The sequence below is a fragment of the Bradyrhizobium ferriligni genome (assembly GCF_056837965.1).
Map to the genome: position 1 here is coordinate 1 of NZ_JBXEJO010000010.1, position 55,838 is coordinate 55,838.

Below are 55,838 nucleotides of genomic sequence, written 5' to 3' on the forward strand. Positions count from 1 at the left end.
AGATGTGTATAAGAGTCAGAGGGAGAAGATTTCGGCCACATCAGCGCGACCGTTTCCGAGAGGTCGCCGACGTAGTCGTAGGAGTAGCCGAACAGCACCGGGTCGGCGCGTTCGGTGATCAGGTCGCGGATCAGCCCAGGCTTGGCGTGCTTGAACGACAGCGCGCCGGTCAGCGCCGCCAGCGCGTAGCCGCGGTCGGGGTCCGCGGTCTCGCGGAAATAGGCGACCAGCAGCTTGATCTTGTTGTTGCGGCCGGGCTCGTAGGCGAGGCGGTCGAGCAGCTCGGCAAAGCGGTTCATGGCTTCTTGGTCTCGCCGACGGGCTGGGCCTCGCCGGCGGGCTCCGCCTCGCCGGTCAGTGCGGCCGTCTCGCCTTCGTCCTCGTCGCCATAGCCGACCAGATCGAGCGGCCGCGCGGCAAGGCCCTTGGTCTTGCACCAATGCACCAGCGCGTCTTCCTGGCCGTGGGTGACCCAGATCTCGCCTGCACCGGTGGCGGCGATCGTCGCCGTCAGCCCGTCCCAGTCCGCATGATCCGAGATCACCAGCGGCAGCTCGACACCGCCCTGCCGGGCCCGCGCGCGCACGCGCATCCAGCCCGAGGCGAATGCGGTGACAGGATCGGGAAAGCGGCGCGTCCAGACATCGGATGTCGCGCTTGGCGGCGCCAGCGTAATGGTGCCCGCGAGCTCGGCTTTCTTCATGCCGCGTGCGGGCCGGAGCTCGCCGAGCGGAATGCCGCGCTCTTGATAGTAATAGGTGATCTTCTCCATCGCGCCATGCAAATAGATGGGCGCATCGTAGCCGGCCTCGCGCAGCAGCGCGATCACGCGCTGCGCCTTGCCGAGCGAGTAGGTGCCGACCAGATGCGCGCGCTCCGGAAACAATTTGACCGACGCCAGCAACTTGTTCACTTCGCCGGAGGCATCGCCATGGCGGAACACCGGCAATCCAAACGTCGCCTCTGATATGAAGACGTCGCAGGGCACCAGCTCGAACGGCGCGCAGGTCGGGTCGCGCGCATCCTTATAGTCGCCGGAGGCGACAATGCGGGTATCCTTGCAGGCGACCGATATCTGGGCGGAGCCCAGCACATGACCGGCGGGATGAAACGTCACCGTGACGTCGCCGAGCCTGATCTCCTCGCCATAGGCGATCGCCTGCACAGAGCCGGCGAAGTTCTCGCCATAGCGCAGCCGCATCATGTCGAGTGTTTCCTGGGTCGCGAGCACAGCGCCATGGCCCGCCCGCGCATGGTCGGAATGGCCATGGGTGATCAGCGCCCGCTCGACCGGCCTGACAGGATCGATGTGGAAGCCGCCGGGCTTGCAGCAAAGCCCGGCCGGGACGGGCATCAGGATGTCTTGCGGGCGCATCGTCCCTATATAGGCGCTCGATCCGCGATGTTTAGCCGGATCCGCAGGCTTGACCCGTGCATCCATCTCCGGAAAAAGTCCGTGCTTTGATGGATGGCCGGACCCGGCCGAGATTGGTTCCTTAAAGCGAATGGCCCCCCGCCTGTTTCTGTCCTCCGGCGACCTCGTCGCCGACCGCCGCTACGAGTTCGCGCGCGACCTGCAATTGAAGGGCGATCTGCCGGCTGCCGCCGAGCTGCTCGAACAGGCGATCGAGCTTGTGCCGAAATTCCCATCAGCCTGGTACACCTTGGGCAAGATCCGCCTGGAGCTCGGCCAGCGCGAGGCCGCGATCGCAGCGTTCCGCGGCGCGCGCGACGCCGATCCCGACGACCGTCATGGCGCCGGCCTGTACCTGATGCAGCTCGGCGTCGAGGCCGTCAGCGCGATGCCGCCGGGCTATGTCCAGACGCTGTTCGATCAATATGCGCCGCGCTTCGAGGCCGCGCTGGTCGGCGATCTCGGCTATCGCGGCCCGGCGCTGCTGTTCAAGGCGGTGCTGTCGGTGCGTGCGGGCGCAAAGCAGCCGGCCTTCTTCAAGCGTGCGATCGATCTCGGCTGCGGCACCGGGCTGGCGGCGGGTGCATTCGAGCGGCATGTCGATCGCTTCATCGGCATCGACCTGTCGCCGCGCATGATCGACAAGGCGCGCGCCACCGGCCTCTATGCCGAGCTCGAGGTCGACGACATGTTGAAGGCCGTTTCGGCCAGGCGCGAGGCCAGCGCCGAATTGATCCTGGCCGCGGATGCAATGGTCTATGTCGCCGATCTCGCGCCCGTGCTCGCCGAGGCCAGCCGTGTGCTGGTGCCGGGCGGCGTGCTTGCCTTCACGACCGAGACCCATGACGACGAAGGCGTCATCATCGGCGAGGGACTGCGCTACGCCCATAGTGCTGCTTACGTGCGCGGCTCCGTCGCCGCCGCGGGGCTGACGCTGGCGCTGCTCGACGATCTCTCGGCGCGCAATGAAGACAATATCCCGGCACCGGGACTCGTCGCCGTCGCCATCAAGCCGTGACCGCTTCACCTTCTCCCACAGGGGGAAAAGGGAAGAGACTGCCTCACGCTCCCAAACTTGAGTCTACACGCTACGCATCTGCCGTGACGCGGCATTGCGCCGCAAAGCTGTGACTTCGCGCTTGCCCGGCGCAAGGCGGAATGCGAGAGCTTTTCGCCTCAGGGAGAGAAATAATGAAAAAACATACACGGCGCGAGTTCGGCGCCACTGCATTGTCCGTGATCGCCGCGTCCGTGCTGCCTGCGCCCTTCGTCCGGGCCGCCGACAAGAAGTACGATCCGGGTGCGAGCGATACCGAGATCAAGCTCGGCCAGACCGTGCCGCATTCCGGCCCGGGCTCGCTTTATGGTGTGCTGGGGCGCGTCGGCGAAGCCTATTTCCAGATGCTGAACGACAAGGGCGGCATCAACGGCCGCAAGGTGAAATTCCTCACCATGGACGATGCCTACAGCGCGCCGAAATGCGTCGAGGCGACGCGCCGCCTGGTCGAGCAGGAGGAGGTGCTGGCGCTCTATGGCTCGCTCGGCACCGCGCCGCAGACCTCCGTGCACAAATATCTCAATTCCAAGGGCGTGCCGCAGTTGTTGCTCAATACCGGCGCCTCGAAGTGGAACGACCCGAAGAATTTCAAATGGACCATGGCGGGCCTGCCGCTCTATCCGACCGAAGCGCGCATCCTCGCCAAGCACGTCGTCAGCGTGAAGCCGAACGCCAAGGTCGGCATCCTCTACCAGAACGATGATTTCGGCCGCGACTTCCTGGGGCCGTTCAAGAAGGTGCTGGCCGATGCCGGCGGCAAGGCACAGGTGATCATGGAGCAGACCTATGATCTCACCGATCCGACGGTCGATTCGCAGCTCATCAATCTCTCGAAGTCGGGCGCCGACGTCTTCTACAACATCACCACCGGCAAGGCGACGTCGCAGTCGATCCGCAAGGTGACCGAGCTCGGCTGGAAGCCGCTGCAATTGCTGTCGGCGGGCTCGACCGGTCGCTCGATCCTGAGCGCCGCGGGCCTCGATAACGCCAAGGACATCGTCGCGATCCGCTACAACAAGGAAGTCGGCGTGCCGCGCTACGAGAAGGATCCGGACGTGGTCGCGTTCGAGGAGCTGCGCAAGAAGTACCTGCCGAACATCGACCCCGACAACACCATCGCGTTCGCCGGCTACGGCCAGGCGGCGACGATGGGCGAAATCCTGCGCCGCTGCGGCGACGACCTGACGCGCGCCAACGTGCTGAAGCACGCCACCACGCTCGCCGGTTTCCACTCGCCCTATTTCCTCGACGGCATCAATTACAGCTACACGCCCGACGACTACACGCCGATGAAGACGCTCTATGTCTCGATCTTCAACGGCAAGGATTGGGACCTCGCCGGCGAGCCGATGACGGAGTAGGGGAAGCTCTCTCTTCTCCCTCTCCCCGTTCTTACGGGGAGAGGGTTGGGGTGAGGGGCTCTCTCCGCGAGTGAGCCGCGTGGATGGACCTGTACCCCCTCACCCGGATCGCATCTGGCGATGCGACATAGCCGAAGCTTCGCTTCGGCGTTTCTTTGAACGGCCGCCAAGGGCGGCCTATGCCTCTCCCCGCAGCGGGGCGAGGTGACTCCCAAGCGCTTCGCGGCCCGCCGAGTCGCTGCCACCTGCCGCCATTTCCGTCCGCCCTCGACGAAACCGCCTGAACCACCTACCTCTTGGGCGTGTCGACGCTCGATCTCTTCTCCGTTCCGCCGTCGGAAACGGCCGATCTCCTGCCGCGCCGGTTTCGCGACTGGTTTGCCTCACGCGGCTGGTCGCCGCGCGAGCATCAGCTCGCGCTGCTGGCGAAAGCGCGGGAGGAACGCTCGGCACTGCTAATCGCGCCCACGGGAGCGGGCAAGACGCTGGCGGGGTTCTTGCCGACGCTGGTGGAGTTGAGTGGAGAGGGGCAGGGCAGAGACGGAAAGCTTGTGCCGCATACTCGATCGCCACCTCCCCCCTTGCGGGGGAGGTCGACGTCCGAAGGACGGCGGGAGAGGGGTACGCCGCTTGCTCCGAACGATACGGCTTACCCCTCTCCCCAACCCTCCCCCGCAAGGGGGGAGGGAGCCCTACCAGCGAGCGCTGCGGAGCCAAGAAAGAACCTCATCTCCACCGGTCGCGGCGTTCGCCGCAGCGGCGGGCTGCACACGCTCTACATCTCGCCGCTGAAAGCGCTCGCGGTCGATATCGCGCGCAATCTGGAGACGCCGGTCGCGGAGATGGGACTGCCGATCAGGATCGAGACCCGCACCGGCGACACGCCGGTGTCGCGGAGGCAGCGGCAGCGGCGCTATCCGCCGGATATCCTGCTCACCACGCCGGAGCAGCTGGCGCTGCTGCTGGCGTCCGACGACGCGCCCTATCTGTTTTCCTCGCTGAAGCGCATCGTGCTCGACGAACTGCATGCGCTCGTCACCTCCAAGCGCGGCGATCTGCTGTCGCTCGGACTTGCGCGGCTCTGGACCATCGCGCCGCAGATACGTGCCATTGGCCTCTCGGCGACGGTCGCCGAGCCGGAGCAGCTCGCGCGTTTCCTGGTGCCGCAGCCGGGTGGCGAGCCTGCGTCCGCCGACGTCGTCACCGCCGGCGGTGCCGCGCCGCCGGTGGTCGAGATGCTCGACACCAGGGAGCGGCTGCCGTGGTCCGGCCACAGCGCGCGCCATGCGCTGCCCGAGGTCTACGAGCTGATCAAGCGCAACAAGACCACGCTGGTGTTCGTCAACACCCGCAGCCAGGCCGAGATGCTGTTCCAGGATCTCTGGCGCATGAATGACGACGGGCTGGCGATCGCGCTGCATCACGGCTCGCTCGACGTCGCGCAGCGCCGCAAGGTCGAGGACGCGATGGCCGCGGGCCGGCTGCGCGGCGTGGTCTGCACCTCCTCGCTCGATCTCGGCGTCGACTGGGGCGATGTCGATCTCGTCATCAATATCGGCGCGCCGAAAGGTTCGTCGCGGCTGATGCAGCGGATCGGCCGCGCCAATCACCGCTTCGACGAGGCTTCGCGCGCCGTGCTGGTGCCGGCCAACCGCTTCGAGGTGCTGGAATGCCGTGTCGCGATCGACGCGATCGCGGAGAATGCGCAGGACACGCCGCCCTTGCGCTCGGGCGCGCTCGACGTACTGGCCCAGCACGTGCTCGGCTGCGCGTGCGGCAAGCCGTTCCTGTCCGATGAACTCTATGATGAGGTCAGGACCGCAGCGCCCTATGCAGCGCTGGCGCGGACCGACTTCGACGATGTCGTCGATTTCGTCGCCACCGGCGGCTACGCGCTGAAGACCTATGAGCGTTTCGCGCGCATCAAGCAGGACAAGCAGGGCCGCTGGCGCGTCACCAATCCGAAGGTGCGGCAGAGCTATCGCCTCAACGTCGGCACCATCGTCGAGGAGACCATGCTGAAGGTGCGGCTGGTGCGCTCGCGCGCCGGCGGGCAAGGGAAAAGCGGCGGATCGACCGGCGCGATCGCGCGCGGCGGCCGGATGCTCGGCGAGATCGAGGAGGTCTTCATCGAAGGCCTCGTGTCCGGCGACACTTTTGTCTTTGGCGGCGAGGTGGTGCGCTACGAGGCCTTGGTTGAAGACCAGGTCTATGTCTCCCGCGCCAATGATAAAGATGCAAAAGTGCCGTCCTACATGGGCGGCAAGTTCCCGCTCTCGACCTATCTCGCCGAACGGGTCCGCAAGCTGCTTGACAACAGCCGGGCCTGGAACGCGCTGCCGGACCAAGTGCACGACTGGCTGTCGCTGCAGCGAAAATTTTCGCGGGTGCCTGCGGTGCGCGAGCTGCTGGTGGAAACCTTTCCGCGCGGCGGCAGCCATTATCTGGTCTGCTATCCCTTCGAGGGCCGGCTCGCGCATCAGACGCTCGGTATGCTGCTGACGCGCCGGCTGGAGCGCGCCCGCGCCCGTCCGCTCGGCTTTGTCGCCAACGAGTATGCGCTTGCGGTCTGGGGCGTCGGCGATCTCTCCTTCATGATCCGGCACGGCAAGCTCGATCTCAATGCGCTGTTCGATCCCGACATGCTCGGCGATGACCTCGAAGCGTGGCTTGCGGAATCCGCGCTGATGAAGCGGACCTTCCGCAACTGCGCCATCATCTCCGGGCTGATCGCGCGCCGCTTCACCGACGAGGAGAAGTCGCGCCGCCAGGTGCTGTTCTCGACCGACCTGATCTACGACGTTTTGCGAAAACATCAGGCCGACCACGTGCTGCTGCGCGCCGCGCGCGGCGATGCCGCCACGGGGCTGCTCGATCTTCGCCGCCTCAGCGACATGCTTTCGCGCATCCACGGCCGAATCACCCACAAGGATCTCGACCACGTTTCTCCGCTTGCCGTCCCCGCGCTGCTGGAAATCGGCCGCGAGTCAGTTTATGGCGAAGCATCCGACGAGCTCCTGGCCGAGGCGGCCGAGGAACTCGTGCGGGAGGCGACGACGTAATACCGGCATTGTGGGGAACAGGACGTGACGGCAAGCGCGCTAGCTTTGCGAGACGGTGACGACATGCGCGTTTCGAGGGTCACGGTGGCGGATGTCGGATTCGTGGCCGATTTCTCCGGCGCGCTGTTCTGGGAAGCGCAGAGCCTCTTGGTGGTGTCCGACCTGCATCTGGAAAAAGGCTCGAGCTTCGCTGCCCGCGGCGTGCTGCTGCCGCCTTACGACACGGTCGCGACCCTGAGCCGGCTCGCCGCGGTCATCGCGCGGCACGATCCGCGGCAGGTGATCGCGCTCGGCGACAGCTTTCACGACCGCGATGCGCATGCGCGGCTATCGGATCCGGATCGCGAGGCGCTCGCGGCCTTGCAACTGCGGCGCAACTGGATCTGGATCTCGGGCAACCACGATCCGGCGCTGCCATCCGATCTTGGCGGCGTGGTCGCGACCGAGGTCGCGATCGGTCCGATCGCGTTCCGTCATGAGCCGACGGGTGCGAGCGGCGAGATCGCCGGCCATCTGCATCCCAAGGCGCGGGTGCCGACCCGCGGCCGCTCGATCGAGCGCCGCTGCTTCGCCTGTGACGGCGAGCGCGCGGTGATGCCGGCGTTCGGCGCCTACACCGGCGGCTTGAGCATCCGCGACGCCGCGTTCACGCGGATTTTCGGATCGCCCGGCTTCATGGCCCATGTGCTCGGCGACAACCGCGTCCACGCGTTCGTCGCGTCACGGTGTTATTAGCGATCGGCGACCAGCCGCTCCAATCTGCCATCATTCTCGGTGTCGTCCCGGGCAAGCGAAGCGCGACCCGGGACCCATAACCACCGATGATCGTTGTTGCGCGACGCTGGGCCCACAGCCTGCTTCGGCAACACAGCCCTGTGGTTATGGGTCCCTGCTTTCGCAGGGACGACAGCAGAGATTGTTGCGCGACCTCGCCTACGCCGCCTTCGCCTGCCGCGCCACACTCGCTGTCGTCCCGGGCAAGCCAACGGGTCGGCGCGAAGCGCCGCCCGATGACAGGCTCCGCGCGACCCGGGACCCATAACCACCGATGGTCGTTGTTGCGCGACGCTGGGGGCCACAGCTTGCTTCGGCAACACAGCCCTGTGGTTATGGGTCCCGGCTTTCGCCGGGACGACAGCAGAGATTGTTGCGCGACCTCGCCTAAGCCGCCTTCGCCTGCACGCTTTCGCAATACTCCGCGAGCCTGTCGGCCAGCCGCAGTGTCGCCGGGCTGGCTTCGGGGGCGGCGACGAGGGCGACCTCGGTGCGGTCGATCGGCGCAAAGCCGTCCCTTGCGGTCAGCACGCGATGCTCGGGCTGGATCGACATTTCCGACAGAATGCTGAGCCCGAGGCCCGCGGCGACGGCGGCCTGGATGCCGGCGAGGCTGGAGGAGGTGTAGGCCATGTGCCAGTTGCGGCCGGCGCTCTCCAGCGCATGGATGGCGCGGGCGCGGTAGAGACAGCCCGAGGCGAAACCGATCAGCGGAACCGAGCCGGCCGTCGTATCGCGCGGGTGGCTCTTGCTGGTGACCCAGTGCACGCGTTCAGGCCACACCGCGATGCCGCCCTTCTCATTGGCGGCGCGCTTGATCAGCGCGAGATCGAGGTCACCGCGTTCGAGATCGCGGTACAGGAACAGGCTCTGGCCGGAGCGCACGTCGAGCCGCAAGTTGGGATGGCTGCGCGCGAAAGTGGCGAGCAGCTTCGTCAGCCGATAGGCGGCAAAATCCTCGGTGATGCCGATCCGGATCGCGCCTTCGCTGCCGGGCCGCGAGAGCACGTCGCGGGCCTCTTCGGCGAGCGACAATAGCCGCCGCGCATAGGTCAACAGCCGCTCGCCGGCTTCCGTCGGGGTGACGTCCTTGCCGCTGCGGACCAGCAGCGGCTGGCCGACATCCTCCTCCAGGCGCTTGATCTGCTGGCTCACCGTCGACTGCGTGCGGTGGACACGCTCTCCGGCGCGGGTGAAGCCGCCGGCATCGACCACCGAGACGAAACTGCGCAACAGCTCCAGGTCGAGCATCGCAGCCTCCATTTAAAAATCCACTGCATGCCAGTCTATCATTTAATTTCCAAATATCAAGACGCGGGCCTAGATCATGGCCGAAGGAGAATTCGCCCATGTCCGCCGCAACCTCGTTGGCCGCCCCGCGCGCCCGCTTCAACACCCTGCCGCTGCTGATCGCCCTGTTCTGCCTGCTCTGGAGCTACGCCTTCGTCGCCGGCAAGATCGGCGTCACCGATTGCCCGCCGCTGATCCTGCTCGCCGCGCGGTTTTCGCTCGCCGGGGTTCTGATCCTCGCCATCTCCGGGGTGCGCCGCGACCAATGGGATCTCACCTGGCGCGATGCGGCGGTGTTTGCGGTGCTCGGCGTCGCCAACAACGCGCTCTATCTCGGCCTCGGCTACACCGGCCTGAAGACGGTCTCGGCCGGGCTCGGCGCGCTGATCGTCTCGGCCAATCCGGTGTTCACCGCCATGTTGGCGGCGCTGTTCCTCGGCGAGAGCATGACCTTGCGCAAGGTGATCGGTCTCGTGCTCGGCATCGTCGGCGTCGCCTTCATCGTCTGGCATCGCATATCGGTCGGATCGGACAGCCCGCACGGCATCCTGTTCACGCTGGCCTCGCTCGCCTCGATCGTGGCCGGCACGGTGCTGTTCAAGCTGCTGGCGCCGAAGGGTAGCCTGTGGATCGGCAACGGCATCCAGAACATCGCCGGCGGCCTTGCGGTGATGCCGTTCGCTTTCACGCTCTCCAGCGTCAGCGACATCGTGCCCAGCATGCGTCTCGCCGGCGCCTTCACCTTTCTCGTGCTCGGCGGCTCGATCCTGGCCTATCTGCTCTGGTTTCATCTCCTGAAAGTGTGTGGCGCGACCGCCGCAAGCGCCTATCACTTCCTGATGCCGCCGCTCGGCATGCTGTTCGCCTATCTCGTGCTCGGCGAGCATGTCGAATTTCGCGACTTGCTCGGGATCGTTCCGGTCGCGCTCGGCATTTACCTGGTGACCCGCCCGGCGGCCCCCACGAGCAGGAGTATGACGTGAGTATCACCATCACGCTGATCGGAGGCCCCACCGCCCTGATCGAGATCGACGGGTTCCGCCTGCTCACCGATCCCACCTTCGATGCACCCGGCGAGTATCAACTGCCGCATGTGAAACTGGAGAAACTGACGGGTCCCGCGCTCGGCGCGCGCGATGTCGGCGCGATCGATGCGGTGCTGCTGAGCCACGACCAGCATTCCGACAATCTCGACCATTCCGGCCGGGATTTCCTTAAAGGCGCGAAGCGCGTGCTGACGACGGAGGCCGGCGCCAGGCGGCTCGGCGGCAACGCCGAGGGCTTTGCGCCCTGGGCCACGACCGAGTTGCGGAAGGGCGGCCGGACACTCACCATCACCGCGGCGCCGGCGCGGCACGGACCGGCCGGGATCGAGCCGTTGTCCGGCGACGTCATCGGTTTCGTCGTCGAGCCGGCGAAGCCCGGCCGTCCGGTCTATGTCAGCGGCGACACCACCTGGTTCGACGGCGTCGCCGAGGTCGCGCGGCGCTTCGACTGCGGCGTGGTGCTGCCGTTCGCCGGCGCGGCGCAAACCCGCGGCCCATTCCATCTCACCATGGACACCAATGACGCGATCGAAACCGCACGCGCCTTTGCGGACGCGGTGATCGTGCCGGTTCATACCGACGGCTGGGCGCATTTCCGGCAGAGCGCGAGCGACCTGCGCGCGAGCTTCGATACGCTCGGCTTCGGCCGCCGTCTGCGCATCCTCGAACCCGGCGTCGCCACGGTCATCGAGCCGTAGGTTTCGCCTCAGGAACTTGCCGGTATTCGGCTCGTTGTCAGACGGCTGGAACCGGACATGACGCGGCAAGGGACAATCTCACCACACGACAAACATGACGATGCGCCGGCGGCGAAGCCCCGGCGCCAGCCGTTCAGTTTCAACCGCGTCCTGAAGACGCTCGGCCCCGGCCTGATCACCGGCGCATCCGACGACGACCCTTCGGGGATCGGCACCTACAGCCAGGCCGGCGCGCAACTCGGCTACGGCATTGGCTGGACCATGCTGCTGACGTTTCCGCTGATGAGCGCGATCCAGGAGATTTCGGCGCGGGTCGGCCGCGTCACCGGGCACGGCATCGCGGGCAATGTATGCAGGCATTATCCAGGCTGGCTGCTCGCCGTCGTGGTGACGCTGCTGTCGATTGCCAACACCATCAACATCGCGGCCGACCTGTCGGCCATGGCCGATGCGGCAAAGCTTCTGATCGGCGGTCCGGCCATTCTCTATGTAGTGCTGTTCGGCGTCACCTCGGTGGCCGCGCAGATCTTCATGAACTACCGGCGCTACGTCGCGATCCTGAAATGGCTGACGCTCAGCCTGTTCGCCTATGTCGCGGCGCTCGCCTTTGCCAAGGTGTCGTGGATTGAGGCCCTGGCCGGCGTGCTGCTGCCGCGCATCAGCTGGAGCGCCGACTATTTCACGACCATCGTTGCGATCCTCGGCACCACGATCTCGCCCTATCTGTTCTTCTGGCAAGCCTCGCAGGAGGCGGAGGAGCAGCGGGTCGATGTCACCAAGCATCCGCTGATCGAGCGGCATTACGGCGCCCGGCACGAATTCTCGCGCATCCGTGCCGACACCATCACCGGCATGGCATTCTCGAACCTGATCGCATTGTCGATCATCGTCACCGCCGCCGCATCGCTGCATGCCACCGGCAAGACCGACATCCAGACCTCGGCGCAGGCCGCCGAGGCGCTGCGCCCGATCGCCGGGCCCTTTGCCGAGGTGATCTTCGCGCTTGGCATCGTCGGCACCGGCCTATTGGCGATCCCGGTGCTTGCGGGTGCAACGGCCTATGCGGTCGGCGAGGGCCAGCGATGGCCGGTTGGGCTGACGCGCAGGCCGAAGGAGGCGATTGCGTTCTATTCGGTGCTGGCGCTGTCGGGCGGCATCGGCATCGCGCTCAACTTCACGCCGATCGATCCGATCGCGGCGCTGTACTGGAGCGCGGTCGTCAACGGCGTGCTCGCGGTGCCCGTGATGGTGCTGCTGATGTTCATGGCCCGCCGCCGGAACGTCATGGACCGCTTCGTGGTCGGCGGCTGGCTGTACTGGCTCGGCTGGCTCTCGACCGGCGCAATGGCGCTCAGCGTGATCGCGATGGGGATCGGATTCCTGCTGTAGCTCGTTCGAACTCCTCAACCCTCGCCGAACAGCGAGCTATCGATCTTGGTGGTCGATTTGACCTTTCGCAGGATGATCGTCGTACGGTAGCTTGCGATGTCGGTGTCCGGATGCATGAGGCGGTCGAGGATGAAGGATTGATAGCGCGCGAGGTCCGAGGACACGATCCGTAGCGAGTAATCCCAATCGCCGGCAATCATGCAACATTCGACGACCTCCGGAAGGTCGATCACCTTCCTCTCGAAGCGCGCGAAGGATTCCCTGTTCTGTTGCTTGAGACGGACCTCGACGATCACGTCGAACCCGAGTCCAACCCGCGTTGGGTCGACCAGCGCCACATAGGAATTGATGACGCCGGCCTCTTCGAGGGTGCGGACGCGTCGCATGCAGGGGGCAGACGAGAGGCCGATCCGTTCGGCCAGCTCGAGATTCGTGATGCGCCCCTCAACCTGCAGCACGTCGAGGATTTTTCGGTCGATCTCGTCGATCACGATCGCGATTCCCATTTCTTTCGCACTTTCCATCGTTTGCGCAATTTATTGCAGAAAAATGGGTGAAAAGCATCTCAAATCGCAATGTCATTGCCTTGGCGCGCGCATAGGATGTGGTGCGAGGGTTCTTGATCGCTGCGACCGAGCAGCAAGGAGCGAGCATGGCCGGAAATGACGACAAATCTTTTTGGGATCGCGCGCGGCGGCACCTCATTCGCTATGGCGGGACGTTCGCTCCCGTCATCATCGAGCGCGCCTCCGGATCCTTCGTCTATGACGCCGATGGTCGAGCCATCCTGGATTTCACGTCCGGGCAGATGAGCGCCGTGCTTGGTCACGGTCACCCGGAAATCGTCCAGACCATCAGCGAGCATGCCGAACGGCTCGACCATCTCTTCAGTGGCATGCTGACGCGCCCGGTCGTCGCGCTGGCCGAACAACTCGCGGGCCTGCTGCCGCCGGGGCTTGATCGCGTCATGCTGCTCAGCACCGGCGGCGAGTCGAACGAGGCGGCAATCAAGATGGCCAAGCTCGCCACCGGCGGCTTCGAGACCGTCGCGTTCGCACAGTCCTGGCACGGAATGACGTCTGGCGCGGCCGGAACGACCTATTCGGCCGGCCGCAAGGGCTATGGTCCCGCGCCGGTCGGCTCGCTCGCGATCCCGACGCCGAACCCCTATCGCCCGCGCTTCGGCAACACGGCCGATTGGCGGGCCGAGCTGGCCTACGCCTTCGATCTGATCGATCGCCAATCGACCGGCTCGCTCGCCTGCATGATCGCCGAGCCGATCCTCAGCTCCGGCGGGCTGATCGACCTGCCTGAAGGCTACCTTGCCGAGCTCAAAGAGCTGTGCCGGGCACGCGGCATGCTGCTGATCGTCGACGAAGCACAGACCGGCCTCGGCCGAACCGGCGCCATGTTCGCTTTCGAGCACGACGGCGCCGTGCCTGACATCCTGACCTTGTCGAAGACGCTCGGTGCCGGCCTGCCTCTGGCTGCGGTCGTCACCTCCGCCGAGATCGAAGAGCGGTGTCATGAACGTGGTTTCCTGTTCTACACGACGCATGTGTCGGACCCAATGCCGGCCGCGGTCGGGCTGAAGGTCATCGAGATCATCCTGCGCGACAGATTGGTCGAGCGCGCCAGGATAGCGGGCGCGCGGCTGAGGGACGGGCTGCTCGCACTGCAGAACCGGTTCGAATGCATCGGCGACGTGCGCGGCAGGGGGCTGATGCAGGGCATCGAGATCGTGCGCGACCGTTACAGCAAGGAGCCTGATGAAGCGCTCGGAACGCGTGTCTCCCAGCGCTGCATGCAGCTTGGACTGAGCACCAACATCGTTCAGTTGCCCGGCATGGGCAGCGTGTTCCGCATCGCCCCGCCGCTGACGATCAGCGACGACGAGATCGATCTTGGCCTCTCGATCCTCGGCGACGCGTTCGAAAGCGCGTTGCAAAGCAGGGCTGGCTAAATCAATCCTTGCGGAACACGATCGAGGCCATCCAGCCGGTCATCAGCGCCATGAACGCGGTGATCAGGCCGTAGACAAAGCCGTTCTGCCGCGCGGTGGTGGCGACGAATTGCTCGAAGCCGACCTTGACGATCTCGAACGCGGTCTCGGCCTTGGTCACCAGCGCGCCGTCGGAAAACAGTTTGATCTCGACATTATAGGTGCCGATCGGCACCTCCGCCGGCAGCGGAATGCCGGTGCGGAACAGCGTCGGGGTCAGGAAGGTCACCGCCGAGGTCGCCTCACGGTACAGCCCGTGCTCGGAGCGCAGCCGCACGAAGGCGCTGCGGAAGGGGTCGTTCGGCACCACGTCGGCATAGTCGGGCCCGACCCGCTGCATCAGCAGCACGTTGTTGAGGCCGAGCTGCTGCCGCCGCTGCACCTCGGGCGAGGCGATCTGGTCGAACGGGCGATTCGAGAACAGCGCGAGATAGCCCGGCACCTGCAGGAACTGGCGCGAGTCGGTGTTGATCCAGATACCGAACTTGCGCTCCTTGCGCCGCGTGACCATGTCGGCGCGCGGGCCGGAGACCGTGACGACGAGGTCGTAGTTCGCGCGGTTTGACGGCGTCTTGTCGTCCTTCTCGACCGAGCCGAACAGCACGAGCTCGCCGCCGGAATAGTTCGGCGTCACCGTGACGCGGTGATTGGAGACCGACACGATCAGGCGCTCGGCATGAGCGGGCGCGACCGCCAGGCAGGCGACGCCGAAGCCGATGATCGCGAGCGCCGTGCGCAGCCTCATGGCGGGGCTCCGCCGGTTTCGCGGATGCTGAACAGGTCCTGCGGCCGGATCACCAGCTCCACCGCAAAGCGGATGCCGACCGCGAGCACGAGCAGGCCGAGCAGCAGGCGCAGATGCTCGCCGCGGATCTTCTGGCCGGCGCGAGCGCCGAACTGCGCGCCGGTGACGCCGCCGACCATCAGGATCAGTGCCAGCACGGCGTCGACCAGATGGTTGGTCACGGCGTGCAGCATGGTCGCGAACACCATGGTGACGAGGGTGAGCACCATCGAGGTGCCGATCACGGTCGAGGTCGGCACCCGCAGCACATAGATCATCAGCGGCACCAGGATGAAGCCGCCGCCGATTCCCATCACCGCGCCGATGAAGCCGATCGCGAGCCCGACCACGACGATCGGGATGACGGAGAGGTAGATCTTGGAGCGCTTGAAGCGCAGCTTCAGCGGCAGGCCATGGATCCAGCCATGGCTGCCGGGCTTGCGCAGGGTGACGGGGCGGCCGCCGCGGGCGCGCAGCATCGCGCGCAGGCCTTCCCAGAACATCAGCCCGCCGACCGTCGTCAGCAGGATAACGTAAGACAGCGCGATCATCAGGTCGAGCTGGCCGAGCGAGCGCAGGAAGGTGAAGGTCCATACCCCGAGCGTGGTGCCGAGCGTGCCTCCGACCAGCAGCACCGCCGCCAGCAGCGGGTCGATCGCGCGTCTGCGCCAATAGGAAATGGCACCGGAGAATGAGGAGGCCGCGATGTGGCTGGCGACGGAGGCGACCGCGACCGCGGGCGCGATGCCGACGAAGATCAGCAGCGGCGTCATCAGGAAGCCGCCGCCGATCCCGAACATGCCGGAGACGAATCCAACCGCCGCGCCCATCGCCAGGATGAGGAAGACATTGACCGGAATGTCGGCGATCGGGAGGTAGAGCTGCACGCGCGTCGCTTCTTGTCGGTTCGCCGCGCGATCGGCGCAAGGCCGCATCACGGCGTGATGTCGTTCTGGTCGGGCATTCTCCGGCTGAACGAATCCGGTCGGCGCGCAAGAAGCAGGCGAACGCGGGTCGATTGCCGCGTTCTTGCATAACTGAAATCGGCGGGGGGAGGGACTAAAGAATCCGCTCCCGGGGGCATTTTTCGCCGCACTCGGCCGCCGTCTGCGGACGTGGTTGATGATTCAGATTAATGACGCCCGTGCCGCCTCACGGCCGATCGACAGGCTTGGTGATCAGGTTCAGCGCGAGCGCTTCCTTCGGGTTCAGCCAGCGGATATCGGAGGTTTGCGACATCGCCTCGACGATCCCGGAAGAGACGCCCATCTTGGTCATGTAGCCCAGCACCATGCCCTGGATGCGTTGTGCCTCGGCGAGGGGATCGCTGACGGGCGTGCTCGTCGTGAAGCGATGCACGCCGAGCCGCGAGCCCGCGATGCCATAGCGGGTCTGGCCGCCGGCATAGACCAGAACGCAGGCGCTGGCGCAGGACGCGGGGCGGAGCTTGCCCGAGGCGCCGGCGGTGGCGACCGCGGTGACCAGCCCGCGCGTGCGGATGACCTCGCCCATGATGGCGGCCTGGTTCAGCGCGCCGCCCGGCGACGACAGCAGCACGACGTCGCCTGGTGCGAGACGCGCCTCGCTGAGCCGGTCACGGAACCAGCTCGCGCTGGCCGAGCCGATCTTGCCGCCGATCGCAAGTGCCCGCCGGCCGCGGCCCGATCCGTCGATATCGACCTCGGGAATCACGGCCGACGTCATGCTGGCCGCGATGTAGGTCTCGCGCCAGAAGTCCCAGGCGCCCGGCGTCGACAGGTCCCGGTAAGCCTGGATGGCAACGCTCGACAACAGCAGCACGAAGATGATGATGGACCAGAGCGAGAACCGGAACGCGCGGGGCCGCGATGCCGCGTTCCCTTGCGGCATCGGCGGAGGCGAGGCCGAGGGGCGCCGGGCAAATGGAGACGGCGCCTGTCGCGGCGGCGCAACGCGGGGACCGGTCGGCGACGAACGGTGGCCCGTTCCATCATCCTGGCGATCGTCGACGGACAAGCCTGACCCTCCGGAACGCGTGCGCCGATGGCGCGGAACTGCGCGCCTGTCTACACGGCGGAGGGCCGGAGGTATAGGACAGCGGCGCCGTCAAGGCGCCGCAGCCGTCTCGAACCTAGCGAGCCGGAGCGGCGAGCGCCGCGGTCCGCTTCGAGGGTTGCTTGACCGGCTTCGCCGCTGCGGGCTGCGCGGTAGCGCCGTCCCAGCCGCCGGCGGGGGCCGGCACGTTGACCGCATCGCTCGGTTGTGGCTCGGCGGTGAAGGTCTGGATTGCCAGCTTCGCTGCGGCCAGCGACTGCGGGTCGAGCCGCTTGGCAATATCGTCGCGCTTGTGGCCGGCGTCGGCGTCGCCCTGCGCGGCCGCGAGGCTGAACCACTTGAAGGACTCGGCGAGGTTCTGTTCGACACCGATGCCGCGGGCATAGAGGATGCCGAGATTGACCTGGCTGTCGGCAACGCCGCGATCGGCCGCCTTGCGGAACCACTGCGCGGCGCTCTTGTAGTCGGCGCCCTTGCCGCCGCCATCGGCGTCGAGCACGGCGAGATTGTGCATCGCCTTGGCGTTGCCGCGCTCGGCGGCCTGCACGTAGTAGCGTCGCGCCACATCGAAGTCGCGCTTCACGCTGAGGCCCTTCTCGTAGAAGGTGCCGAGCCGGAACATCGCGGGCACCACGCCGGCCTGCGCCGCGCGGCCATACCATTTGGCGGCTTCGTCGACATTGGCGGTCACGCCCTTGCCCTCGGCAAAGCGGACGCCGACTTCATAGGCCGCGGCCGCATCGCCCTTGATCGCGGCGGTGCGCAGCGCCGGACCACCGATTGCGTCGGGCAGCTTCTCGCCCGCCGGGATCTGGACCATGGCGAGCTTGCCGCCGAGCGGCGGTGCGGTCGGAATCGTGCCGGTGACGTCATTGGCGGCGGCTGTTGGCGTCGCAGCCGGCTCAGGCGCGGCGGCAGGTGCGGGCGCGGTTGCCGGTGGGATCGTCACCTGCGCGCTGTCGAGCGTGTTCGGCGCCGCCGTGTTGTTGGACTGGCGCCCGAGTGGGGTCGGCGAGGTCATCGATGGCCCGGGGACTGACGACCCGGGCATGCTGGACGGCGCAGCCGGTGCGGGGGCTGCGGAATTCTCGGCAGGCGGCTGCATGGGCGGCGTGGCCGGCTCGCTGTGCTCGATCGCCGGCATCTGCGGCGCGGAGCTGGTGTCGAGCAGGTTCATCGCCATCTTGGCGGTCGAGAGGAGGATTACGACCACGCTCGCGCCGACCAGCAGCGAACGGATCTTGGAGGTGATGGTCGAAGGCTGCGCCTCCGGCGCGCCAGTCGCCGTCGCGCCGGCCGCGGCCGGGCCGGACTTGGCGGCAGCCGCCTTCGCGGCTTTGTCGGCCTTCTCCTTGGCCTTGGCTGCAGCCTTGCTCGCGGCGCGCGCCGCCTTCTCGTTGACGGGTTGCGCGGCAGCGGCCTGCGCGGCGCGGCGCGCGGCGGCGATGAAGCTCGATGTCGAGACCGGCTCCTTCTTGCCGGAGGGAAGATCGCTGATCGCGCGCTCGGAATCCGCGATCCGCTCCGACGGCGAAGCGACGCGGCCGGAGGGGCGCGTGCCCGGTTCGAGCGGATGATCCGGCGGCAGTTCCGGCGCGATCGCGGCGCGTGCGGACGCCGCATGCGGCTCGAGAATCTCGCTGATCGCGCGCGGCGGCAGCGGCGGCGGCGGCGCGCTCTCGACCGACTGCGCGGCATGGAATTCGCGCGGCGCGGACATGAAGTGCTCCTGCGCCAGCGCAGGATTGGGCAATTCGGGCCTGTACGATTCAGGCTTGTACGCTTCAGCTTTGGGCTGCGCGATCGGCTGCGACATCGCCGTGCGCGGCATCTCCATCCGCGGAGCTTCCATCCGCGATTCGGCCGGCGCGGGAGCTGGCGGCGCGGTGCGCACCGTACGCAGATCGTTCTCGATCATCGCGAGACGATCGACGACATGGCCGAGCGTGTTGTGAACGGTCTCCAGCGAATCCTGGGTGCGGCGGTCGGTCTCCGACTGGCTGAAGCGGATGTCGGACAGCTCGCGCTTCACCATGTCGACGATGCCGCTGTCCATCATCGGCTGCGGCGAGGAGCTGACGTTGCGGGCGGCGTCGGCGAGCGAGGCGATGTGCGCGTGTTGCGCCTCGAGGTGCCGCATGATGTCATGCAGCCCTTCCTCGACCCGGCCGAGATTGCCGGAGCGCTGGTCGGCGGACTCCAGGCGCTCGAGCAGATAGGAGACGCGCTGCTCGAGATGGGTGAATGCCGACGAACTGTCGTTGCCGACCTGCAAGCGGTCGATCCGTTCCGACAGCGAGCGCAGGGCGCCCTCGATGGCGTCGGTGTTGTCGTAGCCGGCCGGCCGCTCACGGGTTTCCAGCGTCGAGGCCAATGCGGCAATGCGCTGCTCGATCCCGGCGAAGGCATCGCCATAGGTCTCGGCGCGCGACATCTGCGACAGCTGGTCGACCTTCGCGGCCAGCGCATGCACGTCCCCGGAGAGCTGGAGCAGCGCGTCGTTGGAAGCGACGTTGGAGACGATGGCGCGCAGGGCGGCGATCGCGCTCTCGAGCTGATGCACCGTCGACGGATCGTCGTTGGCGCGCAGGATCATGTCGAGCTTGGCGCCGAGATTGCGGATCGCCTCGTCGTAGCCGGTGAGCTGCTCGGCGGGCGTCAGCGTGCGCAGCGCCTCGCGGATTTCCGACAGCGCGCGTTCGATGCCGGCGATCGCCTGGCCCTGGCCGTTACGGCCCTCCTGGCGGATCTCGTCGATCCGGTGATGCAGCGAGCGGATCTCGTTCTCGATCGACTCGATCGCCCGGCGCGGCATCGCCTCGGTGATCGCCTGGCGGATTTCCGCAAGCTCGCCGCGAAAGGCCGCGATCGACTGCTCAATATGGTCGGGCCGCTGCAGCGCCTCGATCTGGCTCGTGATCTTGAGTAGATGACGCTCGAGCGAGGAGAAGTCGGGCCCGGCCGGCGGCGGCGGCGCATAGGCGGCCATCGGCGGCGCGCTGCGCGGCGGCATTTGCCGTTGTGCTGATACATCGAGCTCGTTCTGGCGCGCGGCGATCTCCGCGATCGCGGAATCGAACGAGGCCGGGCTCAGCGGCGGCGAGGGGCGATAGACCTGGGCTGCGGCGCGCTCGACCGCCTCCGCCTGGCGCAGCCTCTCCTCCAGTTGCCGGTCATGCATCTGCGACTCACGGTGCATCTGCGATTCACGCATCGGCTGCGGCTCGCGCGCCGGCTGCGGCCGCGAAATTTGCGACAGCCGGGCATCGAGGCGCGAAATCGCGTCGTTCAGCTGTCGTGCGACGGCGGGCTGGCCGCGCGGCACTTCGGCGCGCACCGCTTCGGCGCGCGTCACCGGCTTTGCAATTTGTTCGATCTGGCGGGTGATGGCGTCGAGCCGCTGGTGGATATCGGCGACCTCGCGGCTTTCCCGGCTCGGCATCGGCTGCCGCTGCTCCATGCGCCAATCCGGCGGGCTCGGTTCGCCGACGGTGGAGTTGAGCCAGTCGTTCAGCGACATGCCGGCGCGGCGCGCAGCCGCCTCGGCCCTTTCGCGGACGGAGGGATCGATGCCGTCAACACTCCACGATACGCGCGAATTCATGATTCCGTCCGGTCCCGACTCCGGCGCTACACCCTGCGCCCGCAGCCTCCCCGCGCATTCCCGTTAAGAGACAATCGAATTCTGCGCTGGGCGTCTGCCTCAGCTGCTGACTTTTTCCCGTCACGGTAAATAACGGGTTAAGGAATGCGGCCGACGGGCTCTAAAGTTAGGGAATCCGGGAACCTGTTGCGCCGGATCAGGACAGCGACAGCGACTTGTGTTGCCGCCGAACTTCTCCTTCCCCCTGAAAGGGGGAAGGTCGGGATGGGGGTCAGCCGCACACACTGCTGCGTGTGGAGAGAGATGATCCCCACCCGCTTTGCTCTTCGAGCAAAGCAACCTCCCCTTTTCAAGGGGAAGTTGGAGATTTGTTTCTAGCCGTTGCTCTCGCGCTTGCCGTCGTCGAGCGGCAGCACATTGCTGCGGCCGGACATCGCCGACAGCGCGTCGAGCGCCTCTTCGCACCATTCCACCACCATGCGCTCATGGCGCATCCCGAGGCGCAGGCTGAGCATCTTGCCGACGTCGGCCGGCGGCGCGGTGCCGTCGGGAAAGCGCTTGTTGAGCAGGCGCTCGTAGCGCTCATAGCGGTCGCGGTGATGCTCCAGCCGCGCCATCAGGTCGTTGCGCAGCGGCTCGATGTCGACGCAGTCGAGCGCATAGAGCCGGACCAGAAGGTCGTCCTTGATCGAGGGCGGAACGCTCGGCCGCGCCGCCCAGTGCTTCAGCGCCGCGCGGCCCTCGGCCGTCAGCGTGTAGACCAGCTTGTTGGGCTTGCCCGACTGTACCACCTCGCGGCCCTGGACGTGGCCCTTGTCGCGCAGCCGCGAGAGCTCGCGGTAGATCTGCTGATGGTCGGCCTTCCAGAAGAAGCCGATCGAGGCGTCGAACGTCTTGGCGAGCTCATAGCCCGTCATCGGACGTTCCGTGAGGCAGGCGAGGATTGCGTCACCGAGTGCCAACGCCCACCTCCATCTCAGTTCCCCAAAAGGCCATTCTGAAGTTTGCTTGACTTTATGCGTTACTGTGCATATGCGTCAATATGCATATGGTGATCGGCGTGCCGCGCTGTCGCGCGCGCCGGTGGTTCAGGCTTTTCTTAAACCCCGCCGCAGGAGACGTCCGAATGAGCAAGCCGGGCCTCGACAAGTGGTACGCCTACATGAAGTCCCACGACACCGCCGCTCTGTGGGATCTGCTGCATCCCGACGCGGTGTTCGAAAGCCCGGTCGTGCACACGCCGCAGCGCGGCCGTGACATCACCTTCAAATATCTCACCAGCGCCGCCAAGGTGCTCGGCGGTCCGACCTTCAGGTATCTCGGCGAGTGGCAGAGCGACACCGGCGCGGTGCTCGAATTCGAGAACGAGATCGACGGCATCAAGCTCAACGGCGTCGATATCATCACGTTCGATGGTGACGGCCGGATCACGCATTTCAAGGTGATGGTGCGTCCGCTGAAGGCGATCAACCTGCTGCATCGGATGATGGGCGAGGAGTTGATGAAGCAAAGCGGCGCAACGTCGCAATCACAGTCGCGATAGCATCTGCCGCGGACCTCCGGAACCGGATAAGGTCCGCTCCAACAAACCCAAGGACACGCTGCGCAGCGTCCGTCGCACTTGCGGCCACGTGCCAGCCGGGAGACCAGCATGCCAACCTACAAAGCCCCCGTCGAAGACGTCAGCTTCCTGCTCAACGACGTTTTCCAGATCGACCGCTACGGCAATCTTCCCGGTTTCACCGATGCGTCGGCCGATGTGCGCGAGGCGATCCTCGGCGAGGCCGCCAAGCTCAGCGAAGAGGTGCTGCAGCCGCTCAACCGCACAGGCGATCTCGATGGCTGCAAGCGCAGTGACGACGGCAGCGTCACCACGCCAAAGGGCTTCAAGGATGCCTTCAAGCAGGTCGCCGAAGGCGGCTGGCTCGGCCTCTCGGCGCCGACGGAATTCGGCGGCCAGGGCCTGCCGGTGACGCTCTCGCAGGCCGTCAACGAATTCCAGATCTCCGCCAACATGGCGTTCTCGATGTATGGCGGGCTGACCATGGGCGCGACCGCGGCTCTGCTGGTGCACGGCACGCCCGAGCAGAAGCAGACCTATGTGCCGAAGATGGTCGCCGGCCAGTGGACCGGCACCATGAACCTGACCGAGCCGCAGTGCGGCACCGATCTCGGCCTGCTCCGCACCAAGGCGGTGCGCCAGGCCGACGGCAGCTTCAAGATCACGGGCACCAAGATCTTCATCTCCGCCGGCGAGCACGATCTCACTGAGAACATCATCCATCTCGTGCTGGCGCGCATCGAAGGCGCGCCGGCCGGCATCAAGGGCGTCTCGCTGTTCGTGGTGCCGAAGGTGCTGGTCAATGCCGACGGCTCGCTCGGGGCGCGCAACGGCGTCAGCTGCGGCTCGATCGAGCACAAGATGGGCATCCACGGCAATTCCACCTGTGTGATGAACTACGACAACGCCACCGGCTGGCTGATCGGCGAAGAGAACAAGGGCATGCAGGGCATGTTCGTGATGATGAACGAGGCTCGCCTCGGCGTCGCCGTGCAGGGCCTCGCGCAGTCCGAGGTCGCCTATCAGAACGCGGTCGCCTATGCCCGCGAGCGCCTGCAGGGCCGCTCGCTGACCGGCGTGAAGGAACCCGAGAAGCCGGCCGATCCAATCATCGTGCATCCCGACGTGCGCCGCACGCTGCTCACCATCCGCGCCTTCAACGAGGCGGCGCGCGCCATGGTGGTATGGACCGCGCTGAAGAGCGACGTCGCGCACCGCTCCAACGACGCCGGGGATCGCCAGGCCGCGGACGATCACATGGGCCTGATGACGCCGGTGCTGAAGGGCGTGTTGACCGACACCGGGTTCGCCAACACGGTCTCGGCGCAGCAGATGTTCGGCGGCCACGGCTACATCGCCGAGCACGGCATGGAGCAGTTCGTGCGCGATGCCCGCATCGCGATGATCTATGAGGGCGCCAACGGCATCCAGGCACTCGACCTGGTCGGCCGCAAGCTGCCGCGCGACGGCGGCCGCGCCGCGATGGCGTTTTTCGGAGAGGTCGGCGCTTTCGCCAAGGAGCATGGCGCCGACGAGGCGATGAAGCCGTTCATCACCCCGCTCTCCACCGCGCTCGGCCATCTGCAGCAGGCCACCGGCTGGCTGATGCAGAACGCGCTGACCAAGCCAGACAATGCCGGCGCCGCGGCGACCGACTACATGAAATTGTTCGGCCTCGTCGCGCTCGGCTATATGTGGGCGAAGATGGCCAAGGTGGCGCAGGACAAGGCCGCTGCCGGCACCACGCCTTACCTCAACACCAAGCTCGTGACCGGGCGCTTCTTCATGGAGAAGCTGCTGCCGGAGACTGCCGTGCATCTGGCCCGGATCCAGAGCGGCAGCGCCACCACGATGGAATTGGCCGCGGAAGCGTTCTGAAGCGTTTTCCAGCGAAGTGGAGACCGGTTCGCGTGAAGAAAACGCGTCAAACAAGAAAGCCTTGAAAAATTGCCGCCGCACCGCTGCGGCGGCGTGTCCTTCCGTATATATTATGATCCTCATATCAAGGAGGGCGTCATGCCTGAGGCATACATCTACGATCACGTTCGTACCCCGCGCGGCCGCGGCAAGGCCGACGGCGCGCTGCACGAGGTCACCGCGCTGGCGCTCGCGACGGTGCCGCTGAAGTCGCTCAAGGAGCGCAACAATCTTCCCGAGGATTCCGTCGACGACGTCGTGCTCGGCGTGGTCGACCCGGTCGGCGAGGCCGGCTCCGACATCGCCCGCTTCGCGGCGCTGAACGCCGGCCTCGGCGAGAAGGTGCCGGGCGTGCAGATCAGCCGCTTCTGCGCCTCCGGCCTCGACGCCGTGAACTTCGCCGCGGCCCAGATCATGAGCGGTCAGCATGAGCTCGTGATCGGTGGCGGCGCGGAATCGATGAGCCGCGTCGGCATCGGCGCCTCCGGCGGCGCCTGGCCGATGGATCCCTCGATGGCGGTGCCGGCCTATTTCATGCCGCAGGGCATCTCGGCCGACCTGATCGCGACCAAATACGGTTTCTCGCGCGACGACGTCGACGCTTATGCGGTGCAGAGCCAGCAGCGCGCGGCCAAGGCCTGGGACGAGGGCCGCTTCGGCAAGTCGGTGGTGCCGGTCAAGGACGTCAACGGCCTGACCATCCTCGCCAAGGACGAGCACATGCGCCCGACCACGACGATGCAGTCGCTGGCGCAGCTGCAGCCGTCATTCGCGGCGATGGCGGCGATGGCCGGCTTCGACGCGGTGGCGATCCAGTCGCACCCCGAGGTCGAGAAGGTCAATTACGTGCATCACGCCGGCAATTCCTCCGGCATCGTCGACGGCGCCGGCGCTGTGCTGCTCGGCAGCAAGGAGGCGGGCGCCAAGTATGGCCTGAAGCCGCGGGCGAAAATCCGCGCCTTCGCCAATATCGGCTCGGAGCCCGCGATGATGCTGACCGGCCCGGTCGACGTCACCGAAAAGCTGTTCGAGCGCTCCGGCATGAAGAAGTCGGACATCGACCTGTTCGAGCTCAACGAGGCCTTCGCCTCGGTGGTGCTGCGCTACATCCAGGCGTTCGACATCGACAACGCCAAGATCAACGTCAATGGCGGCGCGATCGCGCTCGGCCATCCGTTAGGGGCGACCGGCGCGATGATCCTCGGCACCGTGCTCGACGAGCTCGAGCGCACCAACAAGGAAACCGCGCTGGTGACGCTGTGCATCGGCGGCGGCATGGGTACCGCCACCATCATCGAACGGGTGTAACCGAGCAGGCAGCGTCATCCTGAGGTGCGAGGGCGAAGCCCGAGCCTCGAAGGATGGATAAATTCATCGGGTCATCCTTCGAGGGCCTCGCAAGAGCGAGGCCACCTCAGGATGACGGAGAGATTGGGAACCGCAACATGGCTTACAAGAATTTCAAGTTCGAAGTCGACGCCGACGGCATTGCGCTCGTCACCTGGGACATCCCTGATCGTTCGATGAACGTGTTCGACGAGCTTTCGACCCAGGAAATCGACGAGATCATCAAGCAGACGACCGGCGATGCCGCGATCAAGGGCGTCGTGATCACCTCGGCCAAGGAGGCGTTCTGCGCCGGCGCCGACCTCTCGATGCTCGAGGGCATGAACCGCTCTTACGCGCAGCTCTTCAAGGAGAAGGGCGAGGAAGCCGCGAACCAGATGCTGTTCGAGCAGAGCCGCCGGATGTCGCAGTCGTTCCGCGCGATCGAGACCTCGGGCAAGCCGTGGGTCGCGGCGATCAACGGCCTTGCGCTCGGCGGCGGCTTCGAGATCACGCTGGCCTGCCATTACCGCGTCGCGGCCGAGAACCCGAAGACCCGGCTCGGCCTGCCCGAGATCAAGGTCGGCCTGTTCCCCGGCGCCGGCGGCACCCAGCGCGTGCCGCGTCTTGTGCAGCCGGCGGACGCGATGCAATTGCTGCTCAAGGGTGAGGCGGTCAATCTGACCCGCGCCAAGGCACTCAACCTGATTCACGCCGTGGTGCCCGCGACAGACCTGATCAAGGCCGCCAAGGACTGGATCAAGGGCGGCGGCAAGGCGGTCGCGCCGTGGGACGAGAAGGGCTTCAAGCTGCCCGGCGGTCCCGTCTTCTCCAAGATGGGCATGCAGATGTTCCCGGCCGGCAACGCGATCTATCGGCGCGAGACCTACGACAATTATCCGGCCGCGCGCGCCATCATGAGCTGCGTCTATGAAGGCCTGCAGTTGCCGATCGACGCTGCGCTGCGGGTCGAGTCGCGCTACTTCACCAAGGTGCTGCGCTCGAAGGAAGCCGCGGCGATGATCCGCTCGCTGTTCCTGTCGATGCAGGAACTGAACAAGGGGGCCCGCCGCCCAGCGGGCGTGCCGCCGACCAAGGTGAAGAAGCTCGCCGTGATCGGCGCCGGCTTCATGGGCGCCAGCGTCGGCTATGTGTCGGCGCAGGCCGGCATCGACGTCGTGCTGGTCGATCGCGACCAGGAGAGCGCCGACAAGGGCAAGGGCCACGCCAAGACCGTGGTCGACGGTCTGATCGCCAAGGGGCGGATGAAGCAGGACGCGGCCGACGCCATCCTGGCGCGGATTTCGACAACGGCCGACTACAACGTGATCTCGGACTGCGACCTCGTCATCGAGGCCGTGTTCGAAGACCGCAAGGTCAAGGCCGACACCTATGCCAAGGCGCAGCCGCTGCTCAAGCCGGGCGCCATCTTCGCCTCCAACACCTCGACCTTGCCGATCAATTCGCTGGCCGAGGAGTTCAAGGACCAGGGCAAGTTCATCGGCATCCACTTCTTCTCGCCGGTCGAGAAGATGATGCTGGTCGAGATCATCCTCGGCAAGAACACCGGCGACGTCGCGCTGGCGACCGCACTCGACTATGTGCGCGCGATCGGCAAGACGCCCATCGTGGTGAACGACTCCCGCGGCTTCTTCGCCAACCGTTGCGTGATGCGCTACATCTCCGAGGGCAACGAGATGCTGCTCGAAGGCGTGCCGCCGGCGATGATCGAGAACACCGCCAAGATGGCCGGCATGCCGGTCGGGCCGCTGTCGCTGCAGGACGAGGTCGCGCTCGATCTCGGCCTGAAGATCACCAAGGCGACCGAGGCCGATCTCGGCCCCAACGCGATCGACCAGGCGCAGAAGAAACTGATGGTCGAGATGGTCGAGAAACAGGGCCGCTTCGGCCGCAAGAACGGCAAGGGCTTCTACGACTATCCCGAGAAGGGCAAGGGCCAGAAGAGCCTGTGGCCGGGGCTCGCCAATCTGCAGCCGAAGCAGCTCGATCCCGACACGCTCAGCGTCGAGGAATTGAAGCAGCGCTTCCTGGTGGTGCAGGCGGTGGAGGCCGCGCGCACCGTCGAGGATCACGTCATCACCGACGTGCGCGAGGCCGATGTCGGCTCGATCCTCGGCTTCGGCTTCGCGCCGTTCACCGGCGGTGCGCTGTCCTACATCGACTTCATGGGCACCAAGAACTTCGTCGCGCTCTGCCACAGCTTCGAGAAGAAGTACGGCTCGCGCTTCACGCCGCCGAAGCTGCTCGAGGAGATGGCCGCCAAGGGCGAAACCTTCTACGGCCGCTTCCCGCCGAAGAAGCAGGCGGCGTAAACTTCCGGGGCAAACTCGCGCAGGATCAAGCCGGTCATCGATCCGACTTGATCCTGTTGTGCGACGGTCATGCCGGTCAAAGTCCCGCCACGCTTGTTCCCCACTGGCACCACGCTGCTGGCATCACTCTTGCTGGTCGATCGCCGGGGCGACGATCAGCGTGAGGGTGTCGTGCGATGAGTTCTGCGCTCAGGGAAAATGCCGCGGAGGTCGTGGCGAAGGATCCGTTGCCTTCGTTGCCGCCGTCGCGGCGGTGGAAGCCGCTGCGTCTGCGGGGCAAAGGCCCGTCATGGACTGGCCTCGCGCTACTCGTTCTGGCCGCGGATATTGTGCTCGCTGCGGCGGTCTGGCAGGCCGTCAATTTCTTCAGCTATTGAGTCGTTATGCCCCGGCGAGAGGAAAGCGCCGGCGAGATAGGCGAACTGGTTGAAGGCGAGGCAGGCGACGACGATCGGAGCGCCGGTGGCAAAGGAAAAGCCGTCGGATTGGAGCACGATCGCCGCGAGCACCGCGATCAGCGGCGACTCCAGCATCAATGTCCAAACCCGAAAGTACAAACTGGTTGCCAGCCCAACCAGGGTGCTGGTCAATAAAAGGGTAAAGGCGATCGTCACATTTTTAGACCAGTTGGAGCGGAGGGCGCCGCAGGTCATAGTCGGTCAGTTGGATCGCTCGAACAAGGACGGCCACGCCCTCAGCCGGAACTACACCGACTTAGTATTAATCGCTATAATGCAGGTTAAATTGAGACTTTCCGCCTCCGGTGTCGAGAAAGGGGATCGGCGAATCCACAACAAAAAAGAGCCGGATCGATCGACCCGGCTCTATCGCGGTCGTGGTGAGCGAGCTCAGGCCGCCTTGAGCAGGCCTTCCTTCTTCAGCGCCTCCTGCACCTTCGGGCGCGCCGCGACGCGGGCCTTGTAGGCGGTCACGTTCGGCAGGCCGGAGAGATCGAAGCCGAGCCGGTCCTGCGCCCACATGATCATGGTGAAGAGGTAGCCGTCGGCGACCGTGAACTGGTTGCCCATCAGATAGTCGCGTCCGGCGAGCTGGCTCTCGACATATTTGAACTTGCCCATGGCGCGGTCCTTGAAGAAGGCCTTGGCGTCGTCGGCGAGCACGGGCGAGAACATCGGGCCGAGATTCTTGTGCAGCTCGGTCGTGGTGTAGTTCAGCCATTCGAGCAGCTTGTAGCGCTCGTTGGAGTCCCTCGCCGGCGCCAGCTTCTTGTCGGCGGCCTTGTCGGCGATCATCTGGATGATGATCGGCCCCTCGGTGACCATCTCGCCGGTATCCAGCGCCAGCGCCGGCACCTGGCCCTTAGGGTTCACCTGGAGGAAATCCTCGCCGTTTTCGAGCTTCTTGGCGCGCAGATCGACCTTGATCAGGTCGTAGGGGAGCCCGGCCTCGAGCAGGGCGATATGGGGGGAGAGCGAGCAGGCACCGGGGGAGTAATAAAGCTTCATGGGGGTATTCCTTCCCTTGTTCTTGGCGTCCGGAGAGGGATTGCCTACATGCGCCTGCATGAAATAGTCAAGATTGATGCAGATGCATTCAGTGCGGTACACTCGGTTCCGGGACCCTATGAGCTAGACCATGAAACGCAAGCTATCGAGCGAGGCGACGGCCGCCTGGATCCGCCTGATGCGGGTGCCGAGCCGGGTGCTGGACTGCGTCGAGCAGGATTTGAAGAAGGCCGGTTTTCCGCCGCTCGCCTGGTATGACGCCTTGCTCGAGCTGTCGCGCGCGCCGTCGGGCGAACTGCGCCCGGTCGAGCTCGAGCGCCAGATGCTGATCCCGCAATATTCGACCTCGCGGCTGATCGACAAGCTGGTCGACGAGGGGCTCGCCGCCCGGCGCGAATGCAAGATCGACAAGCGCGGCCAGTTCGTCGAGATCACCGAGGCCGGGCGCGAACTGCAGAAGAAGATGTGGAACGCCTATTCCGCCGCGATCGACAAGCATGTCGGCTCCAAATTGTCGGACGCCGACGCGACCAGGCTGTGTGGTCTGCTCGACCGGCTCGGCTGCGCCTGCGGCGACGCCAAAGGCGACGTCAAGAACGAGACTAAGGCTGACAGCAAGGCTGCGCCTGCGCGAGACGGCGTGCCTGCCCGATGATATTGCTGATTCCATCATCCGCAGCCGTTGTGGCTCGCGGATGTCCCTGCCACCGCGCGCCTTCGATCGAAGCGCCCTTGAGTTGGATTATCTATGGCGCGTGACCAGATCGACATGACGCCGCTGCAGTCGCGCGACGAACTCGTGGCGTGGCTTGAAGCCGGCGTGAAGCCTGAGTCCGAATTCCGGATCGGCACCGAGCACGAGAAGACTCCGTTCACGCTCGAGGGCCATCAGCCCGTGCCCTATGAAGGCGCCAAGGGCATCGGCGCGCTGCTCGAGGGCATGAAGCTCTTGCTCGGCTGGGAACCGATCATGGAGCGCGGCAACATCATCGGCCTCTATGACGTCACCGGCGGCGGCGCGATTTCGCTCGAGCCGGGCGGGCAGTTCGAACTGTCGGGCGCGCCGGTCGAAACCGTGCATCAGACGCAGTCGGAATTGATGGCGCATCTGGCGCAGGTGCGGGAGATCGCAACCCCGCTCGGCATCGGCTTCCTCGGCCTCGGCATGACGCCGTCCTGGTCGCGCGCGCAGATCCCCGTGATGCCCAAGGGGCGTTACAAGATCATGCGAAACTACATGCCGAAGGTCGGCAAATACGGCCTCGACATGATGTTCCGGACCTGCACGGTGCAGACCAATCTCGACTTCTCCTCCGAAGCCGACATGGTGAAGAAGCTGCGCGTGTCGCTGGCGTTGCAGCCGATCGCGACCGCATTGTTCGCCAACTCGCCGTTCACCGAAGGCAAGCCCAACGGCTTCCTGTCGTTCCGTTCCGAGATCTGGCGCGACACCGACAATGCGCGCAGCGGCATGGTGCCGTTCGCGTTCGAGGACGGCATGGGATTCGAGCGCTATGTCGATTATGCGCTCGACGTTCCGATGTATTTCGTCAAGCGCGGCGAGGAATATATCGACGTCTCCGGCTCCTCGTTCCGGGATTTCTTCGCCGGCAAGAATGCCGCCCTTCCGGGCGAGCGGCCGACCCTGTCGGACTGGGCCAATCACCTCTCGACGATCTTCCCCGAGGTGCGGCTGAAACGGTACCTCGAGATGCGCGGCGCCGACGGCGTGCCGTGGGGCCGGCTGCCGGCGCTGCCGGCGTTCTGGGTCGGGCTGCTCTACGACAATGACAGCCTCGATGCCGCTTGGGACATCGTCCGCCACTGGACCGCGCCGGAGCGGCAGGCGCTGCGTGACGACGTGCCGCGCTTCGGCTTCAAGTCGCGGATCAAGGACCGCTATTTGTTCGAGATCGCCAAGGAGTGCCTGATCCTGTCGCATGCCGGATTGCGACGGCGCGGCCGGATCGATCATCTCGGACGCGACGAGAGCCGCTTCCTCGAGCCGCTCGAGCGCATCATCGAGGCCGGCCGCTCGCCGGCGGAGGAGATGCTGGAGAAGTTCAACGGTCCGTGGAAGGGCTCGGTGGAACCGGCCTATCAGGAGTACGCGTTTTAATCCCCGCTTGGCCCCAATCCGGGCCCGAAACGCGCGCGAACGGCGGTGGTGTCGCACCCGTCGTTCATCCGCCGTACAGGTTCATGGCGTTCAAATGACGACCCGCTAAACGCGCGGGGCTGCGCGAATTTGAAAGCAATCTCATGGGGATAGGCCGCCACTTTAGGGCGTGTGTGGTGATGTTTGCGGTCCTTGCGGCCGCTGTCGTCGCGCGCCCGGCATTGGCGCAGACCAATTTCGACCGTCCCGGCGGCGACTATCTCAACGCGCCGGTGACGACGGGCGATCCGGCCGATTGCGCGCTGACCTGCGAGCGCGACCGCCGCTGCCGCGCCTGGAGCTTCAACTATCCGACCGATGCCAACAACGGCGCGGTGTGCTGGCTGAAGAACACAGTGCCGCCGCGGGTGCAGGACGTCTGCTGCGTCTCCGGGGTGCGCGGTGCGGGCGTGGTCGAACCGCGCAACGGCGCCATCGAAACCTCGATCGACCGCCTCGGCGGCGACTACAAGAATTTCGAACTGAAGAGCAGCGACGGCGACGAGGCCTGCCAGGCCGCCTGCACCGCCGACAACAAGTGCCGCGCCTGGACCTACGCCCGGCCCGGCTATGCCGGCCGCGACGCGCATTGCTTCCTGAAGAAAGAGATCAAGCCGCCGCGCCGCAAGGCCGGGTTCACGTCGGGCGTGGTGCGGTAGCGAGGCACGCTTATCCAAATGGGTACAGCCATCTTCATTCTCGCACTGATGCCTTTGATCGTTGCTGGGTGGGCAATGCAAATGATGGTAGCGATGGCCCGAAAGCATGATTCCCCAAGCTTGGGATCGTTGCTCGGCGGCTCATTTTTGCAAGCGGACTACAACCGGAAATACTTTCGCATATTTGCGGTGTGTGTTCTGGGGGACGTGGTCTTTGCGATATTGGTCAATGTGCTGTTGGGAGTGGGGTGGCTGAGGTTTTAAGCTGCCTCAATTCGTGTTTTTCGTTCTAATCCGTAGCCCGGATGGAGCGAAGCGCAATCCGGGGCCGCTTTCCCAGCGGATGGACCAGTCCCGGATTTCGCTGCGCTTCATCCGGGCTACGAAGCTTCGAAGAGGCTACTCCGCCGCCAGCACCGTGATCTCGGGCCAAAGCGCCTTCCAGCGCGCCGCCTTCGTCGCATAGTTCGCCGCCGAAAAATTCGCGGTCCGGTTCGGCCGCACGATCATGCCGGCGACATCGTCGAAGCCGTTCGGCGCATAAACGTCGTAGCCGCGCGTGGTGCGGCGGATGCCGATCTGCGTGTTTTCGGTGAGGAAGCGATCGATGCCGTCGGTCGAACGCGACAGCGCCGGGTAGGGCAGGCCGTGCTTGTCGGGATACCAGAGATGGACGCGGGCCTGGTTGCGTACCTCGATCGCGACACCGAGATGCGCAAGCCGTGCCTTGAGCTCGCGGATCACCGCGTCCTCGGCCTCCCATGAGGTATCCGGATCGAAATAGAAGATGTCGTGGTCGCTGATGCCATGATCGAGCGGCCGGCGGGTCAGCACATTCCACACGGTCTGCACCAGGCAGCCGGCCACCAGCCATGCATCGGGCAAGCCGAGGCGGTACAGCTCGTCGGTGACGGCTTGATTGGCCGGGTTGCGCAGCGCGGCTGTGAGGAATTCGTCCTGCGTCACGACGAGGCGGTCGCGTCGTAGTCCTTGACTGCCTTCTTCGACGCCAGTGTGCGCCAGTGCCGGCGCAGCAAGGGCTCGACGGAGACGCGTTTGGCCTTCGACAGGCGGATCAGGACCATCGGGTAGTCGCGGTAGTGATCGGTGAAGTAGAACACTTTGGGCTGATGCTTGACCAAGATGTCGCGCTCATCGGGCGGTACGCCCGGCATCACCAGGCTGTCGCCGTCCTCCTTGAGCCGCACCAGCATCTTGTTGCGCACCTTCAGCGCCGGCGTGCCGTAGGAAGAGCCGTCCTCGACCTCCGGCCATGCCAGCGCGATGCGCCTGATGTCGTCGAAGGTCACGGCTGACCTCTCGCGGGGAATGTAGCCCGGATGAGCGAAGCGATATCCAGGACGGCCTCGACACATGCCCCGGATGTCGCTGCGCTCATCCGGGCTACGCGCTACGCGTCTACTGCACCGAAGTGAAGAAGCGCGCGAGGCGGAAGCCTGAGAGCCAGGTCCAGACCGGCTGGCTGCGGATGCCGAGGTCCCAGGAGCCGACCACGGCGTCGGCGCGGCCGATCAGATTGTCGATCGGCAACAGGCCAACGCCGCCGTCGCGTACCGGCACGCGGCTGTCGGCGGAATTGTCCCGGTTGTCGCCGAGCACGAACAGTTTGCCCGGCGGCACTGTGACTTCTTGGGTGTTGTCGAGCCGGCCGTTGTCGCGGATCTTGAAGATCGCGTGGTTGACGCCGTTCGGCAGCGTCTCGATATAGCGATACGCCTCCTCGCCGCCGCCGCGATCGTCTTCGGCGAAGCCGGTGCCGTCGGGCTTCAGCGTCGCCGCATGATCGTTGATGAAGAGTTGACCCTGCCGCATCTGGATGCGGTCGCCGGGCAGCCCGACCACGCGCTTGACCCAGGCTTGCGAGCGGTCGCCCGGCCAGCGGAACACGACGACGTCGCCGCGCTTCGGCGTCTCGCCGAACACGCGTCCGGTTTCCGGCAGCGTGATCTGGATCGGCAGCGAGGCCGCGCCGTAGCCATAGGGATATTTCGAGGCGACCAGCGCATCGCCGATCAGCAGCGTCGGCTCCATCGATCCCGACGGCACGTAGAACGGCTCGGCGATAGCGCCCTTGGCAAGGAACACGACGGCCACGATCGCAGCCAGTTGCACGGCCTGCCCGCGCCAGCTGGTCGGCTTGGCCGTCACGACTTCGTTTCCGCTGCTCACTAGCCCGTTCCTCCGACCGTAATCCGTTCCATCCTGAGCGTCGGCTGGCCGACGCCGACCGGCACACCCTGGCCGTTCTTGCCGCAGGTGCCGATTCCCGTATCCAGCGCAAGATCGTTGCCGATCATGGTGATCCTGTGGAGATCGGTCGGTCCGTTTCCGATCAGCATGGCGCCCTTCACCGGCGCACCGAGCTTGCCGTTCTCGATCTTGTAGGCCTCGGTGCACTGGAACACGTATTTGCCCGAGGTGATGTCGACCTGGCCGCCGCCGAAATTGGCGGCGTACATGCCGTTCTTCACCGAGGCGATGATCTCGGCCGGGTCGCGGTCGCCCGACAGCATGTAGGTGTTGGTCATGCGCGGCATCGGCACATGGGCATAGCTCTGTCGCCGTCCGTTGCCGGTCGGCTTCATGCCCATCAGCCGGGCGTTCTGGCGGTCCTGCATGTAGCCGACAAGAATGCCGTCCTCGATCAGCACGGTGCGGTTGGTCGGCGTGCCCTCGTCGTCGATCGAGAGCGAGCCGCGGCGCGAGGCCATGGTGCCGTCATCCACCACGGTGACGCCCTTGGCCGCGACCTGCTGGCCCATCAGGCCGGCAAAGGCGGAGGTCTGCTTGCGGTTGAAATCGCCCTCGAGCCCATGGCCGACGGCCTCATGCAGCATCACGCCGGGCCAACCGGCGCCGAGCACCACGTCCATCTCGCCGGCGGGCGCCGGCACCGATTCGAGATTGACCAGCGCCTCGCGCAGCGCGCCGTCGGCGGCGTCGCGCCAGGCCTTGGTCTCGATGAAACGCGCATAGCCCTCGCGGCCGCCATAGCCCTTGCTGCCGCTCTCCTGCCGGTCGCCCTGGCCGGCGACCACCGAGATGTTGACGCGCACCAGCGGGCGGATGTCGCGATAGCTCTCGCCGTCCGGCCGCAGGATCTCGACCACCTGCCAGGTCGCGGTGAGGCTGGCGGAAACCTGCCGCACCCGCGGGTCCTTGTCCCTGACATAGGCGTCGATTTCGCCCAGCAGCTTGACCTTGGCCTCGAATGCCGGCCCGTCCAGCGGGTTCTCGTCGCCATAGAGCTTGATGTTGGTGTGGGCGGGCGCTGCGGCGAAAGTGCCGGCATAGCCGCCGCGGACGGCCGCGACCGCATCCGCGGCGCGGATCAGCGCCGGGATCGAGACGTCGGAGGAATGCGCATAGCCGACCGCGTCGTCCTTGACCGCGCGCAGGCCAAAGCCCTGCGAGGTGTCATAGGTCGCCTGCTTCAGCCTTCCGTTGTCGAACACCAGCGCCTCGGTCTGCCCAAACTCCAGGAACAGCTCGCCGTCGTCGGCGCCTTCAAGTCCGCGCGCCACCTCGCGGCGGACGGCATCGCGGTCCAGATTGGCGCGGTCGAGCAGGGATGTCGTGGCGGGATTGGTCATGGTCACTCCGACGCAATGCGATTGCTTGGCGATTCCTCGTCATCCTTGCCTGAAGCGCAACTGATTGCCAGTGGGGAACCCGCAGCAGGGATTTCGGGGGATTGAAGCAGAGACGAGCGGAAAACTCATCTTACAACCCGGAAACCTGTACCGGTCCCGGTTCAGGCCCGGACGGCGATCATCAAAGATAGTGGTTGGGGTGGCAAACCGGGAGTGCCTGCGACTATGCGGTCGATCACAGTGCCCCGTCGGTCTCCTCACCTTGTCGTCATCACCTTGAGCGCCGATCCGCCTTCCGCGGCTGGCTTTCGCCGGCATCGCCCGATTGCGGCTTCGGCTGCGCGGTGCCCTGTGCCGAGGTCGGAAAGCCATGCTCCTGCGCCCAGCGGTACAGTTCGTCGAACACCGGCTTGAGCGCCTTGGCCGACGGCGTCATCTCGTACTCAACCCGTGGCGGCACCTCGGGATAGACCGTGCGCTTGACGAGGCCATTGGCCTCGAGATCGCGCAGCTGCGTGGTCAGCATGTGCTGGGTCACGCCGGGGATCGACTGGCGCAGCTCGCCGAACCGCCGCTTGCGCTCGACCAGTTGCCAGAGGATGTCGCCCTTCCATTTCCCGGCCAGCACCGACAGCGCGCGATGAAATTGCGCCGACAGGTCGCCGTTGCACGGCTCGGACGCGGCCGGAGGCTCGGCAGGCCCATTAGTCAGTTTTTTCATACTACCTCACAAAAAGCATCCTACTTGTTCTTTTCATCTTACTCCCGAATTTAGACCACCGAAAGCCGCGGGCCAGCCGCCGATCGGTCGGGCAGCCGCGGTCCAGCCTTACGAACAACTCGGGAGTCATCAATGTCAGTTGCAGTTGCCGCGGCGCCGTCGCGCTGGAAATCCGTCAGCCTCTGGGTCGTCAGGGGACTGCTCGCATTGGCCTTTGCCGCCGCGGGCGCCGCCAAGCTCTACGGCGTGCCGATGCTGGTCGAGGAATTCGACCATATCGGGCTCGGTCAGTGGTTCCGCCATTTCACCGGATCGCTGGAGCTGCTCGGCGCGGTCCTGATCCTGCTGCCCCCGGTCGCAGCGTTCGGCGGCGTGCTGCTCAGCTGCATCATGGTCGGTGCCACCATCAGCCATCTGTTCGTGATCGGCGGCTCGCCGGTGCCTGCCCTGGTGCTGCTGACATTGAGCGCGATCGTCGCCTACGCCAAGCGCAGCCAGTTCGCCCTGCTCGCGAGCGCGCCGTGAGGTGAGCGCGATGCGCGTCTCTCGCCGCAAGCTGACAGTCGTGACCGGGCTGGTGCTGGCCTTCGCGGTGCCGTTCGCCGCGACAATGCTGCTCACCGGTTCGGTCGCGGCGGTCTCGAAACCCGAGCCCAAGAAACTTGAGTCCAGGAAGCCGGAGCCGCGCATGCACCGCCTGGTGCTGCCGATCAACAGCGACGACCCGACCACGATGCGGGCGCTGATCTCGACCGCGCTCAACCTCCCGAAATATTATCGGGAGCGCAACGAGCCGTTCGAGATCGAGGTCGTCGCCTACAACGCCGGCGTCCACATGCTGCGGGCCGATACCTCGCCGGTGAAGGATCTGCTCCGGGTGGTGAGGGGGCTCACGCCGGACATTCGCTTCGTGGTCTGCGAAGCCACCAAGCTCGGCATGGAGCGCGCCGAGGGACATCCGCTCGTCCTGCTCGACAATGTCGACCTGGTGCCGAACGGGCCCGGTCGCATCATCGAATTGCAGGAAGCCGGCTGGTCTTACATCCGGTCCTGAGCGATGCAGCGATCAGGCCAAGTGGAGAACCCATCATGACGTCAGCTCACGCACCGACGCGCCGCGCCGTTGTCACCGGCATGATTGGCGCCGGCGCCTCGCTCGCAATGCCCGCCGGAGCTGTGCGCGCAGCGTCGGAAGCGCCGCAATTCGGCACCATCCGGCACCAGTTCACGCAGGTCGAAGGCGCCCGCCCGGTGCCGCAGGTTGCGATCCCGGTGCTCGCCGGCGGCGCGCTCGATCTCACCGCGTTCAAAGGCAGGATGGTACTGGTCAACTTCTGGGCCACCTGGTGCGCGGCGTGCCGGACCGAGCTGCCGATGCTTGACCGCCTTGCCGCCAGCGGCCGCAGCGATCTCGTCGTCGTCGCTGTCAGCACCGATCGCAACCGCGCGCCGGTCGCGCCCTATGTCAAGCAGCTCAAGCTCCGCCACCTCGCGATCGGCTTCGATCCGGGTGGCCTCGTGTCGCGCGTCGACGCCGCCGAGGTCGACACGCCGTTTGCGCTCTACGGCATGCCGATCTCATTTTTGATCGGCATCACCGGCCAGGTCGAAGGCTACATGACGGGAGAGGCGGACTGGCTGTCCACGGAGGCGAGCGGGCTGTTCGACTATTATGCGGCGGGTGGGCGGTGAGCCGATCTGCCTGGCGTAGCCCGGATGAAGCGAAGCGAAATCCGGGAAGACACTCTCCTGTGCTGACGCCGGTCCCGGATTGCGCTGCGCTTCATCCGGGCTACGGCCTCTGCATTTGCGACGCCGGCCTAACCCCTAGGGCAATTTGTCATACCCCTCTGCGAGGCCGTTCAGGCTGAGCGGAAAGCCGATGCCCTCTTCCGGGGTCTCGAAGATGATGAAGGTCGCGGTCTTGGCGTTCTTGAGCTGGCCGAGCAGCTTGTCGTCCATCACGACCTCGGCGACGCAGCCATTGGGCAGGCAGCGGACAAAACCGGCGCGGCCGACGTCCTGATTGTCGAGCTTGAGGCCGAGGCCGGAGGGCAGCAGCACGCCGAGCGGCGCGACCACGCGCATCAGGCGGCTCTTCTGGTCGGCGGTCTTCAGCACGATCACGGTCAGGCCGGCGTTGGAGCGGTCTTCCGCTACCACGCTCTGGATCAGCGCGCATTGCTCGGCCTGGGCGCCGGGCGGCGTGTCGCAGCGGATCTGCCAGTCGCCGTGAACCGAGCGCACCGCGCCTTGCGCGTTTGCCGGCTGGGTCAGGCCAACAGAAAGGCCAAGGCAGAGGGCCAGAATCGCGAGGCCGCCGAGCCGGCTGGCCATCGTCAAACGAATGTTCGAAGCGCCCATCCGGGTCGATCCTTATAGATGTTCGGTCGGTCCGGCCGTCCGGCCGCCGGTAGCACGCGCGTCATGATGCGCTTCCCGGAAGCGAATCATGATCTCATCTTCTTGTTTGAGCATGATCTTTCGGAAAACCGGTCTCCACTTTTCCGGATCATGCTCAGGCGTCGACTGATACCGCAATGACGGCGCCTTGAAGGCGATCTTGAAGCCATTCTCGCGCCGGATTGGGGCAGCCCGCAGCGAATCAGGTTCCTGTGCGCTGCCCTGTCTGTGGGTACATCCGGTAATCCCCCTGTCAACTGCGTGCGGCATCGTTTCGGCGACTTTCGCTTGATTTTGCGGGAAAAATCGCAAGCGGCAGCTTCATTGCAGGCGCATGGCTTTCGGCCCCACTACTGCATTGCGAGCGCCGGAGAATTATGGTTTGAGAGGCTGGATTTCGACGCGTTCTAGCGATCTGGCTCCCGTACCCACCTTGACTCAGAGACGGGTATGTCCGGAAGGCCGTTTGTCAGGGCGGATCGTGCTGCATTTTCGGCCATATGCCGGAGGTGCTTTGGGGAATAATGCAAGGGAGCGCGAGCGGCATGAAGATGTCGATTGGCCGGTTGGGCAGGCAATTGCTGGGGTTGGCGGTAGCGGGTGTGGCGTCGATCGCCGCGGGATCGGCCTTCGCCGAGATGGGCCAGCCGGCGCCGTGGGAGCACACGCTGCAGGAAGCCGCGACCCCGGTGATGGAAAACATCATCTGGTTTCACAATTTCCTGCTGGTGCTGATCACCGTCATCACCCTGTTCGTGCTGGCGCTGCTCATCATCGTGGTGGTGAAGTTCAACGCCCGGGCCAACCCGGTCCCCTCCAGGACCACCCACAACACGCTGATCGAAGTGGCCTGGACGCTGATCCCGGTCCTGATCCTGGTCGGCATCGCGGTCCCGTCGTTCCGCCTGCTTTTCCTGGAGCTCGACGTGCCGAAGCCGGACCTCACCGTGAAGGTCACCGGCAAGCAGTGGTACTGGTCCTACGCCTACCCGGATAACGGCAAGTTCGAGTTCGACTCGCTGCTCGACAAGGACAAGCAGCCCCGTCTGCTCGGCGTCGACAACGAGATGGTGGTCCCGGTCAACAAGGTGGTGCGGATCCAGACCACCGGCGCCGACGTGATCCACTCCTTCGCGGTGCCGGCCTTCGGCGTGAAGATCGACTCGGTCCCCGGCCGCCTCAACGAGAGCTGGTTCAAGGCCACCAAGACCGGCGTGTTCTACGGCCAGTGCTCGGAACTGTGCGGCAAGGACCATGCCTTCATGCCGATCGCGGTGCGGGTCGTCAGCGACCAGGAATTCGCGACCTGGGTTGAAGGCGCGAAGAAGAAGTTTGCGACCAACCCGGCGAATTCCTACGCTTCGGCTGGTCAGGCGGCGCAGTAAGCCTCACGGCTTACGGCGCGGATGGAATAAGGGCGACGGGACCGCAAGGTCCAAGAGGGACTGCAAGGCAGGATTTTGAACATGGCGACAGGCGCAGCGACACACGACGATCACGCCCATGATGATCACGCCCACCATCCGACCGGATGGCGGCGTTATCTCTATTCCACGAACCACAAGGACATCGGTACGATGTACCTGATCTTTGCGGTGATCGCGGGCATCATCGGTGCTGCGATGTCGATCGCGATCCGTGCCGAGTTGATGTATCCGGGCGTCCAGATATTCCACGAGACGCACACCTATAACGTGTTCGTGACCTCGCACGGTCTGATCATGATCTTCTTCATGGTCATGCCGGCGATGATCGGCGGCTTCGGCAACTGGATGGTGCCGCTGATGATCGGCGCGCCGGACATGGCGTTCCCGCGCATGAACAACATCTCGTTCTGGCTGCTGCCGGCCTCGTTCGCGCTGCTGCTGATGTCCACCTTCGTCGAGGGTGAGCCGGGCGCCAACGGCGTCGGCGCGGGCTGGACCATGTACGCGCCGCTGTCGACCTCCGGCCATCCGGGTCCTGCGGTCGATTTCGCGATTCTCTCGCTCCATCTTGCCGGTGCCTCGTCGATTCTCGGCGCCATCAACTTCATCACCACGATCTTCAACATGCGCGCGCCGGGCATGACCCTGCACAAGATGCCGCTGTTCGTGTGGTCGATCCTGGTCACCGTGTTCCTGCTGCTGTTGTCGCTGCCGGTGCTCGCCGGTGCGATCACCATGCTGCTGACCGACCGCAATTTCGGCACCACCTTCTTTGCGGCTGACGGCGGCGGCGACCCGGTGCTGTTCCAGCATCTGTTCTGGTTCTTCGGTCACCCCGAAGTGTACATCCTGATCCTGCCCGCCTTCGGCATGGTCAGCCAGATCGTCTCCACCTTCTCGCGCAAGCCGGTGTTCGGCTATCTCGGCATGGCCTACGCCATGGTCGCGATCGGCGGCATCGGTTTCGTGGTGTGGGCGCACCACATGTACACCGTCGGCATGTCCTCGGCGACGCAGGCCTATTTCGTCGCCGCCACGATGGTGATCGCGGTGCCGACCGGCGTGAAGATCTTCTCCTGGATCGCCACGATGTGGGGCGGCTCGATCGAGTTCAAGGCGCCGATGATCTGGGCGATCGGCTTCATCTTCCTGTTCACCGTCGGCGGCGTCACCGGCGTCGTGCTGGCCAATGCCGGCGTCGATCGCGTGTTGCAGGACACCTATTACGTGGTGGCGCACTTCCACTACGTGCTGTCGCTCGGCGCCGTGTTCGGCATCTTCGCCGGCTGGTACTACTGGTTCCCGAAGATGTTCGGCTACATGTACTCGGAGACCATCGCCAAGGCGCACTTCTGGTTTACCTTCATCGGCGTCAACCTGGTGTTCTTCCCGCAGCACTTCCTTGGCCTGTCGGGCATGCCGCGCCGCTATGTCGACTATCCGGATGCATTCGCGGGCTGGAACCTGATCTCGTCCTGGGGCTCCTACATCTCGGGCATCGGCGTTCTGATCTTCATCTACGGCGTGATCGATGCCTTCGTCCGCAAGGAGCAGGCCGCGAACAATCCGTGGGGTGCGGGTGCGACCACGCTGGAGTGGACGCTGACCTCGCCGCCGCCGTTCCACCAGTTCGAAGTGCTGCCCCGCGTGCAGTAAGTCCAGCACAACGCGGCGCACTTTAACGGTGCGCCGCGCCTTTTGAGAGAAGCGAGACCTGATCTTGTCGGTTGTCGATCACAACGCCATCGAACTGCCCCGGATCTCCGAGGCCGAAGTGGGCGACTACATCGCGCTGTTGAAGCCGCGCGTGATGTCGCTGGTGATCTTCACCGCGCTGGTCGGGCTGATGATCGCGCCGGTGCATGTGCATCCGGTGCTGGCGTTCACCTCGATCCTGTGCATCGCGGTCGGCGCCGGCGCCTCCGGCGCGCTCAACATGGCCTATGAGGGCGATGTCGACGCGCTGATGACGCGCACCGCCAACCGGCCGATCCCGCGCGGCCGTATCACGCCGACCGAGGCGGCCGCGTTCGGCATCACGCTCGCTTTCTTCTCGGTGATGACGCTCGGCATCCTGGTCAACTGGGTGGCGGGCGCGCTGCTTGCCTTCACCATCTTCTTCTACGCCGTGATCTACACGATGTGGCTGAAGCGCTGGACCGCGCAGAACATCGTGATCGGCGGCGCCGCCGGTGCCTTGCCGCCGGTGGTGGCGTGGGCCGCCGCGACCGGATCGCTCTCGGTCGAGCCGATCCTCCTGTTCCTGATCATCTTCTTCTGGACCCCGCCGCATTTCTGGGCGCTGGCGCTGTTCCGCAGCGACGATTATGCGCGCGCCGGCATCCCGATGCTGCCGGTCGTCGCCGGACCCGACACGACCCGGCTGCAGATCCTGCTCTACACCATCGTGCTGGTCGCGATCGCGCTGGCGCCGTGGCCGCTCGGCTATTTCGACGCGATCTACGGCATCACCTCGCTGGTGCTTGGCGCCGGCATGCTGTGGCTCGCCATCGAGGTCTATCGCCGCCGCGAGGGCACGGCCGCCAACCGCGCCACGCGCCGGCTGTTCGCCTTCTCGATCCTCTATCTGTTCGCGCTGTTTGCCGTCCTCCTCGCCGAGGTCGTGGTCCGCGCGATTGCGCCTGTCTTCATCGGATAGGGAGCCGGGGGCGAGATGGGGGCGCATGGGATATCAATGGACGAGAAACGCGAACCAGAAGGAATCGTCCTCACCGAGGCACAGCTCAGGAGCCGCCGCCAGCGCTCGATCGCCATCGCGCTCGCGCTCGGCATCCTGGTCGTGCTGTTCTTCGCCGTCACCCTCGTCAAGGGACCAGCCGTGCTGGTGCGGCCGCTGTGAGTGAGATGGCGAACCAGGAACCGCAGCAGGGTGAGGGCGCCAAGGTCACGCGCCGCACGCTGACGCGCGACGCCGTGGTCGCCTCGATCTGCGGCTTCGTCGTGGTGCTGATGGTCGGAGCGTCCTACGCAGCCGTGCCGTTCTACAACTGGTTCTGCCGCACCACCGGATTCAACGGCACCACCCAGGTCGCGACCTCGGTGCCTTCGGATGCGCCGCTCGCGCGCACCATTTCGGTCAGCTTCGATTCCAACGTCGCGCCGGGCCTGCCCTGGAAGTTCGAGCCGGAGCAGAACACGATCGACGTCAAGATCGGCCAGGTGGTCACGGTCTACTACACCGTCACCAACCAGTCGGCGCGCACCACGACCGGCCAGGCGTCCTACAATGTCGCGCCGCTGACGGTCGGCGCCTATTTCCAGAAGATCAACTGCTTCTGCTTCACCGAACAGACCATGGCGCCGGGCGAAAAGCGCGAGATGGCCGTGGTGTTCTATGTCGATCCGGCGCTGGCCAAGGACAGCGAGAACGACACGCTGAAGACGATCACTTTGTCCTACACCTTCTTCCCCGTGCGCGACGCAACGCCGAAGCCCGTGGCGGCCGGCGAGGCGGAGCAGCGCAAGGGCGGCTAGAGCATGATCCGGAAAAGTGGAGACCGGTTTTCCGAGAAGATCATGCTGAAGAGATTGGAATTTGAGATTTAAGACGTGCCTTGCGGCACGCGAATGGAGAGACGGCAATGGCTGAGGCGCAAGTCAAGCATCACGACTATCATCTCGTCGACCCGAGCCCGTGGCCGGTGGTCGGCTCGATCTCGGCCTTCATCATGGCGTTCGGCGCGATCGGCTGGATGCACCACATGTTCTCCGCCGCCCCGATCGTGTTCGGCGTCGGTACCATCGGCGTGCTCTACACCATGGCGAGCTGGTGGGGCGACGTGATCAAGGAAGCCCAGTACAAGGGCGACCACACCCGCGTGGTGCAGATCAGCCACCGCTACGGCATGATCCTGTTCATCGCCTCCGAGGTGATGTTCTTCGTCGCCTGGTTCTGGGCCTTCTTCAACTCGGCGCTGTTCCCGGCCGACGCGGTGCACGCCACGCGCGATGCGGTGTTCGGCTGCGGCGCCGGCACGGCGATGGGCGCCTGCTCGGTTCCGGGCACCTGGCCGCCGAAGGGCATCGAGACCTTCGATCCCTGGCATCTGCCGCTGCTCAACACGCTGCTGCTCCTGACCTCGGGCACCACCGTCACCTGGGCGCACCATGCGCTGCTCGAGAACGACCGTCAGGGCCTCAAGCAGGGCCTGATCCTCACCGTGATCCTCGGCGCCCTTTTTACCTGCGTGCAGGCCTATGAGTACGCCCACGCGACGTTCTCGTTCGGCGGCAACGTCTATGGCGCGACCTTCTTCATGGCGACCGGGTTCCACGGTTTCCACGTGCTGGTCGGCACCATCTTCCTGCTGGTCTGCCTGATCCGCGCCTATGCCGGCCACTTCACGCCGAAGCAGCACCTCGGCTTCGAGTTTGCCGCCTGGTACTGGCACTTCGTCGACGTGGTCTGGCTGTTCCTGTTCATCTGCATCTACGTCTGGGGCCACGGCGCCGAGACGATGGCCCACGGCGCACACTAATTGCCGGCCGACGTGCTAAGAGGGGGCGGCCGAATGGCCGCCCCTTTGCTTTTGAAGAGAACCGATGACCGATACCCCGCCGACCGTCACTGAGAGCGCACTGCGCGGCATCGCCTGCCGCTGCCCGCGCTGCGGCAAGGGCAAGCTCTATTCCGGCTTCCTGACGCTGGCGCCGCGCTGCCAGGCCTGCGGCCTCGACTTCGCCTTCATCGATTCCGGCGACGGGCCGGCGATCTTCGTCATCATGCTGGCCGGTGCCATCGTGGTCGCGGCGGCGCTGATCGTCGAGGTGAAGTACCAGCCGCCGTTCTGGGTGCACGCCGCGCTGTGGCTGCCGTTGATCCTGGTCACCACGATCCTGCCGCTACGATCGATGAAGGCACTTCTGATCGCGCTGCAATTCCACCACAAGGCCGCCGAAGGCCAATTGATCGAGCGCGACCCGAAATGAATGATACGACGAAAAAAGCGTTTTCCAGCGAAGTGGACACCGGTTCGTGCCAAGAAAACGCGTCAAAAGGCTCTCGCCGGCCGAGCGCGGCCGGCTTCGGCATTTTCACGTTGATCCTGATCGCGGTGTTTATCGCCCTCGGCTATTGGCAATTGCAGCGCCGGGTCGAGAAGCACGCGCTGATCGCGGCGCTCGATGCGCGGCTGGCCGCCCCGATCGAGGCGCTGCCGCCGCCGTCGGCATGGCCGACGCTGACCTCCGCCAAGGATGAATTCCGCCGCGTCACCCTGACCGCGATCTATGCGCAGCAGCCGGACGCGATGGTGTTCAGCTCCGGCTCCGCGGTGCGCGACGACATTTCGGGTCCGGGCACCTGGGCGTTGCTGCCGGCGAAGCTCGCGAGCGGCGAGACCGTCGTGATCAACACCGGCTTTGTCCAGAACACGATGCAGGATCGCGCCTTCGAGGACCGCGTCGTCGGCCGCCTCGTCACCGGCGCGCCGGTTGAGCTGACGGGCTATATCCGCTTTCCCGAGCCACCGGGCCGGCTGACGCCGAAGGAAGATCCGGCGAAGCGGCTGTGGTTCGTGCGCGATCATCGCGCGATGGCGCAGGCGCTCGGCTGGGGACAGGTCGCGCCGTTCTACATCGACCTCGAGGCGCCGATGCCCGACAGCGGCACGCCGAAGCCCGGACCGCTCAAGGTGCGTCTCAAGGACGACCACATGCAGTACGCCATCACCTGGTTCTCGCTGGCCGCCGCGGTCACGATCGCCTTCGGCCTGTGGTGGCGCGGCCACCGGCGGCGCGCCTCTGGTCGAACCTAGCCTCATCATGGTTTGATTGACCCGCGAAGGGGACTTCGCGGCAAGCAATCAGGGTGTGCCATGGAGAAATACGGCGCCGGGCCAATCGTTGTCCTGGACTATGACCCCAACTGGCCGGCCATGTTCGAGACGGAGCGCGCGAGGATTGAGCACGCGCTCGGCTCGCTGGCCTTGGCCATCGAGCATGTCGGAAGCACCGCGGTTCCGGGTTTGCCGTCGAAGCCGATCATCGACCTGATGATCGGTGTCCCCAGCCTCGCGGCGGCACGGGAACGCTGCATCGAGCCGATCGAGGCGCTCGGCTACAACTACATACCGGAATACGCGGCGTGGCTGCCTGGCGAGTTGTTCTTCCGCAAGGGCCCTCCGGGGCCCTGGACCCATCATCTGCATGTGATGGAGCCATCCAATCCGCGTTGGGAAACGCTGCTGGTGTTCCGGGACTATCTTCGCGCGCATCCCGAGGCGGCCCGCGCCTACGCGGATATCAAGCAGGCCCTTGCTGCCTCCTCAAGGGAGGACATCGCGGCCTATCGCAACGGCAAAACGTGTTTCGTCGAGGAGACGACGGCGAAGGCTCGCGCGTGGCGCGCGGACCTGTCCGGTCGATAGCGCGGTTCGCCACGCCTGCATTCCGCCGTAGCACATCCATGTCCGCGCCGGGATCAATGACCCATGGGGGCGGGGCCGCCAAGCCTGACCTTGCGCAAGGTCAGCGCCAGCGGGATCGCGGAGAGAGAGATCAGCATCAGGACCCAGAACGCGTCCATGTAGGACAGGAACGAGGCCTGGGTCTGCACCTGCTGCCCGATCCACTGGATCGCCTGGCTGTGCGCCTGGGCCAGCGAACTGCCCTGGGCGACGAAGAAGTCGGTGATCTGGTGCAGCGTATCCTGGTATTGCGGACTCGACGGCGTCACCTGCTCGACCAGCCGGCTCTGGTGGAATTGCTGGCGATGCATCAGCACGTTGGAGACGATCGAGACGCCGATCGAGCTGCCGGTGTTGCGCGCCGCGTTGATCAGTGCGGAGGCCTGGTCGGTCTTGTCGGGCGGAATGCCGTCATAGGAGGCCGCCATGATCGGCACGAAGATCAGCGGCAGGCCGACGCCGATCAGCATGCGCGAGCGCGCCATGAACCAGAAGCCGAGATCGGCATAGACGTTGGTCATGCTGTACATCGAGGCGGCGATCACCAGCGCGCCGGCAACGATCAGGTATTTCGGCTGCACCCGGGCGGCGAGCCGGCCGACCGCGAACATCATCATCATGGTGACGACGCCGCCGGGCGAGAGCACGAGGCCGGCCCAGGTCGCGGTGTAGCCGAAGTCCTGCTGCACCAGCTGCGGCAAGAACTGCGTGGTCGCGAGCAGGATGGCGCCGGTCGCCAGCATCACCAGGAAGCAGGCGCCGAACTGCCGGGTTGCGACCATGCGTAGATCGATCATCGGATTGCGCCGGGTCATCTCCCACGGGATCATCAGCACGAACGCCGTGGCGCAGATCACCGCAAAGGTGACGATGAAGGGTGATGCGAACCAGTCGTCCTCGAGGCCGCGGTCGAGCATCACCTCGAGCGCGCCGAGGAAGGTCGCGACCAGCGCGAAGCCGATGAAGTCGAACCTGTTGCCCTGGGGCTGCGCCCCCTTGGCTTTCGCGGTCGCGGGCTCCTGCAGCACGGCCGCGATCAGCGCGATCGCGAACACGCCGACCGGCGCGTTGATCAGGAAGCACCAGTGCCAGGAGAGGTTGTCGGACAGCCAGCCGCCGAGCGTCGGCCCGACCACCGGCGCCACCACGACGGCAATGCCGAACACCGCGAACGCCTGCCCGCGCTTGGCCGGCGGGAAGGCGTCGGCGAGAATCGATTGCGCAACCGGCACCATGCCGCCGCCGCCGAGACCCTGCAGGATACGGAACAGCAGCAGCGCGTTCAGATTGGGCGCGAAGCCGCACAGGATCGAGCTGATGGTGAAGATGCCGAGGCAGATCAGGAAGAAGGTCTTGCGCCCGAGCATGCGGGCGAGAAAGCCGGAGGCGGTCAGGATGATGGCGTTGGACACCAGATAGGTGGTGACCACCCAGGAGGCCTCGTCCTCGCTCACGCCCATGCCGCCGGCGATATAGGGCAGCGCCACGTTGGCAATGGTGGTGTCGAGCACCTCCATGAAGCTCGCGAGCGCAACCACGATGGCGATCAGCCAGGGATTGACGGTGGCGCGCGGCACCGGAACGCCTTTGGCGTCGATCGCGGCGGCACTCATCACAGCCTCCCGAGATTCAGCTTCTCAAGACGCTCGAGCAGGGACGGCGCGGCATCGATCCGCACCGTCGGCACCACGGACATGCCCGGGCCGAGCGCGACGTCGGTCGGCGGGTTGTCCATCACGATCTTCACCGGCACGCGCTGCACGATCTTGACGTAGTTGCCGGTGGCGTTCTGCGCCGGCAGCAGCGAGAACGCGGTGCCGGAGCCCGGCTGCACGCTCTCGACATGGCCTTGGATGGTGCGTCCGGGGTAGGCGTCGATCTTCAGCGTCACCTTCTCGCCCGGCCGCATCTTGTCGAGCTGGATCTCCTTGAAGTTCGCGGTGACCCAAGTCTGGTCGGGCACGAACATCGTCAGATTGGTGCCGGCTTGGGCGAACTGGCCGACCGCGGCCGAGAGGTTGACGACGCGGCCCGGCTGCGCGGCGGTGACCGTCGTATAGGACAGATTGAGCTCGGCCTGGTCACGCTGTGCCTCGGCCTGGGCGAGGTTGGCGACCGCGCTCTTGCGCTGCGCCTTCAGCGATTCGACCTGGCGCTTTGCGAGGTTGAGCGTCGCCTGCGCGCTCAGCAGCGCAGCCTGCTGCTGATGCAGCTGCGAGGTGAACTGCTCGGAATTCTGCACCGTGCCGTAGCCGGATTGCTCCAGATGCTGGTAGCGCGTCGCCTGCTGCTGGGCGAACACCAGCGCTGCCTGCGCCTGGTCCACCTGAGCCTGGTTGGCCGATATCTGCGCCTGCTGCACGTGGAGCTGCGCATCGACATTCTCGATGTTGGCGCGGGCGGCTGCGACCTGCGCCTCGGCCTGCGCCAGCGCGACGCGATAGTCGCGGTCGTCGAGCCGGGCGATCACGTCGCCGGCCGCGACATGCTGGTTGTCGGTGACCGGGACGGCGGTGATGTAGCCCGAGATCTTCGGCGCGAGCGCAGACTGCCGTGCGGCGATGAAGGCGTCGTCGGTGGATTCGAAATGCCCGCTATAGTCCATGTAGAGATAGCCGCCGCCGATTGCCGCCGCGAGCAGCACGGCGCCGATCGCGGAGACGACCGGACGGCGGCGCAGGAAGCCGCGCTTCGGCGCCGTGCCGGTGACCTCGGGTGGGACGGTTGCCGGCGGGGCGGGCTGCTTGCCCGCGGGGTGCTCCTGCGCAGGAGCCCGTGTCGTGATCTCCGGCCGCTCCGATCTGACATCGGGCTCATGCGAGGCCGGCGCCGAGGGGGCGCCCTCGATGCCCTCGTGGCCCGGTTGGTCGCGCTCCAAAACAGTGTCTTCGAACATGATGGCTGCTCCTGGCTGATCAGCGAGGTCCGCCGGGCCTTCGCAAAAGGAAACGATACCGTTCCGTTCTATGCGACAAATAGTCCCGCTGCGGTGCAACGTCAATAAGAACGGAACTGTATCGTTCTATTTACAACTAGATGTGATAGGGCTATCTTGCTTGATATTGCCGGCCTGACCGGCCCATCGAACCCGGGTCGATGCGATGACCACCAGTACCCTGAAGAAGCCGCGGGCAGCCAAAGTCAGGCCGGCGGAGGTGCGCGCCGGGCGGCCGCCGAAGGAGCTTGCCGGCGAGGTCGATGCGCGGATTCTCGAGGCCGCGCGCAAAGTGTTCCTGCAGCGCGGGTTCGAGGGCGCGAGCATCGACGAGATCGCGGAGGCCGCGCGCTCCGGCAAGCGGACGATCTATGCGCGCTTCCGCGACAAGCGGGCGCTGTTCACGGAAGTGGTCACGCGGGACATCCTCTCACGTATCGCCGAGTTCAAGGCCGATCCGCCGGTCGGCGCGACCATCGAGGAGCGCCTCACCAGCGTTGCCTCGACCTTGCTGCATTGGGGCTTCGACGCCGACCGGATCGGCCTGATGCGGCTCGCGATCGCGGAGGCGCACCGCTTCCCGGATCTCGCCGCCAACGTCAACCGCAGGGCGCGCGCGCTCAGCACCGAGCTCGGCATTCACCTGCTGCGCGAGCTGACGCAATCCGACGAGCTCGGCAAGCTGCCGGCCTTCGCGCCCGAACAGCTGCCGACCACGGCGCGGATGTTCCTCGACATCATCGCCGTGCCGATGCTGCTTCGGGCCTTGTTCGAGGTGGATCTGAAGGCGCTCGATCCCGAGATCGACGCCCATGTCGCGCGCGGCGTCGCGTTTTTCGTTGCTGCATGCCGAACCGGCTGGGCGGAGAATCCCAAGCCATAGGCGTGCTCAGTCCGGCGCGCGCTCCACGGTGTGACGCAGCCAGACCATGCCGCCTTCCAGCGTCTCGCAATGGGTGAGCCGCAGCGATTGGCCGGCGCCGGGGCGGTCGCCGTCCGGACCGTGATAGTCGACGATGCTTTGCGATCCGGCGACGCCGTCGACCGCCGGAAAGATCAATGTGCTGAACTCGTCGATCAGCCCGTGCTTGAGGAAGGCGCCGTTGATCCCGCCGCCGCCCTCGAGCAGCAGCGTCTTGGCGCCGAACAGGGCGGCCAGCTGCGCCATTGCGCCCGGCAGATTGTCGCCCTTCGCGCCGGCAAACAGATAGGACGCACCGTCCTCGTGCAGTTCGGCGAGATGCGCGTCGGACACCTGTTCGCCCAGCACCGCGACGGCATGATCGCCGCCGACATTGTCCTTGCCGAAATGCACGCGGCCCGACGGATCGACGCCGATCGCAAGCTTGCGGCCGTTACGGTTGCCGAGATGCGCCTCGCGCGGCAGCCTCGGTGGGTTGGCGATATGCCGCTCCGTTCCCTTGGCCATCTCGTTCATGGTGACGCGGCCGATGATCCATCCATCGGCATCGAAGCCGTCATGGATCCGTTCGTAGTGCGAGCGCAGCGCGTCGGCCGGGATCCCGGCGGCGGCCTTGGTGAAGCGGCTGGGATGAAGCCGGCCGTCGATCGACGTGCCCATGTGGCAGATGATGTGGGGGCGCATAGGCTGAACTCTTCGATGGGGGATGACCGCGCCGCAGGGGCGGGTGGGGCGGCTTCAGATTTATAGACGCGCAGGCGGGTTCTCAACGCCGATAACGCCGCGGCGTTTCAACTTCGCTTGTTAATCGAACCAGCCGTGCCGCTTGAACCAGAGCACCGGCAGGATGCCGCTGGCGATGATCGCGGCCCAGGCCAAGGGATAGCCGAACGTCCAGCTCAGCTCCGGCATCGCCTTGAAGTTCATGCCCCAGACCCCGACCAGGATGGTCGGGGGAACGCCGACCACCGACACAATGGTCAGGATCTTGAACAGGTCGTTCTGCTGGATGTTGATGAAGCCGAGCACGGCGTCCAGCAGCAGCTGGATCTTGTCCGACAGCCGGGTCTCGTAGTCACCGAGCGAGGCGACGTCCTTGGTGATGGCTTCGAGCCGGCGCTTCGATGCCGATGTGATCCATTCATTGCCGACGTCGTCGGCGAAGCTCGCGACCCGGCCGACGCCGAGCAGCACGTCGCGCGCCTTCGCCAGGCGATCGGCGAGCTCGCCGATGTTCTCCAGCGCCTCGCGCAGCCTGCGGCTGGAACGCACCGGACGCTTGCTCCGCACCAGGCCGCCCTTGAAGACGCCCCGCGACAGCCTGTCGGTCTTGGCACCGAGATGCTCCAGCACGTCGGCGCCGCGATCGATCATGGCCTCGAGCAGCGCGGTGAACACGCACATGCCGTTCTGCAGGCTCTTGTCGGTGCCGATCCGCTTCATGACGTCGTCGAACGTGGTCAGCTGCGCGAACCGCACGGTGACCAGCACCTTTGGGCCGATCACGAAGCCGATATTGGTGATCTCGGCTTCGTTGTTGTCGTCGAGCCGCACCGCCGGCGAGCTCAGATAGAGCCGGTCATGGTCGGTGATCAGGCGGCTCGACGCCTCGATCTCGCCCAACGATCGCTCGGACGGGACGCGGATGTGGAGCACGCGCTCGACGAACTGCTTTTCGTCTTCAGTGGGATCGAGCAGATCGATCCAGATGATCTCGGACGGCAATTCCGCGCCGATGCTTCGCCAATCGGAGGTCGCCGACCTGTACAGCTTCAGCAATGATCGGGCTCCATGCATGGTGGGTCGTGCGTCCCACGACAATCGCGAGGGCCGCAAAGCCGTTCCATGCATTTGGCCGAGGCCGATCCCTTGCCGGGGCTGGCCTGTCCCTCAGCTCCTGTTGCTCGCCGTCTTGTCCAGCGCGGCGCGCAGGCCCTTGGCGAGCTTGATGGCGTCGTCATTGGCCCAGAAATGCATGAAGAACAGACGCGGCTGTTCATCCAGCATGTGGCTGTGCAGCGCGGTGACGTCGATGCCGTGCGTCCGCAGCGCCATGATGACGGGGTTGACCTCGTCATTGGTCAGCACGAAATCACCGGTGATCGCCGCCTTGCCGCCGCCGGTCGGCTGGAAGTTGATGCCGATGGCGACGCCCATCGGACCAACCGGGCTCAACGCCATGCCCTGTTCGGTGATCGGATCGCGGCGGGGCACGTTGAACTGATAGACGCCGCCATTGGCCTGGCCCTTGACGCCGATGATTTGGTCGAGCTGAGCGGTGTCGAGATCGATGGCCGGCGGCGGCGCGGCCGTCGCCGCGGCCGTGAGCGGCGTCTTGCTTTCCGCGAGGCCATCCCGGATCGCGGCGGCGATCTTGACCGGGTCGCCGTGGCCGGCGACGTGCATGTAGAAGGTGGCCGGGCTCGCGCCAAGCAAATGGTTGTGCACGGCCGTGATCTGCAGGCCGTTGCCGATCATCCTCAGCATCACAGGGTTGATCTCGGATTCGAGCAGCACCAGGTCGCCCATCGCCATGACGCCGTCGTGCATGGGCTTGAAGGCGACCCAGCCACCGAGCGCCAGCGCCGGCTTGATGGTGACACCGTCGAGCGTCACCGCAAGGTCGCTCCGCGGAAAGCCGTAGCGATGCACGTCGCCGGTGACGGCGGGTTTTCTGCCCAGCACGTCGTCGACCTTCTGCCAGTCGATCGCCTGCGCATGGGCCGACGAGACGAACGGCTCGGCGAACACCCGCCAGTCGATCTTTTGCGCGCTCCCGCCCGTGGCGAAGAGGCAGGCACCGACGCCGATCAGCGCCGAAATCGTGTGTCGCATTGGATTGCTCCCTTGAACCTGGTTTTCGATGCGTCGGAGCCCGGCGCTATTGCTTCGAGAGCCCGACGATGGTTCGGAATCCGGCGATGCTCTGCACCGCGATTTCGACGGGATCGCCGAAGCGGACGGCATTGAAGATCAGGCCGTCCTGAACCTTGAACGATTCGATCCGGTCCGGAGACAGCCGTATCAGCAGCGCGTCGTTGCGTTCATCGTCGCGATCGACGACGCCGCGCAGCGTCTCGCTCGCCTGCGGATGGACTGTCGCCGTCTGCAATGTGACTGCCGCGTCCTGCTGCTCGTCGAGGGCGGCCGGTACTGCCAGGGTTGCGCCCGGCCACAGCACCGCCATGCACAGGGCCACAATAGCTCTCATCATGATTGTCACTCCATCGATTGGTCGACGACTTTCGCGCGCGCAAGCTCAGTCCCGCTCTTTCACCTGTCCGCTGCTGTCGATCACGAGCCGCACCGGCTTGCCGTTCTTCATCGCCTTCGCCGTCGTGCCCTCGGCCGTCGACTTGACGTCGGTGACCTCGGCGTAGCCGGCGGCGCGAAGTTTCGCGACCAGCTCGTCCTGCGTCAGGGCATGGGCCGGCATGGCCGCACCCACGATCGTCAGTGCGAGAATCAGATGGGAGAGTCTTCGTTTCTGCATGGTTGTTCTCCTGGTTCTGTGGTGCTGCCCCAGGTTCTTCCGATGCGTGCCGCTCCGCTCAGACGATGCCCGCGAGGCGCAGCAGCACGCCCGTGATGCAGGACGCGGCGAGGACACTGAGCATCCCGACATTGAAGCGGAAGATCGCGATCGCGGCGGCGATCGACAGCGCCAGCGCCGGCCAGTCGACGCTATCGGGCACCGGCGCGTCGAACGACAGGCCAAGCCCGTGCACCGGCAAGGTTTGCCGAAAGAGCGTGTGCAGCGCGAACCAGATCGACAGATTGAGGATCACGCCGACCACGGCGGCGGTGATCGCCGAAAGCGCGCCGGCCAGCGCCTTGTTGCCGCGCAGCGCCTCGATGTAGGGCGCTCCGACGAAGATCCACAGGAAGCACGGCGTGAACGTCACCCAGGTCGCGAGCAGCCCGCCGAGCGTGGCGGCGAGCATCGGCGACAGCCCGCTCGCCTCGCGGAACGCGGCCATGAAGCCCACGAACTGCACCACCATGATCAGCGGGCCGGGCGTGGTCTCGGCCATGCCGAGCCCGTCCAGCATCTCGCGCGGGCTGACCCAGTGATAATAGTCGGCCGCCTGTTGCGCGACATAGGCGAGCACGGCGTAGGCGCCGCCGAACGTCACCATCGCCATCTTGCTGAAGAAGATCGCGATCTGGGTGAACACGTCGCCGGGTCCCAAGGCAATCAGCAGGGCGAACACCGGCACCAGCCAGAGCGCGAGCCAGATGGCGCCGACCCGCAAGGTGCGCGATGCGTTGGGACGGACATGATCCGGCACCGCGTCACCGAGCATGCTGTCGATCACGGCGGAATTCTCGCCGCCATGCTCGGTCGCCGCAAATTCGCTCCGGCCGAGGCGTGCGCCGACCAGCCCGGTGACCGCGGCGGCTCCGATGATGAGCGGAAACGGCACGGCGAAGAAGAAGATCGCGACGAAGGCGATCGCCGCGAGCGCGATCATCGCCCGATTGCGCAGCGCGCGCTTGCCGACCCGCACCACGGCCTGGATCACGATGGCCAGCACCGCGGCCTTCAGGCCGAAGAACAGCGCCTCGACAAACCCGACATTGCCATATGCCGCGTAGATATAGCTGAGGCCCATGATGGCGAAGACGCCGGGCAGGATGAACAGCCCGCCCGCCACGATGCCGCCGAGCGTGCGGTGCAGCAGCCAGCCGATATAGGTCGCCAGTTGCTGCGCCTCCGGCCCCGGCAGCAGCATGCAGTAATTGAGGGCATGCAGGAAACGCCCCTCCGATATCCAGTTCTTCTCCTCGACCAGGATGCGATGCATCACCGCGATCTGGCCGGCCGGTCCGCCGAAGCTCAGGATGGCGACCCGCATCCAGACCAGCAGCGCCTCGTTGAAGGAGATGCCGTGCGCGGGCTCGTGCCCGCGCGCCTTCGCTGTCGTTGCGACGTCGGTCATGGCTTCACCTTGCTGGTCGGCCAGTTGTGCGTCTCCTTGGTCGCGTCGCGGCACCATCGGTAGAAGGCGTCGTAGAGCAGCAGCCCGGCGCTCAACTGTTCGAGGTCGTCGTCGAACATGCGCGACAGGCCGAGCGAGGCGGCGAGCAGCCCGGGCGCCTCCGGCGAAAGCTCAAGCCGGGCGGTATCGGCCGCCCGCACCATCGTCGCGAGCCGCTCCAGCGCCGGTGTCGCGAGGCCGAACTCCTTGACCATCACGTCGAAGGTGCAGAGCTCGCCGCGATGGCTCCAGAACACGTTCTCGATGTCGAACGGCGTGGCGTCGAACCGTTCGGCAACCGCCTCGACCTCCGCCGATGTGACGAACAGGAATACCGCCGCGGGATCGACGAAGCGGCGGATCAGCCATGGACAGGCGATGCGGTCGATCTTCGGCCGCGATCGCGTCACCCAGACGGTGCGGCCCCGGCCGTCGCGTTTCGGAATTTTGTCGGCGGGAACGGTCGGTAGC

General features: G+C 65.7%; 55 protein-coding genes and 1 pseudogene (1 of these 56 running past the window's edge). 29 read left to right on the forward strand and 27 right to left on the reverse strand.

Annotated elements, in window-relative coordinates:
* Both AC1VNY_RS07665 and AC1VNY_RS07670 read right to left on the reverse strand, forming a co-directional pair.
* Window positions 1-299 (reverse strand): annotated as a pseudogene (locus tag AC1VNY_RS07665) (ATP-dependent DNA ligase); the annotation flags it as partial.
* On the reverse strand, window positions 296-1,375 hold the full coding sequence (locus AC1VNY_RS07670) for a ligase-associated DNA damage response exonuclease (protein ID WP_482404726.1): 1,080 nt from the start codon (window positions 1,373-1,375) through the stop codon (window positions 296-298). The gene AC1VNY_RS07670 and the pseudogene AC1VNY_RS07665, both read right to left, overlap by 4 nt.
* A gap of 130 nt (window positions 1,376-1,505) precedes the next feature.
* Between AC1VNY_RS07670 and AC1VNY_RS07675 the strand changes: the two genes are divergently transcribed.
* The 4 genes from AC1VNY_RS07675 (at window position 1,506) to pdeM (ending at window position 7,629) form a co-directional block, all read left to right on the forward strand.
* Entirely contained in the window at window positions 1,506-2,432 is a 927-nt protein-coding gene (locus tag AC1VNY_RS07675; protein ID WP_482404727.1) for a methyltransferase domain-containing protein, read from the forward strand.
* Between the two features lie 173 nt (window positions 2,433-2,605).
* Window positions 2,606-3,832: an ABC transporter substrate-binding protein gene (locus AC1VNY_RS07680; RefSeq protein WP_482404728.1), complete on the forward strand. Its 1,227-nt coding sequence runs from the start codon at window positions 2,606-2,608 to the stop codon at window positions 3,830-3,832.
* A 302-nt stretch (window positions 3,833-4,134) separates the two neighbouring features.
* A complete protein-coding gene (locus AC1VNY_RS07685) occupies window positions 4,135-6,894 on the forward strand; it encodes a ligase-associated DNA damage response DEXH box helicase (protein ID WP_482404816.1) in 2,760 nt (919 codons plus the stop codon).
* A 63-nt stretch (window positions 6,895-6,957) separates the two neighbouring features.
* On the forward strand, window positions 6,958-7,629 hold the full coding sequence (gene pdeM, locus AC1VNY_RS07690; RefSeq protein ID WP_482404729.1) for a ligase-associated DNA damage response endonuclease PdeM: 672 nt from the start codon (window positions 6,958-6,960) through the stop codon (window positions 7,627-7,629).
* Window positions 7,630-8,055: 426 nt separating this feature from the next.
* Here the strand turns inward: pdeM and AC1VNY_RS07695 are convergent, their stop codons facing one another.
* On the reverse strand, window positions 8,056-8,919 hold the full coding sequence (locus AC1VNY_RS07695) for a LysR family transcriptional regulator (protein ID WP_482404730.1): 864 nt from the start codon (window positions 8,917-8,919) through the stop codon (window positions 8,056-8,058).
* A 98-nt stretch (window positions 8,920-9,017) separates the two neighbouring features.
* On the opposite strand from AC1VNY_RS07695, the gene AC1VNY_RS07700 reads away from it, so the two are divergent.
* From AC1VNY_RS07700 to AC1VNY_RS07710, 3 genes are read left to right on the forward strand one after another with little or no spacing between them, the layout of a single operon-like run.
* Window positions 9,018-9,941: a DMT family transporter gene (locus AC1VNY_RS07700; RefSeq protein WP_482404731.1), complete on the forward strand. Its 924-nt coding sequence runs from the start codon at window positions 9,018-9,020 to the stop codon at window positions 9,939-9,941.
* Window positions 9,938-10,702 (forward strand): MBL fold metallo-hydrolase, encoded by a 765-nt coding sequence (locus AC1VNY_RS07705; RefSeq protein ID WP_482404732.1) that lies wholly within the window; start codon window positions 9,938-9,940, stop codon window positions 10,700-10,702. Before AC1VNY_RS07700 ends, AC1VNY_RS07705 begins: the two co-directional genes overlap by 4 nt.
* Window positions 10,703-10,759: 57 nt before the next feature.
* The gene (locus AC1VNY_RS07710; protein WP_482404733.1) at window positions 10,760-12,091 is read left to right on the forward strand and encodes an NRAMP family divalent metal transporter; all 1,332 of its coding nucleotides are present in this window, start codon (window positions 10,760-10,762) and stop codon (window positions 12,089-12,091) included.
* 14 nt (window positions 12,092-12,105) lie between these two features.
* On the opposite strand, the gene AC1VNY_RS07715 is transcribed toward AC1VNY_RS07710, so the two are convergent.
* Window positions 12,106-12,597, reverse strand: a complete 492-nt coding sequence (locus tag AC1VNY_RS07715) for an Lrp/AsnC family transcriptional regulator (protein WP_482404734.1) — start codon at window positions 12,595-12,597, stop codon at window positions 12,106-12,108.
* A 146-nt stretch (window positions 12,598-12,743) separates the two neighbouring features.
* On the opposite strand from AC1VNY_RS07715, the gene AC1VNY_RS07720 reads away from it, so the two are divergent.
* Window positions 12,744-14,054 carry an aspartate aminotransferase family protein gene (locus AC1VNY_RS07720; RefSeq protein ID WP_482404735.1) on the forward strand — a complete coding sequence of 437 codons (1,311 nt, stop codon included), beginning with the start codon at window positions 12,744-12,746 and terminating at the stop codon, window positions 14,052-14,054.
* 1 nt (window position 14,055) lies between these two features.
* Here the strand turns inward: AC1VNY_RS07720 and AC1VNY_RS07725 are convergent, their stop codons facing one another.
* The 5 genes from AC1VNY_RS07725 to AC1VNY_RS07745 all read right to left on the reverse strand — a co-directional run bounded on the left by AC1VNY_RS07725 (window position 14,056) and on the right by AC1VNY_RS07745 (window position 21,477).
* Window positions 14,056-14,838 (reverse strand): TIGR02186 family protein, encoded by a 783-nt coding sequence (locus AC1VNY_RS07725; RefSeq protein ID WP_482404736.1) that lies wholly within the window; start codon window positions 14,836-14,838, stop codon window positions 14,056-14,058.
* Window positions 14,835-15,764 (reverse strand): sulfite exporter TauE/SafE family protein, encoded by a 930-nt coding sequence (locus tag AC1VNY_RS07730; protein ID WP_028339007.1) that lies wholly within the window; start codon window positions 15,762-15,764, stop codon window positions 14,835-14,837. Before AC1VNY_RS07730 ends, AC1VNY_RS07725 begins: the two co-directional genes overlap by 4 nt.
* Before the next feature lie 265 nt (window positions 15,765-16,029).
* Window positions 16,030-16,872, reverse strand: coding sequence for a COG3904 family protein (locus AC1VNY_RS07735; protein WP_482404737.1), 843 nt, complete (start codon window positions 16,870-16,872; stop codon window positions 16,030-16,032).
* A 115-nt stretch (window positions 16,873-16,987) separates the two neighbouring features.
* Entirely contained in the window at window positions 16,988-20,515 is a 3,528-nt protein-coding gene (locus tag AC1VNY_RS07740; protein ID WP_482404738.1) for a hypothetical protein, read from the reverse strand.
* Window positions 20,516-20,889: 374 nt separating this feature from the next.
* Window positions 20,890-21,477 (reverse strand): PadR family transcriptional regulator, encoded by a 588-nt coding sequence (locus tag AC1VNY_RS07745; protein WP_057016062.1) that lies wholly within the window; start codon window positions 21,475-21,477, stop codon window positions 20,890-20,892.
* A 164-nt stretch (window positions 21,478-21,641) separates the two neighbouring features.
* Between AC1VNY_RS07745 and AC1VNY_RS07750 the strand changes: the two genes are divergently transcribed.
* The 4 genes from AC1VNY_RS07750 (at window position 21,642) to AC1VNY_RS07765 (ending at window position 27,652) form a co-directional block, all read left to right on the forward strand.
* On the forward strand, window positions 21,642-22,058 hold the full coding sequence (locus AC1VNY_RS07750; protein WP_482404739.1) for a nuclear transport factor 2 family protein: 417 nt from the start codon (window positions 21,642-21,644) through the stop codon (window positions 22,056-22,058).
* Window positions 22,059-22,166: 108 nt separating this feature from the next.
* A complete protein-coding gene (locus AC1VNY_RS07755; RefSeq protein WP_482404740.1) occupies window positions 22,167-23,954 on the forward strand; it encodes an acyl-CoA dehydrogenase C-terminal domain-containing protein in 1,788 nt (595 codons plus the stop codon).
* Between the two features lie 138 nt (window positions 23,955-24,092).
* Entirely contained in the window at window positions 24,093-25,301 is a 1,209-nt protein-coding gene (locus AC1VNY_RS07760) for an acetyl-CoA C-acetyltransferase (RefSeq protein ID WP_438077184.1), read from the forward strand.
* A gap of 137 nt (window positions 25,302-25,438) precedes the next feature.
* Window positions 25,439-27,652, forward strand: a complete 2,214-nt coding sequence (locus AC1VNY_RS07765) for a 3-hydroxyacyl-CoA dehydrogenase NAD-binding domain-containing protein (protein ID WP_482404741.1) — start codon at window positions 25,439-25,441, stop codon at window positions 27,650-27,652.
* A gap of 305 nt (window positions 27,653-27,957) precedes the next feature.
* Here the strand turns inward: AC1VNY_RS07765 and AC1VNY_RS07770 are convergent, their stop codons facing one another.
* Entirely contained in the window at window positions 27,958-28,266 is a 309-nt protein-coding gene (locus AC1VNY_RS07770; RefSeq protein WP_482404742.1) for a hypothetical protein, read from the reverse strand.
* 234 nt (window positions 28,267-28,500) lie between these two features.
* Entirely contained in the window at window positions 28,501-29,118 is a 618-nt protein-coding gene (gene gstA, locus AC1VNY_RS07775; protein WP_482404743.1) for a glutathione transferase GstA, read from the reverse strand.
* Window positions 29,119-29,248: 130 nt separating this feature from the next.
* On the opposite strand from gstA, the gene AC1VNY_RS07780 reads away from it, so the two are divergent.
* The 4 genes from AC1VNY_RS07780 to AC1VNY_RS07795 all read left to right on the forward strand — a co-directional run bounded on the left by AC1VNY_RS07780 (window position 29,249) and on the right by AC1VNY_RS07795 (window position 32,199).
* The gene (locus AC1VNY_RS07780; protein ID WP_028338998.1) at window positions 29,249-29,773 is read left to right on the forward strand and encodes a MarR family winged helix-turn-helix transcriptional regulator; all 525 of its coding nucleotides are present in this window, start codon (window positions 29,249-29,251) and stop codon (window positions 29,771-29,773) included.
* Between the two features lie 93 nt (window positions 29,774-29,866).
* On the forward strand, window positions 29,867-31,237 hold the full coding sequence (locus AC1VNY_RS07785) for a glutamate--cysteine ligase (protein WP_212054777.1): 1,371 nt from the start codon (window positions 29,867-29,869) through the stop codon (window positions 31,235-31,237).
* Between the two features lie 143 nt (window positions 31,238-31,380).
* The gene (locus tag AC1VNY_RS07790; RefSeq protein ID WP_411780090.1) at window positions 31,381-31,935 is read left to right on the forward strand and encodes a PAN domain-containing protein; all 555 of its coding nucleotides are present in this window, start codon (window positions 31,381-31,383) and stop codon (window positions 31,933-31,935) included.
* Window positions 31,936-31,953: 18 nt separating this feature from the next.
* Window positions 31,954-32,199 carry a hypothetical protein gene (locus AC1VNY_RS07795; RefSeq protein WP_482404744.1) on the forward strand — a complete coding sequence of 82 codons (246 nt, stop codon included), beginning with the start codon at window positions 31,954-31,956 and terminating at the stop codon, window positions 32,197-32,199.
* Window positions 32,200-32,334: 135 nt separating this feature from the next.
* Here AC1VNY_RS07795 and AC1VNY_RS07800 read toward each other — a convergent pair whose 3' ends face one another.
* The 5 genes from AC1VNY_RS07800 to AC1VNY_RS07820 form a co-directional block, all read right to left on the reverse strand.
* Complete coding sequence (locus tag AC1VNY_RS07800; protein ID WP_482404745.1) at window positions 32,335-32,901, reverse strand: nucleotidyltransferase family protein; 567 nt, start codon at window positions 32,899-32,901, stop codon at window positions 32,335-32,337.
* A complete protein-coding gene (locus AC1VNY_RS07805; protein ID WP_482404746.1) occupies window positions 32,898-33,245 on the reverse strand; it encodes an MmcQ/YjbR family DNA-binding protein in 348 nt (115 codons plus the stop codon). The genes AC1VNY_RS07800 and AC1VNY_RS07805 overlap by 4 nt, the downstream gene beginning before the upstream one ends.
* Before the next feature lie 109 nt (window positions 33,246-33,354).
* A complete protein-coding gene (gene lepB / locus AC1VNY_RS07810) occupies window positions 33,355-34,125 on the reverse strand; it encodes a signal peptidase I (protein WP_016847099.1) in 771 nt (256 codons plus the stop codon).
* A complete protein-coding gene (gene tldD, locus AC1VNY_RS07815; RefSeq protein WP_016847098.1) occupies window positions 34,125-35,549 on the reverse strand; it encodes a metalloprotease TldD in 1,425 nt (474 codons plus the stop codon). The genes lepB and tldD overlap by 1 nt, the downstream gene beginning before the upstream one ends.
* Window positions 35,550-35,820: 271 nt before the next feature.
* Window positions 35,821-36,270, reverse strand: coding sequence for a winged helix-turn-helix transcriptional regulator (locus AC1VNY_RS07820; RefSeq protein WP_482404747.1), 450 nt, complete (start codon window positions 36,268-36,270; stop codon window positions 35,821-35,823).
* Window positions 36,271-36,402: 132 nt separating this feature from the next.
* Between AC1VNY_RS07820 and AC1VNY_RS07825 the strand changes: the two genes are divergently transcribed.
* From AC1VNY_RS07825 to AC1VNY_RS07835, 3 genes are read left to right on the forward strand one after another with little or no spacing between them, the layout of a single operon-like run.
* Complete coding sequence (locus tag AC1VNY_RS07825) at window positions 36,403-36,795, forward strand: DoxX family protein (RefSeq protein ID WP_482404748.1); 393 nt, start codon at window positions 36,403-36,405, stop codon at window positions 36,793-36,795.
* A gap of 10 nt (window positions 36,796-36,805) precedes the next feature.
* Window positions 36,806-37,324, forward strand: a complete 519-nt coding sequence (locus AC1VNY_RS07830; protein WP_482404749.1) for a DsrE family protein — start codon at window positions 36,806-36,808, stop codon at window positions 37,322-37,324.
* A 35-nt stretch (window positions 37,325-37,359) separates the two neighbouring features.
* On the forward strand, window positions 37,360-37,962 hold the full coding sequence (locus tag AC1VNY_RS07835) for a TlpA family protein disulfide reductase (protein ID WP_482404750.1): 603 nt from the start codon (window positions 37,360-37,362) through the stop codon (window positions 37,960-37,962).
* Between the two features lie 135 nt (window positions 37,963-38,097).
* Here AC1VNY_RS07835 and AC1VNY_RS07840 read toward each other — a convergent pair whose 3' ends face one another.
* Both AC1VNY_RS07840 and AC1VNY_RS07845 read right to left on the reverse strand, forming a co-directional pair.
* The gene (locus AC1VNY_RS07840; protein WP_482404751.1) at window positions 38,098-38,634 is read right to left on the reverse strand and encodes an invasion associated locus B family protein; all 537 of its coding nucleotides are present in this window, start codon (window positions 38,632-38,634) and stop codon (window positions 38,098-38,100) included.
* 12 nt (window positions 38,635-38,646) lie between these two features.
* Window positions 38,647-38,985, reverse strand: coding sequence for a hypothetical protein (locus tag AC1VNY_RS07845; RefSeq protein WP_482404752.1), 339 nt, complete (start codon window positions 38,983-38,985; stop codon window positions 38,647-38,649).
* A 233-nt stretch (window positions 38,986-39,218) separates the two neighbouring features.
* On the opposite strand from AC1VNY_RS07845, the gene coxB reads away from it, so the two are divergent.
* The 9 genes from coxB to AC1VNY_RS07890 all read left to right on the forward strand — a co-directional run bounded on the left by coxB (window position 39,219) and on the right by AC1VNY_RS07890 (window position 46,489).
* Complete coding sequence (coxB, locus tag AC1VNY_RS07850; protein WP_028338988.1) at window positions 39,219-40,058, forward strand: cytochrome c oxidase subunit II; 840 nt, start codon at window positions 39,219-39,221, stop codon at window positions 40,056-40,058.
* An 81-nt stretch (window positions 40,059-40,139) separates the two neighbouring features.
* Window positions 40,140-41,756, forward strand: a complete 1,617-nt coding sequence (gene ctaD, locus AC1VNY_RS07855) for a cytochrome c oxidase subunit I (protein ID WP_038384451.1) — start codon at window positions 40,140-40,142, stop codon at window positions 41,754-41,756.
* Window positions 41,757-41,820: 64 nt separating this feature from the next.
* Complete coding sequence (locus AC1VNY_RS07860) at window positions 41,821-42,759, forward strand: heme o synthase (RefSeq protein WP_482404753.1); 939 nt, start codon at window positions 41,821-41,823, stop codon at window positions 42,757-42,759.
* 36 nt (window positions 42,760-42,795) lie between these two features.
* Window positions 42,796-42,960, forward strand: coding sequence for a hypothetical protein (locus tag AC1VNY_RS07865; protein ID WP_018269059.1), 165 nt, complete (start codon window positions 42,796-42,798; stop codon window positions 42,958-42,960).
* A gap of 5 nt (window positions 42,961-42,965) precedes the next feature.
* Window positions 42,966-43,595 (forward strand): cytochrome c oxidase assembly protein, encoded by a 630-nt coding sequence (locus tag AC1VNY_RS07870; protein WP_038384449.1) that lies wholly within the window; start codon window positions 42,966-42,968, stop codon window positions 43,593-43,595.
* 107 nt (window positions 43,596-43,702) lie between these two features.
* Window positions 43,703-44,599 carry a cytochrome c oxidase subunit 3 gene (locus tag AC1VNY_RS07875; RefSeq protein WP_028338984.1) on the forward strand — a complete coding sequence of 299 codons (897 nt, stop codon included), beginning with the start codon at window positions 43,703-43,705 and terminating at the stop codon, window positions 44,597-44,599.
* Window positions 44,600-44,663: 64 nt separating this feature from the next.
* On the forward strand, window positions 44,664-45,050 hold the full coding sequence (locus tag AC1VNY_RS07880) for a DUF983 domain-containing protein (RefSeq protein WP_026191934.1): 387 nt from the start codon (window positions 44,664-44,666) through the stop codon (window positions 45,048-45,050).
* Window positions 45,047-45,877 carry an SURF1 family protein gene (locus AC1VNY_RS07885; protein ID WP_482404754.1) on the forward strand — a complete coding sequence of 277 codons (831 nt, stop codon included), beginning with the start codon at window positions 45,047-45,049 and terminating at the stop codon, window positions 45,875-45,877. The genes AC1VNY_RS07880 and AC1VNY_RS07885 overlap by 4 nt, the downstream gene beginning before the upstream one ends.
* A gap of 60 nt (window positions 45,878-45,937) precedes the next feature.
* Window positions 45,938-46,489 carry a GrpB family protein gene (locus tag AC1VNY_RS07890; protein ID WP_482404755.1) on the forward strand — a complete coding sequence of 184 codons (552 nt, stop codon included), beginning with the start codon at window positions 45,938-45,940 and terminating at the stop codon, window positions 46,487-46,489.
* A gap of 53 nt (window positions 46,490-46,542) precedes the next feature.
* On the opposite strand, the gene AC1VNY_RS07895 is transcribed toward AC1VNY_RS07890, so the two are convergent.
* Window positions 46,543-48,141 carry a DHA2 family efflux MFS transporter permease subunit gene (locus tag AC1VNY_RS07895; RefSeq protein WP_482404756.1) on the reverse strand — a complete coding sequence of 533 codons (1,599 nt, stop codon included), beginning with the start codon at window positions 48,139-48,141 and terminating at the stop codon, window positions 46,543-46,545.
* The gene (locus AC1VNY_RS07900; RefSeq protein WP_482404757.1) at window positions 48,141-49,424 is read right to left on the reverse strand and encodes an HlyD family secretion protein; all 1,284 of its coding nucleotides are present in this window, start codon (window positions 49,422-49,424) and stop codon (window positions 48,141-48,143) included. The genes AC1VNY_RS07895 and AC1VNY_RS07900 overlap by 1 nt, the downstream gene beginning before the upstream one ends.
* A 205-nt stretch (window positions 49,425-49,629) precedes the next feature.
* Here AC1VNY_RS07900 and AC1VNY_RS07905 point away from each other — a divergent pair, with 205 nt between their 5' ends.
* A complete protein-coding gene (locus tag AC1VNY_RS07905) occupies window positions 49,630-50,346 on the forward strand; it encodes a TetR/AcrR family transcriptional regulator (RefSeq protein ID WP_482404758.1) in 717 nt (238 codons plus the stop codon).
* A gap of 6 nt (window positions 50,347-50,352) precedes the next feature.
* Here the strand turns inward: AC1VNY_RS07905 and AC1VNY_RS07910 are convergent, their stop codons facing one another.
* The 7 genes from AC1VNY_RS07910 to AC1VNY_RS07940 form a co-directional block, all read right to left on the reverse strand.
* Entirely contained in the window at window positions 50,353-51,069 is a 717-nt protein-coding gene (locus AC1VNY_RS07910) for a dihydrofolate reductase family protein (RefSeq protein ID WP_482404759.1), read from the reverse strand.
* Window positions 51,070-51,189: 120 nt separating this feature from the next.
* Window positions 51,190-52,164, reverse strand: coding sequence for a magnesium transporter CorA family protein (locus AC1VNY_RS07915; RefSeq protein WP_482404760.1), 975 nt, complete (start codon window positions 52,162-52,164; stop codon window positions 51,190-51,192).
* Window positions 52,165-52,275: 111 nt separating this feature from the next.
* Window positions 52,276-53,220: a DUF1259 domain-containing protein gene (locus tag AC1VNY_RS07920; RefSeq protein WP_482404761.1), complete on the reverse strand. Its 945-nt coding sequence runs from the start codon at window positions 53,218-53,220 to the stop codon at window positions 52,276-52,278.
* 46 nt (window positions 53,221-53,266) lie between these two features.
* The gene (locus AC1VNY_RS07925; protein WP_482404762.1) at window positions 53,267-53,572 is read right to left on the reverse strand and encodes a hypothetical protein; all 306 of its coding nucleotides are present in this window, start codon (window positions 53,570-53,572) and stop codon (window positions 53,267-53,269) included.
* 72 nt (window positions 53,573-53,644) lie between these two features.
* Entirely contained in the window at window positions 53,645-53,878 is a 234-nt protein-coding gene (locus AC1VNY_RS07930; RefSeq protein ID WP_482404763.1) for a hypothetical protein, read from the reverse strand.
* Between the two features lie 58 nt (window positions 53,879-53,936).
* Window positions 53,937-55,328 carry a chromate efflux transporter gene (gene chrA, locus AC1VNY_RS07935; protein ID WP_482404764.1) on the reverse strand — a complete coding sequence of 464 codons (1,392 nt, stop codon included), beginning with the start codon at window positions 55,326-55,328 and terminating at the stop codon, window positions 53,937-53,939.
* Window positions 55,325-55,838, reverse strand: partial view of a chromate resistance protein ChrB domain-containing protein gene (locus AC1VNY_RS07940; RefSeq protein ID WP_482404765.1) — the 3' portion only. Its footprint extends 305 nt past the window's final position; only the last 514 of its 819 coding nucleotides appear in the window; the start codon falls outside the window, past its right edge; it ends in the stop codon at window positions 55,325-55,327. Before AC1VNY_RS07940 ends, chrA begins: the two co-directional genes overlap by 4 nt.

Bases quoted from the DNA above. Each gene is read 5' to 3' on its own strand.
- AC1VNY_RS07670 (WP_482404726.1), bottom strand. From the start codon at position 1,375: ATGCGCCCGCAAGACATCCTGATGCCCGTCCCGGCCGGGCTTTGCTGC.
- AC1VNY_RS07675 (WP_482404727.1), top strand. From the start codon at position 1,506: ATGGCCCCCCGCCTGTTTCTGTCCTCCGGCGACCTCGTCGCCGACCGC.
- AC1VNY_RS07680 (WP_482404728.1), top strand. From the start codon at position 2,606: ATGAAAAAACATACACGGCGCGAGTTCGGCGCCACTGCATTGTCCGTG.
- pdeM (WP_482404729.1), top strand. From the start codon at position 6,958: ATGCGCGTTTCGAGGGTCACGGTGGCGGATGTCGGATTCGTGGCCGAT.
- AC1VNY_RS07695 (WP_482404730.1), bottom strand. From the start codon at position 8,919: ATGCTCGACCTGGAGCTGTTGCGCAGTTTCGTCTCGGTGGTCGATGCC.
- AC1VNY_RS07700 (WP_482404731.1), top strand. From the start codon at position 9,018: ATGTCCGCCGCAACCTCGTTGGCCGCCCCGCGCGCCCGCTTCAACACC.
- AC1VNY_RS07710 (WP_482404733.1), top strand. From the start codon at position 10,760: ATGACGCGGCAAGGGACAATCTCACCACACGACAAACATGACGATGCG.
- AC1VNY_RS07715 (WP_482404734.1), bottom strand. From the start codon at position 12,597: ATGGGAATCGCGATCGTGATCGACGAGATCGACCGAAAAATCCTCGAC.
- AC1VNY_RS07720 (WP_482404735.1), top strand. From the start codon at position 12,744: ATGGCCGGAAATGACGACAAATCTTTTTGGGATCGCGCGCGGCGGCAC.
- AC1VNY_RS07725 (WP_482404736.1), bottom strand. From the start codon at position 14,838: ATGAGGCTGCGCACGGCGCTCGCGATCATCGGCTTCGGCGTCGCCTGC.
- AC1VNY_RS07740 (WP_482404738.1), bottom strand. From the start codon at position 20,515: ATGAATTCGCGCGTATCGTGGAGTGTTGACGGCATCGATCCCTCCGTC.
- AC1VNY_RS07750 (WP_482404739.1), top strand. From the start codon at position 21,642: ATGAGCAAGCCGGGCCTCGACAAGTGGTACGCCTACATGAAGTCCCAC.
- AC1VNY_RS07755 (WP_482404740.1), top strand. From the start codon at position 22,167: ATGCCAACCTACAAAGCCCCCGTCGAAGACGTCAGCTTCCTGCTCAAC.
- AC1VNY_RS07760 (WP_438077184.1), top strand. From the start codon at position 24,093: ATGCCTGAGGCATACATCTACGATCACGTTCGTACCCCGCGCGGCCGC.
- AC1VNY_RS07765 (WP_482404741.1), top strand. From the start codon at position 25,439: ATGGCTTACAAGAATTTCAAGTTCGAAGTCGACGCCGACGGCATTGCG.
- gstA (WP_482404743.1), bottom strand. From the start codon at position 29,118: ATGAAGCTTTATTACTCCCCCGGTGCCTGCTCGCTCTCCCCCCATATC.
- AC1VNY_RS07780 (WP_028338998.1), top strand. From the start codon at position 29,249: ATGAAACGCAAGCTATCGAGCGAGGCGACGGCCGCCTGGATCCGCCTG.
- AC1VNY_RS07785 (WP_212054777.1), top strand. From the start codon at position 29,867: ATGGCGCGTGACCAGATCGACATGACGCCGCTGCAGTCGCGCGACGAA.
- AC1VNY_RS07790 (WP_411780090.1), top strand. From the start codon at position 31,381: ATGGGGATAGGCCGCCACTTTAGGGCGTGTGTGGTGATGTTTGCGGTC.
- AC1VNY_RS07795 (WP_482404744.1), top strand. From the start codon at position 31,954: ATGGGTACAGCCATCTTCATTCTCGCACTGATGCCTTTGATCGTTGCT.
- tldD (WP_016847098.1), bottom strand. From the start codon at position 35,549: ATGACCAATCCCGCCACGACATCCCTGCTCGACCGCGCCAATCTGGAC.
- AC1VNY_RS07820 (WP_482404747.1), bottom strand. From the start codon at position 36,270: ATGAAAAAACTGACTAATGGGCCTGCCGAGCCTCCGGCCGCGTCCGAG.
- AC1VNY_RS07825 (WP_482404748.1), top strand. From the start codon at position 36,403: ATGTCAGTTGCAGTTGCCGCGGCGCCGTCGCGCTGGAAATCCGTCAGC.
- AC1VNY_RS07830 (WP_482404749.1), top strand. From the start codon at position 36,806: ATGCGCGTCTCTCGCCGCAAGCTGACAGTCGTGACCGGGCTGGTGCTG.
- AC1VNY_RS07835 (WP_482404750.1), top strand. From the start codon at position 37,360: ATGACGTCAGCTCACGCACCGACGCGCCGCGCCGTTGTCACCGGCATG.
- AC1VNY_RS07840 (WP_482404751.1), bottom strand. From the start codon at position 38,634: ATGGGCGCTTCGAACATTCGTTTGACGATGGCCAGCCGGCTCGGCGGC.
- coxB (WP_028338988.1), top strand. From the start codon at position 39,219: ATGAAGATGTCGATTGGCCGGTTGGGCAGGCAATTGCTGGGGTTGGCG.
- ctaD (WP_038384451.1), top strand. From the start codon at position 40,140: ATGGCGACAGGCGCAGCGACACACGACGATCACGCCCATGATGATCAC.
- AC1VNY_RS07865 (WP_018269059.1), top strand. From the start codon at position 42,796: ATGGACGAGAAACGCGAACCAGAAGGAATCGTCCTCACCGAGGCACAG.
- AC1VNY_RS07870 (WP_038384449.1), top strand. From the start codon at position 42,966: ATGGCGAACCAGGAACCGCAGCAGGGTGAGGGCGCCAAGGTCACGCGC.
- AC1VNY_RS07875 (WP_028338984.1), top strand. From the start codon at position 43,703: ATGGCTGAGGCGCAAGTCAAGCATCACGACTATCATCTCGTCGACCCG.
- AC1VNY_RS07880 (WP_026191934.1), top strand. From the start codon at position 44,664: ATGACCGATACCCCGCCGACCGTCACTGAGAGCGCACTGCGCGGCATC.
- AC1VNY_RS07885 (WP_482404754.1), top strand. From the start codon at position 45,047: ATGAATGATACGACGAAAAAAGCGTTTTCCAGCGAAGTGGACACCGGT.
- AC1VNY_RS07890 (WP_482404755.1), top strand. From the start codon at position 45,938: ATGGAGAAATACGGCGCCGGGCCAATCGTTGTCCTGGACTATGACCCC.
- AC1VNY_RS07895 (WP_482404756.1), bottom strand. From the start codon at position 48,141: ATGAGTGCCGCCGCGATCGACGCCAAAGGCGTTCCGGTGCCGCGCGCC.
- AC1VNY_RS07900 (WP_482404757.1), bottom strand. From the start codon at position 49,424: ATGTTCGAAGACACTGTTTTGGAGCGCGACCAACCGGGCCACGAGGGC.
- AC1VNY_RS07905 (WP_482404758.1), top strand. From the start codon at position 49,630: ATGACCACCAGTACCCTGAAGAAGCCGCGGGCAGCCAAAGTCAGGCCG.
- AC1VNY_RS07910 (WP_482404759.1), bottom strand. From the start codon at position 51,069: ATGCGCCCCCACATCATCTGCCACATGGGCACGTCGATCGACGGCCGG.
- AC1VNY_RS07920 (WP_482404761.1), bottom strand. From the start codon at position 53,220: ATGCGACACACGATTTCGGCGCTGATCGGCGTCGGTGCCTGCCTCTTC.
- AC1VNY_RS07925 (WP_482404762.1), bottom strand. From the start codon at position 53,572: ATGGCGGTGCTGTGGCCGGGCGCAACCCTGGCAGTACCGGCCGCCCTC.
- AC1VNY_RS07930 (WP_482404763.1), bottom strand. From the start codon at position 53,878: ATGCAGAAACGAAGACTCTCCCATCTGATTCTCGCACTGACGATCGTG.
- chrA (WP_482404764.1), bottom strand. From the start codon at position 55,328: ATGACCGACGTCGCAACGACAGCGAAGGCGCGCGGGCACGAGCCCGCG.